At 32.8% G+C, this 57,671-nt stretch carries 45 protein-coding genes and 1 pseudogene (1 of these 46 only partly in view); 32 read left to right on the forward strand and 14 right to left on the reverse strand.

The genetic code is table 11. The features are described from left to right. The first annotated feature begins 1,027 nt into the window (after positions 1-1,027). The 6 genes from NMK29_RS00460 (at position 1,028) to NMK29_RS00485 (ending at position 11,730) form a co-directional block, all read left to right on the forward strand. Positions 1,028-1,987, forward strand: coding sequence for an FHA domain-containing protein (locus NMK29_RS00460; protein ID WP_108805152.1), 960 nt, complete (start codon positions 1,028-1,030; stop codon positions 1,985-1,987). A gap of 40 nt (positions 1,988-2,027) precedes the next feature. Next, a complete protein-coding gene (locus tag NMK29_RS00465; RefSeq protein WP_108805153.1) occupies positions 2,028-6,038 on the forward strand; it encodes a TOMM system kinase/cyclase fusion protein in 4,011 nt (1,336 codons plus the stop codon). A gap of 25 nt (positions 6,039-6,063) precedes the next feature. Continuing rightward, complete coding sequence (locus tag NMK29_RS00470; RefSeq protein WP_027395244.1) at positions 6,064-6,699, forward strand: hypothetical protein; 636 nt, start codon at positions 6,064-6,066, stop codon at positions 6,697-6,699. Positions 6,700-6,708: 9 nt separating this feature from the next. Next, on the forward strand, positions 6,709-8,946 hold the full coding sequence (locus tag NMK29_RS00475) for a TOMM precursor leader peptide-binding protein (RefSeq protein WP_108805154.1): 2,238 nt from the start codon (positions 6,709-6,711) through the stop codon (positions 8,944-8,946). Between the two features lie 19 nt (positions 8,947-8,965). Then, positions 8,966-10,252 (forward strand): KamA family radical SAM protein, encoded by a 1,287-nt coding sequence (locus NMK29_RS00480; protein ID WP_108805155.1) that lies wholly within the window; start codon positions 8,966-8,968, stop codon positions 10,250-10,252. A 1,013-nt stretch (positions 10,253-11,265) separates the two neighbouring features. Continuing rightward, complete coding sequence (locus tag NMK29_RS00485; protein WP_108805156.1) at positions 11,266-11,730, forward strand: hypothetical protein; 465 nt, start codon at positions 11,266-11,268, stop codon at positions 11,728-11,730. Positions 11,731-11,794: 64 nt separating this feature from the next. On the opposite strand, the gene NMK29_RS00490 is transcribed toward NMK29_RS00485, so the two are convergent. The 5 genes and pseudogenes from NMK29_RS00490 to NMK29_RS00500 all read right to left on the reverse strand — a co-directional run bounded on the left by NMK29_RS00490 (position 11,795) and on the right by NMK29_RS00500 (position 16,445). Then, positions 11,795-12,544: a LytTR family DNA-binding domain-containing protein gene (locus tag NMK29_RS00490; protein WP_027395246.1), complete on the reverse strand. Its 750-nt coding sequence runs from the start codon at positions 12,542-12,544 to the stop codon at positions 11,795-11,797. Between the two features lie 7 nt (positions 12,545-12,551). Next, entirely contained in the window at positions 12,552-14,144 is a 1,593-nt protein-coding gene (locus NMK29_RS23865) for a histidine kinase (RefSeq protein ID WP_371924108.1), read from the reverse strand. 488 nt (positions 14,145-14,632) lie between these two features. Next, positions 14,633-14,707: a hypothetical protein gene (locus tag NMK29_RS23870; protein WP_371924109.1), complete on the reverse strand. Its 75-nt coding sequence runs from the start codon at positions 14,705-14,707 to the stop codon at positions 14,633-14,635. Positions 14,708-15,422: 715 nt separating this feature from the next. Further along, positions 15,423-15,596, reverse strand: a pseudogene (locus tag NMK29_RS23875) (hypothetical protein); the annotation flags it as partial. Between the two features lie 282 nt (positions 15,597-15,878). Next, complete coding sequence (locus NMK29_RS00500; RefSeq protein ID WP_108805158.1) at positions 15,879-16,445, reverse strand: hypothetical protein; 567 nt, start codon at positions 16,443-16,445, stop codon at positions 15,879-15,881. A 197-nt stretch (positions 16,446-16,642) separates the two neighbouring features. Between NMK29_RS00500 and NMK29_RS00505 the strand changes: the two genes are divergently transcribed. After that, a complete protein-coding gene (locus tag NMK29_RS00505) occupies positions 16,643-17,107 on the forward strand; it encodes an RNA methyltransferase (RefSeq protein ID WP_108805159.1) in 465 nt (154 codons plus the stop codon). A 1-nt stretch (position 17,108) separates the two neighbouring features. Here the strand turns inward: NMK29_RS00505 and NMK29_RS00510 are convergent, their stop codons facing one another. Further along, on the reverse strand, positions 17,109-17,891 hold the full coding sequence (locus tag NMK29_RS00510) for a hypothetical protein (protein ID WP_108805160.1): 783 nt from the start codon (positions 17,889-17,891) through the stop codon (positions 17,109-17,111). Positions 17,892-18,091: 200 nt separating this feature from the next. Between NMK29_RS00510 and NMK29_RS00515 the strand changes: the two genes are divergently transcribed. Further along, on the forward strand, positions 18,092-19,441 hold the full coding sequence (locus NMK29_RS00515; protein ID WP_108805161.1) for a sodium:alanine symporter family protein: 1,350 nt from the start codon (positions 18,092-18,094) through the stop codon (positions 19,439-19,441). On the opposite strand, the gene NMK29_RS00520 is transcribed toward NMK29_RS00515, so the two are convergent. Next, positions 19,425-21,368: an OmpA family protein gene (locus NMK29_RS00520; protein WP_108805162.1), complete on the reverse strand. Its 1,944-nt coding sequence runs from the start codon at positions 21,366-21,368 to the stop codon at positions 19,425-19,427. The genes NMK29_RS00515 and NMK29_RS00520 overlap by 17 nt on opposite strands. Before the next feature lie 308 nt (positions 21,369-21,676). Between NMK29_RS00520 and era the strand changes: the two genes are divergently transcribed. The 5 genes from era to NMK29_RS00545 all read left to right on the forward strand — a co-directional run bounded on the left by era (position 21,677) and on the right by NMK29_RS00545 (position 31,412). Next, on the forward strand, positions 21,677-22,558 hold the full coding sequence (gene era, locus NMK29_RS00525) for a GTPase Era (protein WP_108805163.1): 882 nt from the start codon (positions 21,677-21,679) through the stop codon (positions 22,556-22,558). 392 nt (positions 22,559-22,950) lie between these two features. Next, on the forward strand, positions 22,951-27,552 hold the full coding sequence (locus tag NMK29_RS00530) for a collagen-binding domain-containing protein (protein ID WP_108805164.1): 4,602 nt from the start codon (positions 22,951-22,953) through the stop codon (positions 27,550-27,552). Positions 27,553-27,710: 158 nt separating this feature from the next. Further along, positions 27,711-29,237: a choice-of-anchor I family protein gene (locus NMK29_RS00535; protein WP_108805165.1), complete on the forward strand. Its 1,527-nt coding sequence runs from the start codon at positions 27,711-27,713 to the stop codon at positions 29,235-29,237. Positions 29,238-29,485: 248 nt separating this feature from the next. After that, positions 29,486-30,793 (forward strand): ribosome biogenesis GTPase Der, encoded by a 1,308-nt coding sequence (gene der, locus NMK29_RS00540; RefSeq protein ID WP_027395255.1) that lies wholly within the window; start codon positions 29,486-29,488, stop codon positions 30,791-30,793. Positions 30,794-30,803: 10 nt separating this feature from the next. Next, positions 30,804-31,412: a hypothetical protein gene (locus NMK29_RS00545; protein WP_108805166.1), complete on the forward strand. Its 609-nt coding sequence runs from the start codon at positions 30,804-30,806 to the stop codon at positions 31,410-31,412. A 21-nt stretch (positions 31,413-31,433) separates the two neighbouring features. Here the strand turns inward: NMK29_RS00545 and NMK29_RS00550 are convergent, their stop codons facing one another. From NMK29_RS00550 to NMK29_RS00560, 3 genes are read right to left on the reverse strand one after another with little or no spacing between them, the layout of a single operon-like run. After that, the gene (locus NMK29_RS00550; RefSeq protein ID WP_027395257.1) at positions 31,434-31,763 is read right to left on the reverse strand and encodes a MerR family transcriptional regulator; all 330 of its coding nucleotides are present in this window, start codon (positions 31,761-31,763) and stop codon (positions 31,434-31,436) included. A gap of 2 nt (positions 31,764-31,765) precedes the next feature. Further along, positions 31,766-32,884 carry a CapA family protein gene (locus NMK29_RS00555; protein WP_108805167.1) on the reverse strand — a complete coding sequence of 373 codons (1,119 nt, stop codon included), beginning with the start codon at positions 32,882-32,884 and terminating at the stop codon, positions 31,766-31,768. Between the two features lie 5 nt (positions 32,885-32,889). Continuing rightward, on the reverse strand, positions 32,890-33,867 hold the full coding sequence (locus tag NMK29_RS00560; protein ID WP_108805168.1) for a M23 family metallopeptidase: 978 nt from the start codon (positions 33,865-33,867) through the stop codon (positions 32,890-32,892). 174 nt (positions 33,868-34,041) lie between these two features. On the opposite strand from NMK29_RS00560, the gene alaS reads away from it, so the two are divergent. Both alaS and NMK29_RS00570 read left to right on the forward strand, forming a co-directional pair. Then, positions 34,042-36,672: an alanine--tRNA ligase gene (alaS, locus tag NMK29_RS00565; RefSeq protein WP_108805169.1), complete on the forward strand. Its 2,631-nt coding sequence runs from the start codon at positions 34,042-34,044 to the stop codon at positions 36,670-36,672. A gap of 50 nt (positions 36,673-36,722) precedes the next feature. Continuing rightward, complete coding sequence (locus NMK29_RS00570; protein ID WP_108805170.1) at positions 36,723-37,670, forward strand: GSCFA domain-containing protein; 948 nt, start codon at positions 36,723-36,725, stop codon at positions 37,668-37,670. A 34-nt stretch (positions 37,671-37,704) separates the two neighbouring features. Here the strand turns inward: NMK29_RS00570 and NMK29_RS00575 are convergent, their stop codons facing one another. Continuing rightward, positions 37,705-38,124 (reverse strand): hypothetical protein, encoded by a 420-nt coding sequence (locus tag NMK29_RS00575; protein WP_108805171.1) that lies wholly within the window; start codon positions 38,122-38,124, stop codon positions 37,705-37,707. 184 nt (positions 38,125-38,308) lie between these two features. Continuing rightward, positions 38,309-39,112, reverse strand: a complete 804-nt coding sequence (locus NMK29_RS00580) for a S24 family peptidase (RefSeq protein ID WP_199915070.1) — start codon at positions 39,110-39,112, stop codon at positions 38,309-38,311. Between the two features lie 288 nt (positions 39,113-39,400). Here NMK29_RS00580 and NMK29_RS00585 point away from each other — a divergent pair, with 288 nt between their 5' ends. The 4 genes from NMK29_RS00585 to NMK29_RS00600 all read left to right on the forward strand — a co-directional run bounded on the left by NMK29_RS00585 (position 39,401) and on the right by NMK29_RS00600 (position 44,347). Further along, the gene (locus NMK29_RS00585) at positions 39,401-39,556 is read left to right on the forward strand and encodes a hypothetical protein (RefSeq protein ID WP_155839766.1); all 156 of its coding nucleotides are present in this window, start codon (positions 39,401-39,403) and stop codon (positions 39,554-39,556) included. Positions 39,557-39,860: 304 nt separating this feature from the next. Beyond that, positions 39,861-43,094: a M14 family zinc carboxypeptidase gene (locus tag NMK29_RS00590; protein WP_159092331.1), complete on the forward strand. Its 3,234-nt coding sequence runs from the start codon at positions 39,861-39,863 to the stop codon at positions 43,092-43,094. A gap of 421 nt (positions 43,095-43,515) precedes the next feature. Beyond that, positions 43,516-43,944, forward strand: a complete 429-nt coding sequence (locus NMK29_RS00595) for a TIGR02594 family protein (protein ID WP_108805173.1) — start codon at positions 43,516-43,518, stop codon at positions 43,942-43,944. After that, a complete protein-coding gene (locus NMK29_RS00600; protein WP_027395265.1) occupies positions 43,937-44,347 on the forward strand; it encodes a phage holin family protein in 411 nt (136 codons plus the stop codon). The genes NMK29_RS00595 and NMK29_RS00600 overlap by 8 nt, the downstream gene beginning before the upstream one ends. A 157-nt stretch (positions 44,348-44,504) precedes the next feature. Here NMK29_RS00600 and NMK29_RS00605 read toward each other — a convergent pair whose 3' ends face one another. Beyond that, positions 44,505-46,265, reverse strand: a complete 1,761-nt coding sequence (locus NMK29_RS00605) for an aromatic amino acid hydroxylase (RefSeq protein ID WP_108805174.1) — start codon at positions 46,263-46,265, stop codon at positions 44,505-44,507. Between the two features lie 207 nt (positions 46,266-46,472). Here NMK29_RS00605 and NMK29_RS00610 point away from each other — a divergent pair, with 207 nt between their 5' ends. Beyond that, entirely contained in the window at positions 46,473-48,137 is a 1,665-nt protein-coding gene (locus tag NMK29_RS00610) for a T9SS type A sorting domain-containing protein (RefSeq protein WP_159092332.1), read from the forward strand. Positions 48,138-48,142: 5 nt separating this feature from the next. Here NMK29_RS00610 and NMK29_RS00615 read toward each other — a convergent pair whose 3' ends face one another. After that, the gene (locus NMK29_RS00615; protein WP_108805176.1) at positions 48,143-48,571 is read right to left on the reverse strand and encodes an META domain-containing protein; all 429 of its coding nucleotides are present in this window, start codon (positions 48,569-48,571) and stop codon (positions 48,143-48,145) included. A 144-nt stretch (positions 48,572-48,715) separates the two neighbouring features. Between NMK29_RS00615 and NMK29_RS00620 the strand changes: the two genes are divergently transcribed. The 12 genes from NMK29_RS00620 to NMK29_RS00675 form a co-directional block, all read left to right on the forward strand. Then, on the forward strand, positions 48,716-49,285 hold the full coding sequence (locus NMK29_RS00620) for a TetR/AcrR family transcriptional regulator (protein ID WP_027395268.1): 570 nt from the start codon (positions 48,716-48,718) through the stop codon (positions 49,283-49,285). Between the two features lie 78 nt (positions 49,286-49,363). Next, complete coding sequence (gene paaE / locus NMK29_RS00625; RefSeq protein WP_108805177.1) at positions 49,364-50,437, forward strand: 1,2-phenylacetyl-CoA epoxidase subunit PaaE; 1,074 nt, start codon at positions 49,364-49,366, stop codon at positions 50,435-50,437. A 66-nt stretch (positions 50,438-50,503) separates the two neighbouring features. After that, positions 50,504-51,460, forward strand: coding sequence for a 1,2-phenylacetyl-CoA epoxidase subunit PaaA (gene paaA, locus NMK29_RS00630; RefSeq protein WP_108805178.1), 957 nt, complete (start codon positions 50,504-50,506; stop codon positions 51,458-51,460). A 64-nt stretch (positions 51,461-51,524) separates the two neighbouring features. Then, on the forward strand, positions 51,525-51,809 hold the full coding sequence (gene paaB, locus NMK29_RS00635) for a 1,2-phenylacetyl-CoA epoxidase subunit PaaB (protein WP_027395271.1): 285 nt from the start codon (positions 51,525-51,527) through the stop codon (positions 51,807-51,809). Positions 51,810-51,872: 63 nt separating this feature from the next. After that, positions 51,873-52,628 (forward strand): 1,2-phenylacetyl-CoA epoxidase subunit PaaC, encoded by a 756-nt coding sequence (paaC, locus tag NMK29_RS00640; RefSeq protein WP_027395272.1) that lies wholly within the window; start codon positions 51,873-51,875, stop codon positions 52,626-52,628. Between the two features lie 69 nt (positions 52,629-52,697). Next, positions 52,698-53,201 (forward strand): 1,2-phenylacetyl-CoA epoxidase subunit PaaD, encoded by a 504-nt coding sequence (paaD, locus tag NMK29_RS00645; protein ID WP_108805179.1) that lies wholly within the window; start codon positions 52,698-52,700, stop codon positions 53,199-53,201. Between the two features lies 1 nt (position 53,202). Continuing rightward, positions 53,203-53,571: a VOC family protein gene (locus tag NMK29_RS00650; protein ID WP_108805485.1), complete on the forward strand. Its 369-nt coding sequence runs from the start codon at positions 53,203-53,205 to the stop codon at positions 53,569-53,571. A gap of 45 nt (positions 53,572-53,616) precedes the next feature. Next, positions 53,617-54,396, forward strand: a complete 780-nt coding sequence (locus NMK29_RS00655; protein ID WP_108805180.1) for an enoyl-CoA hydratase-related protein — start codon at positions 53,617-53,619, stop codon at positions 54,394-54,396. A 3-nt stretch (positions 54,397-54,399) separates the two neighbouring features. Then, on the forward strand, positions 54,400-55,602 hold the full coding sequence (locus NMK29_RS00660) for a 3-hydroxyacyl-CoA dehydrogenase NAD-binding domain-containing protein (RefSeq protein WP_108805181.1): 1,203 nt from the start codon (positions 54,400-54,402) through the stop codon (positions 55,600-55,602). Positions 55,603-55,622: 20 nt separating this feature from the next. Continuing rightward, entirely contained in the window at positions 55,623-56,030 is a 408-nt protein-coding gene (locus tag NMK29_RS00665) for a PaaI family thioesterase (RefSeq protein WP_027395277.1), read from the forward strand. Between the two features lie 23 nt (positions 56,031-56,053). Next, entirely contained in the window at positions 56,054-56,602 is a 549-nt protein-coding gene (locus NMK29_RS00670; protein ID WP_159092333.1) for a hypothetical protein, read from the forward strand. Between the two features lie 42 nt (positions 56,603-56,644). Beyond that, on the forward strand, positions 56,645-57,671 hold the 5' portion of the coding sequence (locus NMK29_RS00675; RefSeq protein WP_108805183.1) for an acetyl-CoA C-acyltransferase. The gene runs 185 nt beyond the window's last position; only the first 1,027 of its 1,212 coding nucleotides appear in the window; it begins with the start codon at positions 56,645-56,647; its stop codon lies beyond the right edge, outside the window.

A 57,671-nucleotide genomic window follows, 5' to 3' on the forward strand; every position in this document is an offset into this window, starting at 1 on the left:
TTTTTTAGTAATACGATTTACTATTTGTTGTAAATTAATTACAGGACAATATTATAAAAAAGTTTTTGATTAAAAAAGCGAACGTTCGCTAAAAATATTAAAATTATAAAATTTTAATCGTTCGCAAAACCTTGTATTGATTAATTTTGATGCTTTTGAAATGATAATATTTTTTATTGTATTTATCTGAAAATCAGGGTAAAACATCAATATTCTTGTTCGAAATTGCAGTGTGATTTTGCCATTAAAATGGGACTTTAATTAATTTAAAAAACGAGATAATATTTTTAGAGATGACAAGTTTTTTTGTGTTTTCTGAAGAATTAAAGGATTTTTATTACAATGGCTTATTATAAAAACTCATAAGTTTTGAGGTTAATTATGAGGTGTTTTTACATCTAAATCTTAGGAGTGTTATTTTTTTGTCTTAATAATGACCAAGAACGATGTATTAATACTAGTAAATTATATCAGATTATAAGTCAAGAACATAAACCTAAGATGATGGATTTTTCAATAGAAATTTGATATTCAAAAATTAAAATAGTCTACTATTTTGTAATAAAAGGGTAAAACAATAACTTGGATATGGCATAGCCGCATTGCGTCAATGTTTTATAAAATAATTACCTATTTAAATGGTTTTTAATGGGAAAAAGCAATCTTGTTTTTTATATATTTGAGAAGCACAATATTACTTATTAATAAACTAACGTAATGATACTACTACTATTTTTCTCTCCCCAAAATACATGTTCAGATATTCTAAGGCCTATAGTTTTTAGGCAACACTTTGGTAGGTAGCTCTTTTTTATTAGAATCAAAAGCTATTTGTTTTTAATGATGTTGTGAAAAAAAGAAGTCTTGTGATTTTTACTTCAGAGTTTAGTTTAATACGGTTTGCTCTAAATTTAGATACATAATTATACTAATGGTTATAATATAAATTAGTGAGTGTACAGACCATTAATATTAAACTTGTTTAGAAGTTAATCACTTATAATTTTATAAATGAAATAGTTGAAACATGGCTATTATCAAAAATAATGAAACAGCAGAGATAGTATGTTTAAATACACAACATACTTTTGGGAGAAACCAAAACACTGCTCATACGTATATTCCTGAAAAAGATATTTCTCAATCGCACGCATTAATATCTTGGCGAGGTAGTAATTGGTATATACAGGATCATAGTAGAAACGGTACTATAGTAAATGGCGAGTACATAAATAATACCGCTGTAAAATTGGCACAAGGATTTAAGATTCAATTTGGTGAAAATACCTCAACCTTATGGGAAATAGTAAATCTCGATCCTCCATCTAGTTATCTCAAATCGTTAAAAAATAAAAATAAAATAATAGAACTTACTACAGGTCATGCATTTCCTAATGAAGAAGAACCTGAAGTTCTTATTTACCCAGAAGATGCAGCATGGAAATTAGAGAAAAATGGAGTGATTGACAATTTGGTTCAAAACAGAATTTATGTATTTGATAATGAGGAATATGTTTTTGTAGAAAATCAAGTATTAGAGGATACTATGGATAATGGGCATATAGTTAATAATGCTTATTTCCAGTTTATTCTAAGTTCTGATGAGGAGCATATCCGTATTAAGATAATTACGCAAAACTTAGAATTAGATTTAGGAGAAAGAGTTCATAATTATATTTTATTATCACTTGCCCGTAAAAGATTAATTGATGTAGATAACGGTTATGTTTATGGAGACCAAGGTTGGATGGCTATTGATGATTTATTAAGTGATATGAGTAAGGAATTTGGTAAAGAATTAGATACCTATTATTTAAATCTAAAAATTTATAGAATCAGAAAATTATTGTTAGAAACGAAACCTTATGGATATCTTTTTGCGAATAGTATCGAAAGGCGATATGGTGAAATTCGGTTTGCTCACAGGTTTTTTCAAATTTTAAAAGAAGAACGATGCATTGGTGAGGTGCTCGCAATAGCCAATTAAAACAAAAGATTTATATATAAAATAATTATAAAACCTAATCATGGAAAACCCCTCGACTAAAAATACCCCAAATGTCGATATTTATCTTGAAAATTATACCATACTCGAAAAGATTGGAGAAGGAGGTTATGGTATTGTATACAAGGCCATACAGATAAGTACTGGTCAAACAGTAGCAATTAAAATACTTAAGTTTAAAGAAGTTCTTGATCAAAAATCGATTAAACAACAGACTGCTCGTTTTGACAGAGAAACAAAACTTTGTGCGGAGATTAATCATCCTAATATTGTTAAACTTTTAGATAAAGGATATACTAACAATCAAGAACCTTTTGCTGTTTTTGAGTATATTTCTGGACCGACATTAAAGGACTTAATTACACTTCATAACGGAATTTCTGCAGAAGAAACAGGGTTTCTAATGGGACAAGTTCTAGACGCTTTAGTGTCAGCACATGCTAAAGGGATTATTCATCGGGATCTTAAACCTCATAATATCATGGTGACCAAAACAGGAACTAGGTCACATATAAAGATATTAGATTTTGGAATTGGAATTTTTACTCACGATTTTAGGACCAGTGATTATAAAGATATCACACTTACTCATGAAGTCATTGGAACTCCTGCGTATAGTGCTCCAGAACAATTAAGGGGAGATCCTCCTACAGTAAAATCAGATTTGTATGCTTGGGGACTTATTGTATTAGAATGTTTAATAGGGCAACCTGCAATTCAGGGTTCAAGCGTTGCAGAGGTTTTTCAGAAGCAACTAAATCCATCGGATGTGCCTTTACCTCCTTCTATTTTTGGTCATTCTTTAGGGAAAGTATTAAGTCGTGTTTTAGACAAAAATCATAATAGAAGAATTGCTACTGCAGAATTGGTTTATGAAGAATTTTCTAAAATTAATTTTAATACCATAGTTGGAGATATACAACCGCAGAATGAGCTATTACTAAAGTCTGAAGATGCTACAGAAGTCAATCAATTAGTTTGGCGCAGTGCTCATAGTGAGAAAAGACAAATTACAGTGCTTTGTGCAAAGCTAATTTTATCCGTATCGGACCATGCTGTTATGGAAATGGAAACCTTAGAAACCATCCAAAAAGATCAGTTGTATTTATGTAAAGAAGTTGGTGTTCGTTTTGGGGCTCATATCTCAGGAATTATTGCGGATACAATCGTAATGTGTTTTGGATATCCTCAAGGTAGTGATAATGATGCGCGTAGAGCGGGTAGAACTGCGTTAGAACTTATAGGACAATTACAAAAGAGAAATACGTTACTTTTTGCAAAACATGGTGTAGGATTAGATATTAGAATTGCAATGAATTCGGGGACAGTACTTATAAAACATAATACTGCTCCAGAAGGTTTGGTAACAAATACGGCTTTTAATTTGTTATATTCTGCTCCCTCAGGACAGATTTTAGCGACAGAAACTACTCGAAAATTATTAGATGCGCATTTAGAATTTGAAGAGTTTACAATGCCAGATTTTTCAGGTTTTATAAATACTACAAATGTATATTTACTTACAGGAGAACGTCAGACAGAAGCACTTTCTAATTTAAGTCCACGTAGTGCTGATCAAAAAATGATTGGTCGTGAAAAAGAACAAAGTAAGATTTTTGAGACTTGGGAGTCCATTGATGCTAAAAACGGAAAAGCGATAATTATAAAAGGACAAGCAGGAATAGGAAAGTCCAAATTAATTTACGAAACCAAAAAACAATTTATCAATGGTGGGTTTAAGGTTCGAGAGTGTCGTTGTCTTCCTGAGCATCAAAATAACGCATTGCATCCTATTTTTGAAATGCTAAAAAGGCATATTGGAATTCATGATAATGAAACTATTATCTCCCAATTAGAGGAGGCTTTGGAGAAGGTTGATTGTTCACCAAAAAAAGTGATACCAGTAATATGTTCTTGGTTTTCTATCCCTTTAGGAGATAATTATCAGATTTCGGAGGCTTCTCCAGCGGAACAGAAAGAGATTTTATTTGAAGGCTTAGGGCAACTTATTCTATATATTGATAAGGATAAAAAGTTCACACTTATTATAGAAGATTTACATTGGATTGATCCTACGAGTTTAGATTTTTTAGGGGCTGTTTTATCTAAAATAGATCAAGAAAGTATCTTTTTATTATTAACTGCTCGTCCTGAGTTTAGTCCAGAATGGGATTTTGAAAATTACTCGGAGATACTCTTGAAAACTCTTAATGAGACAGCAAGTGAATCCTTAGTTAAAGATATCTTGCAGCAAAAATCAATTGAACCAATAGCACTTGATTATATTACAGACAAAACTGATGGGATTCCTTTGTTTATAGAGGATTTTACTAGGATGTTGTTAGAAGAGAAATATTTGGTACTTGAAGGAGAAAACTATGCGTTATCAAAAAACTTTGATGCTACATCAGTTCCAGTGACTTTAAAAGGATTATTAAATGCTAGATTAGATCATATAGGTTTTGCTAAAGAAACAGCACAGCTAGCAGCAGCAATCGGAAGAGAGTTTACTTATGATTTGTTGGTGAAATCATCGTTACACGACGAGGCTATGGTGCAAAACAATCTTACGGCATTAATGGACGCAAACCTTATCTATCATCATCGTAGAGTACAGAATGAAAAGTATATATTTCGTCACGCTTTGATTCGTGATGCTGCCTATGATAGTATGGTATCTTTATTAAAACAAGAAGTACACGGAAGGATTGCTGAAACCATAGAGAATGATTTTGAAGATATTGTTAGGGATAATCCTTTTGAAATAGCAGAACATTATGCGAGTGCCAAAGATTACCAAAAAGCTATTGTTTATGGTCTGAAAAAAACAAACTTTTCGATACGTCGATCTTTAAATCAAGAAGCATATAATGAATCATTAAAATGCCTTGAGTGGATAGCTGAATGTGAAGAGGGAATAACATCCTGGAAACAAGAGTTAGAACTTAATCGAATTATCATTCCTGCTTTAATGGTATTAGAAGGTTATGGAAGTGAACAAATCGAAGTTTTTTCTAAAAAAGCAATGCAATTAGAAGAACTACTTAAGGATGATGTTGATTTTATGGAGACATTCCAGTCTAGTGGTGCTGATCATACTAGTAACTGGGGATTAGCACAATACCACCATATGCGATCTAACAGAAAGGAAGCCTTGTATTTATGTAAATCGATTATACATAAAGCTCGGAAAACTAAAAACAGACAAAACATATTAGATAGCTTACCTCTTATGGGTATGTTTGTTTCAACTGACGGTTTTCTGTTTGATGCTTCTTCTTATTTTGAAGAAGCACTATCATTATATGATAAGGACTTAGATGTAGAGATTGCTTTTAGAAATGGAATTGATCCTAAAACTCATGCGCATGCCAATTATGCTTTTAATCTTGCATTAAAAGGAAATATAGAAAAGGCAAAACACCATTTAAAAGAAGGCCGTGATTGGGCTTTGCAAATAGAGCATGTGCCCTCTATAGCGATTACTAATGTTTATTTTATGCAGATTGCATGGTTGATTAAAGATGAGAAATGGATACAAGAATTGAATAATATCAATTCTGCATTTTTTGAAGAATATCCGGAAATGGGATTTTTGGCAGAATATTCTAATGTATATAATTATTGGAGAATAGGAAATATTGATCCACAAAAAGGTTTTTCTGAAATGAGAATAGTTTCTAAACAAACATATTTGCATTCTTATTTGGAAGGGGTTTTAGTAGATACTTTAATCAATAAAAAATTGTATGATCAAGCTATTGAAACATCAGAAAAGGCTATAAAATGGGCTAAAGAAAATAAAGAGATGGTCTTTTTATCTCCTTTATATCGAATGCTTGCGATTGCTATGTGTTCTAAGAATGAAAAATTATCTGATAATGAAATTCAACTATTTGAAACTTCTGTAGAAATTGCAAAAGATCAAGGAGCTCGAATTTTTGAATTGCAAGCATATGAAGCATACAAAAATTGGATTGAAGATAAACAAAAAAAAGAAACAATATCTATACAGATACAATTGCTTAAATAAATATTCACACCTAAATTAACTAAAAATGGGAAACGTAACAACAGATCAATTGCAGAATATTATTAACAAAACTGAACCAACGATAACGAAAAAAATATCTTGGGGAGATGATCAGGAAAAGATCTTTGAAATTTGCAAAAAATATTATGAATTGTGTTTAGCTTGTGCTAAGGATAGTGATTTATACGATTCTTTCACAAATCCGAAAAATACTATTGCTTTTTTAACAGATGGTAAATTACACGGAGAAAGTAAATATGTGTTTTATTTTGATCAAGAAGAAAAAATACCTTTTGAAGGTGTTGGTATGATCCTTCCAAAACAAGGGTTAGAAATTGTTCTAGATCATCATACAGCTTGGCCAACTTTATTAATCACTCCAAAAGATAAAATTGCGGATGATGAGAAACAAAAAATCATTTCAATAAAAGAATCACCAATGGTGGTAGAAAAAGTAGTTTTAAGTGACAGAGGAGAAAGCCAAACAGTAGCAAAAGTTAATAAGGATGCCCCGACAGCAACGATGAATCTTGGGATAGATAACTTGGATGATTATAATCAAACGTTGGTTATGCCAAACTACATACCGAATACAGATATGTTGTTAACCATAAAAGCCAATGAAAAGGCAGATGCAGAGATTATTATGACCTGCTGCTAATTAAAATATATGATTGAAAACCCTAGGCTAAAGTCTAATATTTATATCACAAAAATTGATCAGAAATTACTCTATGTAATTTCTGATCAAGATATAGTTCCGGTATCAGATCCATTAGAGATTGATATTTTACAAGAAATAAATAAAGGCACATTATCGACACAAGAACTAGCTAAGTCTTTTTTAGACAGATCAGATTTTATTTCTACTTTTCAAATTATTTCATCTTTAGAATGGAGAGGATTTATTCGAGAAGATGATTCTCCTTATTCGGTTCGAGAAACTGCTTATTGGGAAGAGTTAGGTTTTGATGTTAAAAAACTAAAAAAAGTATTAGACCATAAATCAATTAAGATTTATAATGTTGGAAATATTGATGATACTGTTTTTCGGAATTCTTGTATAGAAACAGGTATTCAAATTACTAATGATAATGCTACACTTAATATTGTTTTAACAGATGATTACAGTAATGAATCTTTGAATCAATTAAACTGTAAGTTTATTAGTGAACAAAAAAAGTGGTTATTGATAAAGCCGAATAGTAATGAGATTTTAATTGGTCCACTTTTTATTCCTGATAATACTGCTTGTTGGGATTGTTTATATCATAGATTAACAATTAATCAACCATTTAAACAGTTTTGTAAATCAATTGGTTTTGAACAAGAAAATCAGGTAAAATCTAATCATACTATTTCAAGTCATATAGCTAGTAATATGGCTATTTTAGAAATTATAAAATGGTTATATTCTGAAAAACAACATACACTTGAAGATACTATAGTTTCGTTAGATGTACGTGTTATGAATAGTTCTCATCATTCGGTAACTAAAAGACCTCAATGTAGGACTTGTGGTGATGAAAATATATTTAAAAAGAGGAGTGCTCCGATCACAATAGGTGAGAAAATTACTATAAGTAATAAGCAAGGCGGTTATAGAACGGTGTCAGCAGAAGAAACATTTGAAAAATATAAAAAACACATAAGTAACCTATCTGGAGTTGTACCAAAAGTATCACCTTATCATAAAAAAGAGGGAGCTCCTATATTTAATTTTGCTTCTGGAAGAAACCGTGCCTTGCAAAGCACCTCTTTATTTTGGTTAAATCATCATTTGCGAAGTGGTAATGGTGGAAAAGGTAAAAATAGTATACAAGCAAAAACCGGAGCCTTATGTGAGGCAATTGAGCGTTATAGTTTAATGTGTCATGGTGATGAATATAGTTTTACTGCATGCTATGAGGATTTGGAAGATGCTATCTTACCCAATGAATGTATGAATTTTAGTGAAACTCAATTTAAAAAAAGAGAAGAGATTAATAAAAATACATCGAAGTTTTATGCTTTTATACCACAACCTTTTGATATAAATGAGAAGATGGAGTGGACTTCATTCTATTCTTTGACATATCTAAAATATAAGCATGTACCATCCTGTTTTAGTTACTCTCAATATCCTGCTAATGATGAACAAAAATTGTATTCTTATCCTGATTCTAATGGTTGTGCAGCGGGAAACACCATTAAAGAGGCTATTTTGCAAGGTTTTTTTGAATTAGTAGAAAGAGATGCTGCAGCAATATGGTGGTATAATAGAATTAGAATGCCAGAAGTAGATTTGTCAACTTCGGAAAACCCTTATATTGAAACTATAGAGAAGTATTACAAAAGTATACAACGCACTATTTATGTTTTAGATATTACTTCTGATCTTAATATTCCGACTTTTGTGGCTATTTCTTCTTTGATAAATAAGACTTCAAAAAGTAATATTATTTATGCTTTTGGCTCACATGTTGACGCTAATATTGCTATAGAAAGAGCTGTAATTGAATTAAATCAGTTACTTCCTATTGTGCAATCAGAAAGTTATTTAACGAAGGATAAGGTTTTTATAGATTGGTTGGATATGGCAACATTTAAAACTGATCAATATTTAGTGCCTAAAAAAGTAGAAAAGAAAAATCTTCAAAAAGATTATCCAATTTTGTGCGATTCTAATATAGAAAGCGCACTTAGTTTTTGTGTAGAAACAGCAAAAAGAAATGACCTAGAAGTGTTATTCTTGGATTTAACAAAAGGTGATATCGGATTGCCAGTTGTTAAAGTGATAGCACCTGGACTTCGTCATTTTTGGAGAAGAACAGGACCAGGAAGACTCTATGATGTTCCAGTAAAAATGGGATGGCTGGATGAGAAATTGTTAGAAAACGAACTCAACCCTAAAAGTATTTTTATTTAAAAAATTCACTCAATTATTTATGTTATTTAGATCCTATAATAATAAGTCTTTTAAACAAACAGAGTATTATAACATTTTACCAGAAGAAGAACGCGAGATATTCGATATACTATCAAGTGTTTTTCATTTTAAGGTAAATAATTATGTGTTAGAGCATTTGATTAATTGGGCAGCCATTCCAGAAGATCCTATATACAGATTAATTTTTCCGAGGAAAGAAATGCTAAGTGCTTTTGATTATGAAAAATTAAAGCAATTATTTAAAATAGGACTGGATGAAAAAACTAGAATTGGTTTTGTTCAATCTGTAAAGAAAAAGATGCATCCAGAAGTAAAACATGCAGAAACTGGTTTTCCTAAGATGGATGGTAAAATTATTACAGGAGGCTATAGGAATTTTCCAACTATATTAAATCTATTTCCAGATCCAATGGTAAAGACCTGTCATGCCTATTGTTCATATTGCTTTAGATGGGTTGCATTTGATAATACAGAAGCACAAAAAAAAACAGCTTATAGAGATCCATATGATCCAATTCCATATTTGAAAGAAAATCCAGAAATTACAGATGTATTATTTACTGGAGCTGATCCTTTGGTGCTAAAAGCGTCTGCAATAAAAAAATATATTGATCCTGTTTTGGAAATTGAGTCTGTACAGGTAATACGAATTAATTCTAAGGCATTAGCTTGGTGGCCTTATCGTTTTACAACGGATAAAGATGCTGATGCATTATTAGAACTTTTTCGATATATACAATCAAAGGGTAAACATCTTAATTTCTGTGCGCATTTTACTCATGCCAGAGAATTAGAAAATGAAGTGGTAAAAGAAGCAATACAACGAATAAGAGAAACCGGAGCAGTAATCCGTTGCCAAGGACCTTTAGTTAAAGGGATTAATGATACACCAGAAGATCTTATAGCACTATGGAAAGAACAAATAGCCAATGGCTTAATACCTTATTATTTATTTGTAGAGGCAGATCATAATCCAGAATCTTGTTTTCGTGTTCCTTTAGCAAGAGCACTTCATGTTTTTCAAGAAGCTCAGAAAAAAACTTCAGGCTTAGCCAGAACTGTTAGAGGTCCTGTGTTTATGAATGACCTTAATAGAGTTCTTTTAGATGGAATAACAGAGCTTAACGGAGAAAAATATTTTGTTCTTAAAAGTCTACAATCTCCTCCAGAAACTAATGGAGAGGGAAAAATCAAGCTTATTCCTTTTGATGAGCACACCAAAGATGCAGGTGACTTATTTGAATTATTCAAAGAAGATAAGTTAGAAGTGAGTTCGGTATATTAGGTTCATAATAAGATCTTTTTTTCGTATCGTAGCGATACTTCTTAAAAATAGTGCCGAATAATATAGAATAAGTAGTAGTCTAATTAAAGACTGCTTTTTGGTATGAAATATGATGAAATATTATACCTTAAGTGTTAGGCATATATTTGTCTCATCAGAGCAAAATAACTGTAAACAATTATTAGGAATAACATCAGATCAATCTATACTGGGGGTAAACATAAGTAGGGAAAACGATTTGATGTTAAGAAAAGCTAGAATCCGTTAAGTCGAAGGGGAAAGACTTTACGGATTTCGGCATTTTTATATGCTATACAAAAGTAACTGGAATGTGTCGTGAAATATGATGAAATATTATTTTTTAAGTGTTCCGTATATATTTGTCTCATCAAACAATAGATAATTAATAAATACATCGAGTAGATTAATTGTGAAATTAAGATGTATTTGAAAGGTTATAATTTTTGGTGAATAGCCAGAATAATAGGTTAGATTATTGAGCTGTAGAATCAATGGGGTAGATTCTACAGCTCTTTTTGGTATTTACAGTTTTTGATTAATAAATGAGGCAATGAAATATGATGAAATATTATTTAGTATATGTTCAATATATATTTGTTTCACCAAACAATAGGGATTAATTACATACTATAAAGTGATGACTGGAAACACACAAAATTCGGATAAAAGAAGTTTAGCATTTTGGATGGTTAGAATATTCTTATTGTTCGTTAAGTAAATTTAAAATATTAAGAAGTATTGCATCAAATTAACCATAAGGAGAATTACTACAAGAGAAAGTGATTTGATATTCATAAAGCCAAGCAGATAATCCAAGATAATCGTGCTATAGAATCAATGGGGTAGATTCTATAGCACTTGGCATTTTACTAAGTTTCTAAACGTATATATGAACCTGATGAAATATGATGAAATAGTTTTGAAGAGAGGTATTTTTTAGTTTTACCTCAATAATTTGATACTGTATAATTATTAACGTAAAACTTGAAAGCATGAAATATTCTGTTGTTAATACAAAGACACAAAAAGTAAAGTTCGGTAGTTTTCCATTTCAAAAGCGTTTAAAAACAACTCTACAGCTAGTAAATCTTGGAGATGATTATTATAGAGTGTATTACTCAAGCGAATTCAGTAATATAAATACAGGAGAGATAGAAAAAATTAAAGTTCCATGCAATGGGTATGTTAAAACGCAAATTAACAATGAGCCAGGTATAAAAGTTGAAATATATAATTGTAGTTCTGAAGGTAATTACATTGCTATACATGTAAAAATAAAAGCAGATATGGGAGCTTTAGGAGTTAGAACAATATATGATCAAATTTTAGATTGTTATACGGTACAATCCAAAAATTGGAATGCGCTCGATGTTACAAGTATATGGAGAAATCTTGGTAAAATTAAAAAGCAAATCAGTTATACATTCGTAGACCAATATGCCCAAATTTTTAGTTAAAATATGGTTTAATGGGTAGAATGGTGGTAAAATGAATTGCTATAAAACAGTTACTCTTTTTGCATTATCTATGCATGCGATCTAAGATCTCCATTACTTCTACCTTTTTTCTAACAGAAACTGGAACATTTTCTCCATTTTTAAGCATTAGATAACCGCCATCTGCCTTAATAAAAGCACTAATGCACTGGAGGTTAATTAAATGACTTTGGTGTACACGTAAAAACTGATAGTTTTTAAGCATATCAGCAAAATATTTTAAAGTTTTCGTTACAAATACCTTTTGACCATCTTGTAGATAAAAAATAGTATTGTTACTATCTGATTCACATCTAACAATATCATCTAAGCTTACAATAATAATTTTGTCTAAAGTGTGTAAAGATATTTTATCAGGTTTTTGTTCTGGTGCAGATAATGTATCTTTAAGAATATTGAGTCTTTCTTTATTAGGCTGAATCTGTTCTTTAGCTTTGGATATTGCTTGCGCTAGTTCTTCATTAGAATATGGTTTTAGAACATAATCAATAGCTGCAAATTTAAAAGCTCTTATAGCATACTCATCACTCGCAGTTACAAAGATAATTTTAGATTTTAATTCTGGAAATATTTCTAATACGTCAAAACCTGTACCATCTCCTAGCATAATATCCAGAAATAAAATATCAGGAACATTGGTTCTAAGAGATTTTGCAGCTTCTACTACGCTTCTTGCTGTATCTATAATTTTTATTTCGGGATGATTTGTTTCCAGGTCACTTTTTAAAAGTTGAAGTGCATCTGGCATATCTTCTACAATAATCGCTGTAAGCATAGTGTCTTTAATAATCGGTTAATAATGGTATTTTAAACGATATCTCAGTTCCTTCTACAGAAGAGTCTTCATTTAGAATTTCTTTTATCTGTAATGCATCTTTTCCAGAGATAGACTCCAGTCTTTCTCTAGTTACTGTTAATGCCATGGATTGATGATCCGTCTTGGTTTTGGTTTTTTGGGACTGGAAAATACCCATTCCGTTATCTAATATTTTACAATGTAAGAATTCTTCATTAGTATCAAAAAATACTTTTAGTTTTCCATCTCTATTTCCTTTTAGAATACCATGCCGTATTGCATTTTCAACAAATGGCTGTATAAGCATTGGTGGTATTAATACTTCTTCAGGATCAAATTCAGAATCGATCGAAATTGTATATTCAAAAGGCTTATTCGCCATTAATTTTTCTACTTCAATATAATGTTTCAGGGTTTTCATTTCCTGATCCAGTGTAATGTTGTCTTTTCTAGAGTTGTATAATGTTTCTCTCAGTAAAGTGGCAAAAGTGTTGATAGTACTATTCATTTTAGATGGGTTACTCGTTCCCATTGCTTTAATACCATTAAGTACATTAAAAATAAAATGTGGATTCATTTGTAGTCTTAATGCCTTTTGCTCCAAAGAAAGTAAGTGATTTTGCATTTGCAGTTTTTCTCGTTCTTCTTTGTTTTTTAGTTTTACTTTTCTAATATATAGCAATGTAATTATTGTAAGTATTAGAAGAATAATTCCTAGTGTAGCAAGCTGAAACCATAGTTTTTTGTAAATAGGACTATCTATGAATATTTTAAAAGTAATAGGCTCACTTTCTTCCCATCTATAATTTCTAGATTGTGCAGAAAATGAATGAGCACCGTATGCTAGTCCGGCTAAATTTTGTTTTTTCTCCGATGACCATGGACTCCAGGCTGTGTTATTTAGTTTATAACGATATTCTATGTCATTTGGATGATCTAGATCAATAGTTTTATAATTAAATGAAAGTTCAGTTTGTTCTGGAGTCAGTTGTAGAACGTTGTTGTTTTTGGCCCATACATCAGGATTAATGGAGTCTAACGTTTGGTATGCGATTTCTATATTTTCAAAATGGATTTCTGGTTTGACACTGGTTTTGTCTGTTTCACCAGGTTCATATTTAGTAAGTCCATATATGGCTCCGAACCAAAGGTTTCCTTCGATGTCTTTGCTGATAGCATTAAGACAAGTTTCTATGCCTAAAAAACCATCATTACGACCAAAATGAAAAACGTCTGTAATTTGATTTATTAAATTAATTTCTATTCGATCTACACCACGTTCAGTTCCGACCCATAAATTGTCCTCATTATCAAATATCATTTGATAAATGTTATTTGAATATAAATTCTTTTCTCCTTTTATCTTTTTAAAAGAAAGCTTTTCTTCTTCTAAGCTGGCCCACCAAATACCTTGTCCCGCAGTACCTAGATATATATTGTTGTTTTTGAAAAGAAAACAATTGATCGCAATTTTTTGGTTTAGTACATTACTAAGGTGGGTAACTTTATTCTTTTTAATAAATCCAATACTTCCATTTTCGGTGGCATACCATATTTTGCCTTTTTTGTCAGAGGCCATATGTTTGATTTCAAGGTCTTTTATACCACGTTTTTTAGTGAATCGTCTAACAGATCTTACTTTGTGTTTCTTGTAATCATATATAAACCTAGTAATTCCAGAAGAATAAGTGGCAGCCCAAATAGTGTCTCCAGAAATATGTATAGATCGAACCCAATTAGAAGATAAACCTCTTCTTTTATTAATAATGTAGTTCTTAATAACCTGTTTGGTAATTGTATCTTTTCTCTGTTTTTTGGACTTCTTATTACGTGTTACAATGCTGTCTTTAAATTTAATTTCTTTAAATAAGATCCCTTTTCCTTCGGTCCCGGCCCAGATATTTCCCTTTTTATCATGAGTGATAGTTTTGATTTTTATTTCAGATAACCTTTTGTCTTGCTTGACTTGGACAATTCCAGTAGAATCAATTTTTATTAATCCAGCTTCCGAGTTTGAAGCCCAGATTTCTTCGTTAAAACTATGAACAGCATATACACGATTACCTTTTAGTCCAGTATCTTGATTGTAGTGGGTGAAATTATTTTGAGAATATTTATAGAATCCTCCTCCAGATGTTGCAATCCAAATATTGGACTGACGATCCGAAATGGTTTTTCTAATAGTAGAAACTGCTAAACCATTTTTTCGATTTATTTTTTTCTTTAATCGGTAATTATTGGCATCTAACACAGTAATTCCTTCATTGTTGGTAGAGAACCATAATTCAGTATCTAGAACTGAAATGTTATTGACATTTAATGGTTTTTGGATCCATTTATTACCATAACTTTTAGCATTTGTATTTAAAATTAAAATCCCTTGATTTATAGCTGCCGCAAATACTTTTGTTTTGTGATATAATGCCGAGGTAAAATTATACGCACTATGTCGGACCATAATGCTAGCATCTTTTTGAATTTTATTTAATTTCCAAAGACCTTTATTTGTAGCTATCCAGAATAACTTGCCATCAAACACAATTCCATTTACAATACTTGTATTTATTTTAGGATCTAATTGTATTTTTTTTAAACCTTCACTGCTGTTGTATATGTAGATGCCGACGTTAGTAGCTAGATAAGTTTTGTTGTGAATCCTAAATATTTTGTTTACTTGTAACCCTTCGAAATTATGAAATTTCTTTTTTGTTTTTATCGATAACCCTCTTCTAGTTCCTATAAATAAACTGTCATTAGCAAAGAGTAAAGAGTGTATATAATTTGACAAGAGTCCATCATCTTCGTTCCAGGTTTCAAATTCTTCTCCATTAAATCTACTTAGTCCACCTCCTCGCGTACCTAGCCACAAATAACCAATGTCATCTTGTATAATATCATATACTTGAGATTGAGGAAGGCCATCTTCTAATGTGTATGCTCTAAGGCCATTATTTTGAGCAGATAATAAATGAATAGCACTTATCCATATAATTAAAAAGGATAGTAGATATGAAAAGCGTTTGGGGCTCATAAAAAACTATAGTTTGATAACAAATATAATCAAACTGATTCTCTTGTTATGTGTACTCCCATTAAATAATTTGATGAAAATGATGTTGAGTAAAACCGTATACAAGCAGGCAGTTTTTTTGGGAAAAAACAAATTGGAAATAATTGGACGCGCCTGCCGTATACAATAGTTTTATTTTTTTAGAAAATATTAAAACTTACTAGGATCATGAAAAAAAATAAAGCGATACAGTACAATAGAATAATTGAATAATAAATAGTGTTATTTTCTACACCAAATATTCTAGTAACTGGTGATTGCTGTATTCTTTGGAGTATTAACTTTGTTGTCATTCCAGGTAAAGCTTTGTTTTAGGTTTACGTATTTAATTTCTGCTGTTTCTTTATATAAAGTTTCGGTTTCAAGAATATTCCCTTCTATACCATACTGTTGATTCGGAAAAGTATATTGAGCATCTGTATCTGAATCTTCACAATAAACGTTTGTTAACTGTGGTAAGGATACAAGCTCATTTTTATCTGTTACCATAAAATAATGCGATTCTACCTGAGCACAACAGGCTAGGTATTCTACTTCCATCTTAATCACCTCAGAGATCCCTTCCAGACCAGGGTTCTCTAAGGTGGTGATAAAGATGTCCTCAAAAAGCTCAATATCATTGAGTGTGAAAGTAAATACGTTTTCCGAAATTCCCCCCAAACGAATCAGATTAACAATGCAAGTCGGTTGTTCTGAACCATTCTCTTTAATTTCGGTAACTGCTGTATACTTTCCCGTCTTCTGAAAACTTTGTGCTTTCATAAACTGAAATCCTAATATTAGGATGAAAAAAACAATGATCTTTTTCATAACAGTATTATTTTGAGGTTGATTATTTTGTACAAATTTATATGCTATATGTGGTTAAGATTAGTTGGTTTTAGAATTCGTTAGGATCAATTTAGAATTCGTACATCTCATTACGGTTTTAACATAATTGTAGTGTCTAAGTTGGAGTATAAATCATTTTTTATTGCTATTAGAGTGCTACTATTTACTTTTGTAATATGATTGATAATTTTGAAAATGAATTTTTTGGTATCGGGATTCAGAATGGAAAAACTCCTGAGAACTTAGGGGTCCTATGGAGAACTGCTCAGAATATGGGGGCAAATTATATATTTACAATTGGTAACAGGTATGCAAAACAAGCGAGTGATACACATAATGCTGTGAAATCTATGCCATATTTTCATTATGATACTTTTCAGGACTTTTATAGACATCTTCCTAAAGGTGCGATGCTGGTAGGTGTTGAATTAACCAATGATGCAGTACCATTAGAAAATTTTAATCACCCTAAACGATGTGTCTACTTATTAGGAGCTGAGGATCACGGATTATCTAAAACTGCTATAGAAAAGTCACATTTCTTAATTAAGTTTAAGTCCGAATTAAGCGTTAATGTTGCAGTAGCAGGAAGTATAGTAATGTATGATAGGGGAATTGATAAACCTAGATTTATAAGGTGATTTAATTTAGTTTTATATAATTCAATATTATTTGTTCTTCCTCATAGTTAATAGCTGCTATTTTAAACTTGAAAAGTAAATTATCATTTGTTTTAACTATGAATATGATTCCTTTTTTTATATCACTTTTTGCTATGTGTGTTTCTGTGAAAGGAGTCTCGTTTAATATATTATAATCTACAATATCTAAATCATTATCAAAGACCCATAAATTCCCGGTAAAACTACCGTCCTTTCTTCTTAATATGCTAATTTCTGGATCTCTAGGTTCAATAAATAATCCAGGTGTATCTCCATTAAATTGCGGTTTTTTTAAAAAATCAATTGCATCTTTATTATTTGATAAATCTAATGCAACAGCAGGATAATTTCCAAAACTTTTTTTACTAATAATAATAGTATCCGCATTATCTTTTCTTAGTTCTATTTTTTTTGAAAGGCTTTTTGCTCTTTTTAAATATATTCTATAACCATATTTGTCCTTTAAAATAAGATCATCAGATAATTGATTTTCAATTTCTAAACTTGTTCCCTGATCAAAGGATAAGATATTGTTTTTAGAGTTCAAATTCCAACAGCGTTTTTCAAAAGCTTTTTCATTTCCCAAAAACCCAATCTTTATATATCCTTTAGAAGATAAATGAAACCACACTACCCCTTTAAATACGTTGTTTTCAGGATCGATTGTTTTTATAGTTTCCCATTGTCCAACTATTTCTGAGGATTGAGAATAAGTGGAAATGGAGATCAAACTAATAAATAGAATAAAATATATGTTTTTCATGTAAACAAAATAGCCTTTTTAATTTTTTACTATAGATTATTTTTCGATGTAAATTAATGTATTACAAGGGATATGGTAATCACTGAATACAGTGAAATAAAAATTTAAGGTACTAGAATTAGCTAGTTTATGATTATATACTTTTTGATTATCAATTTTTGTCAATTTTTGTTATTACATTTATTGAATAGTATCATTTTATGTTTAAAAAAATAGAAGAGAGTGTTGCAGTATTTAGTTCCTGGATATGGGATTGGCCTTTACTAATCCTTTTGATCGGTGGAGGACTGTTTTTTCTGATATATTCTCGTTTTACACCTTTTTTATATTTCAGACATGCTATTAATATTCTTAGAGGAAAATATGATAATGAAAATGCTCCAGGTCAATTAACGCATTTCCAGGCGTTATCATCAGCAATTGCAGCGACAGTTGGAATGGGGAATATTAGTGGAGTTGCTATAGCATTAGTAATGGGTGGTCCAGGAGCAATTTTCTGGATGTGGATTAGTGCGTTAATTGGTATGGCCACTAAATTCTACACGTGCACTCTTGCAGTTATGTATAGGTCTGAAAGTAAAGAAGGGAAGATCCTTAGTGGACCAATGTATGTTATTACAGGTGGATTAGGGCGTCATTGGAAACCATTAGCCATTTTCTTTGCATTAGCTGGTTTAGTCGGTACATTACCTGCTTTTACTGTAAATCAACTTACTCAAACTTTAGTTGATGTTTTGGATTGGGACGAAGAAACTAAATTATATATAGGGATTGTTCTAGCAATTATGGCATCGTTTGTCATTCTTGGTGGAATTAAAAGAATTGGATTAGTCGCTAGTAAGTTGGTTCCTTTTATGGTGATTTTATACTTTATAACCGTCTTTATGATTCTTGTTTTACAGATAGATGAGGTGCCTGAGATGTTTGTTTTGATTTTTTCAGATGCTTTCTCTGGAGAAGCTGCTGCAGGTGGAGCATTGGGGTATTTGATTAAAACAGGAGTAAAACGAGCTGCTTTTTCTAATGAAGCAGGAATTGGTACCGCACCTATGATGCACGGAACTGCTAAAACAGATGAGCCCGTTAGAGAAGGACTTGTAGCTATGATTGGTCCTGCTATAGATACACTTCTTATATGTACATTAACTGCATTAGCAATTTTATCTACTGGAGTATGGAGACACTCTGATGGTAATGGTATTTCACTTACATTAGAGGCCTTTAACTCGGTTTTACCCTATGGAATGGGGGATGGTGTAGTGATTGTTATGGTTCTTGTTTTTGCCTTATCAACATTATTTTCATTTTCTTATTACGGAGTAACCTGTTTAGGTTTTTTAACTAAGCCTAAGTACGGTAAATATTATAATTATATTTATATAGGATCTATTATTGTTTCGGCAGTAGTAAAGATAGATTTTGCTATTAATTTAATAGATAGTGCTTTTGCCTTAATGGCTATACCAACAGTAATATCCGGATTACTACTAGCTCCTAAAGTTAATGCTCAAGCTAAGGTTTACTTTCGGAAAATTACTTCCTTACGATAAACTCACTTCTTCTATTTTCTTGGTGTTCTTCTTCGGTACAAGGAATACCGTTTGCACATTTATTAATGAGTCTTCGCTCTCCATAAGCTTTCCCTCTAATACGTCTCCAATGGATTCCTCCCTTGCGAATAATGTATCTTACTGTAGCTCGCATCCGCTTTACACTAAGTTTTTTATTATACCAATAACTAGATCTACTATCTGTATGAGAACGCACTTCAATTTTTAGATTAGGATTCTGTTTCATAACAGAAATAACCTTCTGTAAGTCAGCAATTGCGTCTGGTCTTATCTCATCTGTATCTAGGTCAAAGAAAATAGTTCGTAATTGTAATGGGGCAACAATATCATCACCTATATTAACTGGTTCGGATGTAGTAGACAATAGTTTTTCTTTCTTAAATGGTATCTGGACATTATTTGTAGTTTCAAAAGTGTTTTTTGATTTAAAAATAATATCATTGGGATTAAATCCTTCTATAGAGACGCGAATGATGTATTGTTTGTCACAATCAACTTCAAAATTATAAGCTCCATCATAGTCGGACTTAATCTCATTTATGATATTTCCATCAGTGTCTAATAATGTTACATTAGCATTCGCAATAGTTTCATTTGTTTCATTGTCCGTAATAATACCACTTAAGAATTCTCTACACTCGGTAATCAATTCTTCTGTTTGTCTAAAACTATAGATGTCATCATTTCCTTTTCCACCTTTTCTATTACTTGCAAAATAACCAGTATTATTTTCTTCATCTAATACAAATGAGAAATCATCTTTTGGGCTATTTACTGGTTTTCCTACATTGAATATTTCATATAAACCTGTGTCTTTGGCGATAGCTACGAATATGTCTAATCCACCTAGTCCAACGTGACCGTCACTTGCAAAATACAACCTTCCGCTTTCACTAACATATGGAAAGGTTTCTCTACCTTCTGTATTGATGTTATCTCCTAGGTTTTTGGGTTTCCCGTATTTTCCATTAGGAAGTATATCTACTACGAATAAATCAGACTTCCCTCTAGTTCCTTTCATATCACTAGCAAAATATAATTTTTTACCATCAGGACTTAAGGCAGGATGAGAGACAGAATAATTATCACTGTTAAAAGAAAGCTCTTGAATGTTAGACCATTTTTCATTAGAAAGAGTTGCTTTGTATAACTTCAATAGAACAACTCCTTTTCTACTTTTACCAAGTTTATTGTTGGTGAAATTATTTCGTGTAAAATACATTGTCTTTCCATCTTTAGTAAAACTAGTAGAAGATTCATGGAATTTGGTATTTATTTTACCTTTTAGTTTTTTTGATTCTTGTGTTGAGATCTTGTTGTTATTTATTTTTGAAGAAAAAAGATCTAAGAATGGCATTTTATTCCATTCATGGAGCTTGGAGTTTTTACTTCTCGAAGATGCAAAAACGATATTTCCTCTATGATCAAAACTTGGAGCATAATCAGAATACTCAGAATTTATGTTAAGTGTGTATAAATCATATTTACCAGATTGCATTTCTATGAAATCTAAATAATCGCGTTTGTTTATAAAAGATTTTGCTCTTTTATCATTTCCTGTAATAGTATTAAACCTTTCCATAACATTGTCTGCTTCATCATATCGCTCCGCACTTTTAAGGCTTTGAGCATATCGAAATAAGTATTCTGGTTTTATCTCTTCAGAAAAATTTGAGATTAATTTTTCGTACCATTGGATAGATTCTTCTGGTTCTCCTGTGAAATAATATGAGTCTGCTAATTTTCGATAAAGGTCTGCAGAGGAATATCCCTGTTTTGCTACATCTAGATAGATATCACGGGCGTTTATATATGCCAATGCTTCAAAACTTTCATCAGCTTTGGTAAGTAGTTTGTCTGTGTTTTGTCCAAAACTTAATTGGGATAGTAAGAGTAACACTATCATAGACACACATATGTGTATGGTGTGATATGTTTTCGAAATAATTAAAAAAGAAATAGAATAGTTTCCCAAAATAATCCCAGTATTTATAAAATAAATTATCTGTTTCTGTGGGGTTTTAAAAACGTACTGGAATTAAATTTACGAAAAATTAACAAAAGGTTTACATATATAATCTTTTTTATGCAACTCGAGCACTATTTAATAGAATCAAAATTGCATACCCAAATCTATGTGAGAACAAAATATTCCTTCTCTAGATTAGATAATTTTGTATAATAATGGACTAACTTTGCAACAAAATCATATATATGGCTCATAAAGCAGGTTTTGTAAATATCATTGGTAATCCAAATGTTGGAAAATCAACATTGATGAATGCTTTCATTGGAGAAAGGTTGTCCATAATCACATCTAAGGCACAAACAACTAGACATAGAATTTTGGGAATTGTAAATGGAGATGATTTTCAAGTTATTTTATCGGATACTCCTGGAATTATAAAACCGGCATATGAATTACAAGAATCTATGATGGGATTTGTAAAGTCGGCTTTTGAGGATGCAGATATTCTTATCTATATGGTTGAGATTGGTGAAAAGGAGCTAAAAGACGAAGCATTTTTTAATAAGATTACAAGTGCTAAGATCCCAGTTTTCTTACTGTTAAATAAGATAGACAAATCTAACCAAGAGCAATTAGAACAGCAAGTGCAGTTTTGGGCAGAAAAAGTTCCTAATGCAGAATTATACCCAATCTCTGCTTTAGAAAACTTTAATGTTAAAGAGGTTTTTGGAAGAATTGTAGAGTTATTGCCAGATTCACCTGCCTTTTACCCAAAGGATCAATTGACAGATAAACCAGAGCGATTTTTTGTAAACGAAGCGATTCGCGAAAAGATCTTAATGCACTATAAAAAAGAGATTCCATACTCTGTAGAGGTAGAAACCGAAGAATTTTTTGAAGACGAAAAAATTATCAGAATTAGATCGGTAATTATGGTAGAGAGAGAGTCTCAAAAAGGTATTATTATAGGTCATAAAGGATCGGCACTTAAAAGAGTTGGGGTAGAAGCTAGAAAGGAATTAGAGAAGTTTTTTGGAAAGCAAATTCATATCGAGTTGTATGTAAAAGTTAATAAAAATTGGCGAAATAGTGAACGTCAACTAAAACGTTTTGGCTACAACCGTTAATTCTTTTATGTAAAATTATCCATTACTTTATTTGTAGGATTTTTGTGAGTTTTTAAATTTCGACAATTACGGTAAAACTGTATTTGGAGGATAAAATGCTACAGTTAAACGTTTTTACATCTTTTTTTGTGTTTTTTTAGAGGGAAACATATAGTTTTGCGTTATTAACATATTTAAAACGCCCTAAAATATGATATGAACAATACTTTATCTTCACACACTTATTAATAAACGCTTAACTCTAAAAATCTAAATAAATTACAAAGGATTTGTTGGCTCTCGTAGTCTGGAATCGATATGTGATTTCTTGTCCCGTGTATTTATTTTTTAAAACCCAAAATAAATTAACCAGTTTGAGCATCTGAAACTCGAACGAAAAAAAACACTACACAATGTCTAAAACTACTAACAAGCTTAACTCATTGAGCGGTAAAAGGAGAGTGACTTCTATTAGTTCTTCTTTAATTAGCCTGTCAATGATCGTCATTTTTATGTTGACTTCCGGATTTAATACCGCAGTTGACAAGAATAAAGAAAGTTTTGATTCTACAACATCTGTTTGTAATAACCCATTAGAAAAAGCATTGGGATATAATGCATTTGTTAGATATAATACTATAGTTAATGGTGGAGATACCGAAGGTCCTATTGCATTAGGAGGAGATTTAACTATTGACGGAATCATTACAATAGCGGCTCAAACGCCAGGAACTAATTTTTTTAATGGAGATGATCAAGCTTCATCTTTAGTTGTAAATGGTAAAGTAATTTACACCTCAGGAGAAGGAATACATCTTAATCAAGGATACACCAAGGTAGGTGATTTAAATGGCTCTTCAGTTTTTGATGTAGATTTTAATTTTGCATCAGTGAATACGAGACTTACTGCTGGAGATTACGATGCTAAGCCAAGGATTCAAGTGCAAAGAAAACAAGATCAAAGTTCAGTTGGTCAGGCTAATTTGATTGATTTTGAAGCAGCTTTTGCATTGTTCGAATCAAAATCTATCTCTTACAGCAATATGTTATCTAATGTTCAGATAAGTAATGATAATAAAATTTTACTTTCTGAAAATACAGTAAACGTTTTGCATATTACTGGGACAGCGTTGCAGAATCTTCCTTACCTAACTTTTGAAAATACTCCAAGTAAGAATACGCCATTAATTATAAATGTTGATGCGGCAGGTGATTTTGAATGGAATATTCTAAATCTTACTGGAATTGGGGATCAGCAAGGAGCCTTTATTATTTGGAATTTTTATAATAATTCAAGTATAACGCTAAAAGGAGGTTCAACGATCATTGGTAGTTTATTTGCTCCTAAATCAGATGTGATAAAGGATTCCTCAGGAAATATTAATGGACAAGTTATCGCAGCAAATTATCATCATATTCAAGGAGAGTTACACCAGCATGTATTTGATTCTTGTACGGATGATGATGTAAGTTGTGCTTTAACTGTAGAAGCTGGTGATGATTCAGAATTTTGCGGAGAAGGAGAAGTAACACTTACTGCAATAGTTTCTGGAGCATCAGAATGTGTAGATTGCGTAGGAGAATATAGTGTGTTAAATACTAATAATTGTAAAAGAGATCAAGATTACGTAATGTGGTTAACGGATGGTAATAATCCAAGATGGTTCTCTAATGTTGATTTAGAATGGAATGAATTGGCAGATGGTACAGCAACATTGACTGGAACTATTTTTGATCATACCTTAACCCAGACTACGTATGAGGTAAATGCAGTCTATTCAGGAAGAACAGATACCACATCAACAAATAGTCCAAAAGAGCATGAGTGTAATAATGAAGATGAATCTGCATGGATTTATTATACAGAGTTAACTGGTACTGTAACAAGTTCTGACGGATCTTGGTCAATTGATCTGTCAAGAAGAGGGCCAGCTTTTCAATTAGGAAATGGAGCTAATGTTACAGAAACTGAAGAAGGAAAATTTGGAGCCTGCGGTTGGTTTAATACAACGGATAATCAATATAATAGAGGAGACTTTAATTTTAACCTAGGAGACTGTGTTACAACTTCAACAACAGAGGTAAGTTACCTCTGGTCTACAGGAGAAACTACTCCATCCATTACCGTAAGTGAAGGAGGAATTTATACAGTGACGGTTAAGGATTGTGAAAATTGCAATGCTTCAGATTCTGTAGAAGTTGTAATAAATGATGTTCCGCAGGTAGATGCTGGAGAAGATCAAGAGATTTGTTTAGGAGATGAGGTTACTTTAACCGCTATTACAGATGGAAATGAAAATTGTGAGAGTTGTATCGAATATGGTATACAAAATACTGATTATTGTAAGGGGAATCAAAACTATGTGTTGTGGTTAGATGGTGGAAGATTCTTTTCTAATGTTGATTTAGAGTGGAACGAACTTGCAGATGGAACTGCAACTCTTAAAGGTACTGTTTTTGATTATACAAATACACAATCAAATTATGAAGTTGATGCAGTGTTTACAGGGAAAACTGCAATTGCTCCTGCCAATAGTCCAAAATCACATTTATGTAATGATGAAGATGAATCAGCTTGGCAATATTACACAGAGTTTACTGGAACTATTACTAGTGAGGATGGATCTTGGTCTACAACTTTATCTAGAAGAGGTCCAGCATTCCAGATGGGTAATGGAGCTAACCAAACTGAAAAAGAATTAGGTAAGTTTGGAGCTTGTGGATGGTTTGATACTAGTGATAGTGAATACCCAGTAGGAGATTTCAATTTTAATTTTGGAGATTGCATTACTTCCGAGACAAATAATACTAGTTTCTTATGGTCCAATGGAGAGACTACAGAAAGTATTACTGTGTCTCCAGAAGAAGATACGACATATTCTGTAACAGTAACTAATTGTAATGGTTGTTCTGCAACAGATGAAGTAACGGTAACTATTAAATCCGCTGTTGTTGACGCTGGAGATGATCAAAATATATGTTTAGGAGAAACAGTTACATTATCTGCTATTGGAGAAGGTACATTTAGCTGGTCTAACGGAGAAACTACTGAAACAATTACAGTATCTCCAACTGAAACTACAACATATGTAGTTACTGCGACGAGTGGTAGTTGCGAGGCGTCTGATTCAGTAACAGTTGTAGTAAATGACCCAGTTATAGTAGATGCAGGAGATGATCAAGAGATATGTTTAGGAGAAGAGATTACATTGACTGCTCAGGCCACAGGTATTAATTGTGGTGATTGTGTAGAGTATGGTGTTAAAGATACTGACTATTGTAGAGGAAGACAGCACCAATTTGTTGTTTTTATAAATGATAATGGTACCAGACTATGGTTTAGAAATGTAGATCTTGTTTGGAATGATAATACCACAGATGGGACAGCTACATTAAAAGGTGAAGTATTTGAGTATAATTCTACAAATACATCGTTCTTAGTGGATGCTACATTCTCTGGTTTAACTAATACTCCACCTGTTGATAGTCCTAAAGATAGTTTCTGTCAATCAGAAGATGCAACTGGTTGGGAATATTACACAGAAATTAGTGGAACTATTACTCAAATAGGAGGTGCGTTAAGTTATGATATTTCTAGAAGAGGAGAGGCATTTCAAGTAGGAAATGGAGCTAATGTGTTTGAATATACACCTCAGGTTTATGGAGCTTCAGGATGGTTTAATCTAGAAGGAGATCCTGATTCTTTTGGAGATTTTAATATAAACATAGGAGATTGTATTTCTCAAGAAGAAGGACAGGTTCAATATTTGTGGTCTAATGGAGAAACTACACAGAGTATTACTGTATCCCCAGAAGAAGATACAACGTATTCTGTAACTGTTACAAGTTGTACGGATTGTGTTGGAGAAGATGAAGTGGTTGTAACTGTAAATTCTGCTACAGCAAATGCTGGAGATGATCAAGATATTTGTGAAGGAGAAACAGCAACGCTTACAGTAGTTGGAGAAGGTGATGTTTTATGGTCAACAGGAGAGACTACTGCTACTATTGAAGTTTCGCCATCTGATACTACTACATATACTGTAGAAGTTACAAACGGTAGTTGTTCTGCTGCGGATGAGGTAACTGTTACAGTAAAATCGGTAACTGCTGATGCTGGCGATGATCAAACTATTGCAGTAGGAGAGGCTACTATGCTTACCGCTACAGGAGGTGACACTTATGTGTGGTCAACAGGAGAAACTACTGCGACAATTGAGGTTTCTCCAGAAGAAACTACTACATATACTGTTACTGTTTCCGCAAATGGATGTTCTGCTGAGGATGAAGTGACTGTTTCGGTAGAAGGTTGTACTCTTGTTGCAGATGCTGGAGATGATCAAGAAATATGTTTGGGAGAAGAAGTAGTGCTTACAGTGGCAGGAGAAGGAGATGTTCTTTGGTCTACTGGAGAAACTACAACAAGTATAACTGTATCACCTACAGAAACAACTACATATTCTGTTATTTTAACAAGTGGTACTTGTGAAGCCATAGATGAGGTTGTTGTTGGAGTTACTATTGTAGAAGTGAATGCTGGAAGAGATAAATTTTTATGTGATGGTTTTGGAGAAGAAGCAACTTTAACTTCTACTATTGCTGATACCTATTTATGGTCAACAGGAGAGACAACAAGAAGTATTGTGGTGTCGCCAAGTACTACTACAACTTATACATTAACTATTACTGTAGGTAGTTGTAGTGATATGGATGAAGTAACAGTTTTTGTTCAAGATTGTGATGAATCAATTATATCATCCACTGTATATCCAACAGTATTGAGATCAGGAGAAACACTAACGGTTGACGTAGCATCTAAGAAAGATCAAAAAGTATATGTGTCTTTTTATAGTTTGTCTGGTTCAACTATGATTCCTGAAACTGTTGAGAATGAAATTAAGAAGGGTAAAACATCGTTAACTTTTGATACAGTAAGTTCAATGCCTTCAGGTATGTATTTAATGAAGATTGATAAAGAAGAAGGAACAGAATACAAGAAGTTTATTGTCAAATAAATAGTATTTTCAAAATAATTTAATATGAAACTGTCTAAAGAATACTCTTTAGACAGTTTTTTTTTTTGAAGTTTAAGTTATTTATAATTTATTCTTTTCATAACATTAAAGATATATACATTATTGAATTTAGCTAGCTAACGCAAATCAAATTAATAATGAAAATCTTTAACAAATCAAGTCTAGTTGTAATTGGGGCTTTAGGATTATTTTATTCTTGTAATCTTGATGATTATCAAGGGGGAGGTGGCAGTACTGATGATCTTACGTTTAACAAAATCGGAGGTTTTATAAATGGAACCGGAGATGAAGGTTTTGCAGAAATTTCTGCCTTTGATCCAGAGACAGCTAAGTTATTTGTAGTGAACCCGAATGATGTAGAACTTTCTGTTTGGGATATATCTAACCCTTCCAATCCTATAGCAGGGACAGATATTGCATTAAATGGAATTCCAAATAGTGTAGCTGTACATGAGGGAATTGTGGCTGTTGCGCTAGAAAATGCAGCTAATAAACAAGCAGATGGTACGATTGTAACCTATGATGCAGCATCACAAACTCTTTTAAATACTTATCCTGCAGGAGCACTACCTGATATGGTTACTTTTAGCCCTAATGGTAAATATATTGTTGCAGCTAATGAAGGAGAGCCTAATGATGAATATACAGTAGATCCAGAAGGATCGGTTACAATAGTTGAAGTCCGTACTGGAGAAGTAAATCAAGTAAGTTTTACTGGCTTTAATGGGAGGACTATAGGTAATGACTTTAGAGTATTTGGTCCTGGGGCAACGTTAGCTCAGGATATAGAACCAGAGTATATTGCAGTTTCAGATGATTCTAAAACTGCTTATGTTGCATTGCAAGAAAATAATGGTATTGCGACAATAGATTTAAGATCTAAAACACTTAGGGATATTACAGGTTTAGGGGTGAAAAATTATGCCTTTCCAGAAAATCAAATAGATGCTAGCGATAGGGATGATATTGTAGGGAATTTCCAAAATTGGCCTGTATTGGGATACTATCATCCTGATGCCATGATTTTTACTAGAATACAAGGAGCTAGATTTTTAATTACTGCTAATGAAGGAGATGCAAGAGATTATGATGGATATTCAGAAGAAGAAAGAGTAAAGGACTTAGTTTTAGATCCTACTGCATATCCCGATGCAGAAACTTTACAGTTAGATGAAAATTTAGGAAGATTAAAGACTACAACCGCTAATGGAGATATAGATGGTGATGGTGATGTAGATCAAATTTATGCTTATGGAGGAAGGTCTTTTACAATTTGGTCCACCACCGGAGTTAAGGTATACGATAGTGGAGATCAAATAGCAAAAACTGTATTTGAATTAGATCCTAGCACATTTAATAGTAACGAGGGTGATGGAGTAGATAATAGATCAGATGATAAAGGTGCAGAACCAGAAGCAGTAGAAACTTTGAATATAGGTAGAAGTACATTACTATTTGTAGGTTTGGAGAGAACAGGAGGGATAATGGTATATGATATCTCTAATCCAGTTAATCCTAGATTTATAGAATGGCTAAGGGATGCATCTGATATCTCACCAGAAGGTTTGATTACGATAAAAGCTGAAGATAGTCCAACAGGTGATGCGTTAGTAATAGTTACTAATGAAGTTTCTAATACTGTAGCAATTTATGAAGTGAAGTAATCACATCCATAAAAAGTTTGTTGTTTTACAGTAACCAACTTATATAGAATTGTTTTTATCTTTGGAATAAGTAATTATTTCACTGACTGACTATCAATTATGAAAAAGTTCAATAGGTCGATGCGCTGACCGTTGAGCTTTTTCGTTTTTAATATCTTCCTCTTTATTTTTATTTACTTCATATTACAGTTCAATAGTTTAGGAAGAATAAAAAGACTAATTTTGCACAAATTTTAGAATTCAGGATAATGAGCAATATAGTGGCAATTGTAGGGCGACCTAATGTAGGAAAATCTACTTTTTTTAATAGACTGATCCAGAGAAGAGAAGCAATCGTAGATGCGGTTAGCGGAGTTACTCGTGATCGTCACTATGGTAAAAGTGATTGGAATGGTAAAGAGTTTTCACTTATAGATACAGGCGGTTATGTCGTAGGAAGTGATGATATTTTTGAGGCTGAAATTGATAAACAGGTCGAACTAGCTATTGATGAAGCGGATGCAATCATTTTTATGGTAGATGTGGAGTCAGGTGTAACTGGTATGGATGAAGAAGTTGCTAATTTGCTTCGTAAAGTTGATAAGCCAGTTTTTTTAGCAGTGAATAAGGTAGATAATGGTAAGAGAGCTGAAAATGCTGTAGAGTTTTATAGTCTGGGTCTTGGAGAGTATTATACGATTGCTAGCATTAATGGAAGCGGTACTGGAGAATTGTTAGATGCTTTGGTAGAAGCCCTACCAGAACAGGAAGAAGAAGAAGTTTCGGAATTACCGCGTTTTGCAGTAGTAGGAAGACCTAATGCAGGAAAATCATCTTTTATTAATGCGCTTATAGGAGAGGATCGATATATCGTTACAGATATTGCGGGAACCACTAGAGATGCCATTGATACTAAATATAATCGTTTTGGTTTTGAATTTAACTTAGTAGATACTGCTGGAATAAGGCGTAAATCTAAGGTTAAAGAAGATTTAGAGTTTTATTCTGTTATGAGATCCGTTCGTGCTATAGAGCATAGTGATGTATGTTTGTTGCTTGTAGACGCTACTCGCGGATTTGATGCTCAGGTTCAAAATATATTTTGGTTAGCAGAACGTAACCGCAAGGGTATTGTGATTTTAGTGAATAAGTGGGATTTAATCGAAAATAAAGAAAGTAATACTTTAAAAGATTTTGAGAAGTACATCCGTAAGCAGATAGAGCCTTTTACAGATGTACCTATTGTTTTTATTTCAGCATTAACTAAACAAAGGCTTTTTAAAGCTATAGAAACTGCTGTAGATGTATATAAAAATCGTTCAAAAAAGATCAAAACTAGTGTAATGAATGATACAATGCTTCCTATTATAGAGAGGAATCCTCCTCCAGCCTATAAGGGTAAGTATGTGAAAATAAAGTATTGTATGCAGCTACCTACACCTCAACCACAATTTGCATTTTTCTGTAACCTGCCTCAATATATTCGTGAGCCATATAAACGATTTTTAGAAAATAAACTGCGTAAAGAATTTGATTTTCATGGAGTTCCGGTAGCTGTGTATTTTAGGAAGAAGTAAGATTTAGAAAATGAAAAAGCCTCTGCTAATAATACTTTTACTCCTAATATTTATAATCTCAGGGATTAGTTTTCTTGTGATTAAAAGTAGTAGAGAAGTAGTGTCCGCATTTGGTAAAATGGATGAGGCAATACAACAAAAGAATTATTCCGTTCAAAAAAGTAATGATTCTTTATTAAGATCAATAAAGAATGAAGAACATTTGATTAAAGCGTTGCGTATAGATTCTATAACGACTAGTTTTAAAGAATATATAGAGTCAATAAAACAGGAGATGTTAGGTGCAAAAGATCCTCAGAATTATGAACTAATGGATGAGCCGAATAATATGTTTTTTACGGATAATGGTGTATCTGAAAAAGGGAAAGAGTTTGTTAAGAAAATAGATCAACTTAGAGAAACACTTTTGATAACGGCAGAAACATCTGAATTAAAAGCCGAAATAAGTAATACTTTAAGTACTGGACAATTGCGTGATAGAGATGGTAGAAGAAGAGATTGGTTAATGTTTAATTTTAAGGATTTTCCCTTAGTAGCAAGTATAACAAAACTCACACAAATGCAATCTGATGTTACTGCGATTGAATCAAAGATATTTCTGCATTATTTAGAGAAATAAAGTGCTTTTTTCTATATAAATTTAAAGCTGTTCCTTAATCTTTAAGAGTTGACCTCTAATAGATTCTAGCTTCCTAATAATATCAAAGCTGTCTAAAGCTTCTTGTTTTTGTTCTTTTAGATGAATTTTGGCTCCTTCTAAGGTGAACCCACGTTCTTTTACTAAATGATAAATCAGTTCTAGGTTTTTGATGTCTTCCGGAGTGAATTTTCTATTTCCTTTAGCATTCTTTTTTGGCTTAAGGATATCAAATTCTTTTTCCCAAAAACGAATCAGAGAAGCATTCACATCAAAAGCATCGGCTACTTCGCCAATACCATAGTACATTTTTTTCGGTAAGTCAACATACATAGTTAATTCTCGTTTTTTTGAGTAAAAGTTCCATCTTGTTCAAAAACCAAATTACTTTCAGGAAAATCTTCGTCAGTTAATTTCTTAATTTCCTTTAAAGCTCTTTTTTTATCATCCATAAAAGGATATATCTCATCAATCTGTTTTGCAGAATGCAGTTTTCCTTTTATGAAATTACCTTTAGGGTCTATTTCAATTTCAGCAATTGGTGCATATCCTTTTATTCCAGTTAAATTAAATCTAGAGTAGGTGCAAAAATTACCTAAACTATAAGCAATGAACTTATTGTTATATACTTCAAATGCTCTTGATACATGTGGTCCGTGTCCAAGAATAATATCTGCTCCAGCATCTATTAAAGTATGTGCAAAAAGATATACGTTACCGCGATCCTCACCATAAAAACGTTCAGTTTTTCTTGTTACGTGTGTGTGATCAGCTCCTTCTGCTCCTCCATGAAAAGAAACAATTACAATATCTACTTTCTCCTTTAGTTCCTTAACAATTCTTTTTGCTTTGGTTAAGTTATGAATTTTTACGCAATCTTTGTTTGGGGCAAAGGCACAAAATCCATACGTGATTCCATTTTTTTCGAATATGGTAGATTCTTGCGCAAAAATACCAGCATATGCAATGTTATGTTTTTCGAGAGTTTTAGCGGTGTTTTTAATGCCAATAGCTCCAAAATCACCAATATGATTGTTTGCAATACTCATTACATCAAAGCCTGTTTCTTCAAGATATTTGCCAAAATATTCCGGGGAACGAAAGGAGTAACATTTAGAAGGATCAGAACATCGTTTTGCATTTTCTCCAACATCAGTAAGCGTGCCTTCTAAGTTTCCAAAAAGAATATCCGCTTGTTGCAAAACAATATTGACATCATCAAATGGACCTTTATCTTTTGGCGGTAAATAACTTTCATTAGGAAAATTAGTTCCCATCATAATATCTCCGACAGCCATTAGTTTTATACTTTTTGGTATCGAAATTTTTTCCATTTCTAGCTTAAAATCCTCAACGATGGTGGTCATTGAGTCAATAGTTTCTTTAGAAAATTTCTGTGCTTGTATACTATAATTAAAACCAATTAAAAGTACAAGAAGAAGTGCTTTGCGCATAAGAACTAGTCTAGAGTTTCATTAATTAAAGAAGAAGCTTTTAGCATTTCATTAAATTCTTCGGAAGTTAAACTTCCGTAATAAAAGTTGCGTGGGTTAATACGTTCTCCATCTTTAAATATTTCATAATGAAGGTGGGGAGCTACAGACCTTCCTGTGCTTCCTACATAACCAATAACATCACCTCGTTTTACCTTTTGTCCTTTCTTTACGTTGTATTTACTAAGATGCGCGTAGAGACTCACGTAGTTAAAACCATGATCAATTCTAATATGTCTCCCGTAACCGCTAGAATTTGCATCAGCTCTTGTTACTGTTCCGTTTCCAGACGCATATATTGGTGTTCCTGTAGCAGCAGAAAAATCCATTCCATAATGAAATTTTCTAGCCTTTGTAAAAGGATCACTTCTCCATCCATATCCAGATGCCATTCTTTTTAAATCAGAATTTTGAATAGGTTGGATCGCTGGAATTGTTGAAAGTAATTCTTCTTTTTGCTCTGCTAAATTTTTAATTTCATCTAGTGAAATAGATTGTACAGCTATCTGTTTTGTAAGCTTATCTATTTGTTTCTGGCTTTCAATAATCATTTCAGAATTATCATACCCTTCATACCCTTTGTATCTGTTAACACCTCCATAACCAGCTCCTCTCACTTCTTCAGGGATTGGTGGTGCACCAAAGTATAATCTGTAAATATTATCATCTCTTTCTGCAATTTCGGCAAGAACAGCGTGATCTTTTTTTAACTGTTTATTCATCAGCTCATACTGCAGCTTCATGTTATCCAGTTCCCTTTTGTAAGCCTTTTCTTTTGGAGTTTCTAATTGAGGAATGTTTAGATAGATTAACAAAAGCACAAAACCAGCCAAAAAAGCACCAAGAACACCTAAAATGGCGAAACCAAATTTACGTCCTTTCTTTTGCTCAATTCTACGATAAGATAGCGTCTCGCTATCGTAGTAATATTTAACCTTTGACATAATCTAAAATATACTATTTTTGCAGGATATTAGCCAAAAATAGGCTTGTTTATACTTTGAGGCGAGAACAAATATAATAAATTGTCGCAAAGTCCAGAAAAAACTGACAAATATCGATAGCATATCTTTAGATAACTTTTGATAATTAATTGATTATAAAGAAAATATAAAAAAATGAAATCCCAAGACATCAGAAACCAATTTTTAGCGTTTTTTGAATCCAAAAAACACAGTATAGTGCCTTCTGCGCCTATGGTTATTAAGGACGATCCTACTTTGATGTTCACAAATGCAGGGATGAATCAATTTAAAGAATACTTTCTAGGAAATGGAATTCCTAAGAATAATCGTTTGACCGACACTCAAAAATGTCTTAGAGTTAGTGGTAAACATAATGATTTAGAAGAGGTAGGTATGGATACGTATCATCATACCATGTTTGAGATGTTAGGGAACTGGAGTTTTGGTGATTATTTTAAGAAAGAGGCAATAGAGTGGGCTTGGGAATTATTAACCGAGGTTTATGGCATAGATAAGAATATCTTGTATGTTTCAGTTTTTGAAGGAGCAAAAGATGAAAACCTAGATATGGACCAGGAAGCATACAATTTATGGAAACAAATTGTTCCAGAAGATCGTATTATCATGGGAAACAAAAAAGATAATTTCTGGGAAATGGGAGATCAAGGGCCTTGTGGTCCATGTTCAGAGATTCATGTAGATCTAAGATCAGAAGAAGAGAAAGCTAAAATACCTGGTCGTGATTTGGTAAATCAAGATGATCCATTGGTGGTAGAAATATGGAACCTTGTATTTATGCAATTTAATCGCAAAGCAGATGGTTCTTTAGAAAAATTACCAGCACAGCATGTGGATACAGGAATGGGGTTTGAAAGATTGTGTATGGCTTTGCAAGACGTAAAATCTAATTATGATACTGATGTATTTACACCTTTAATTAGAGAAATAGAAACGATAACGAATGCTACATATGATAAGGATAGCTTGCCAACAGATGAGAATGGAAAAGTTAGCGTGGCAATCCGAGTAATTGCAGATCATTTAAGAGCAGTGTCATTTTCTATAGCAGATGGGCAGTTACCTAGCAATACAGGAGCTGGGTATGTAATACGTAGGATTTTAAGAAGAGCAATTAGATATGGGTTTACGTTCTTAAATACGAAAGAACCTTTTATATATAAGCTGGTGGATACACTTAGTAATCAAATGAGTGGAGCTTTTCCAGAGCTAAAATCTCAGAAAAACCTAATCGTAAATGTTATTAAAGAAGAAGAGAATTCATTTCTTAGAACATTGGATCAAGGATTAGTACTATTAGATAATGTAATTAAAGGGACTAAAGGAAAAGTGGTGTCTGGAGAAAAAGTTTTTGAATTGTATGATACTTTTGGTTTTCCAGAAGATCTTACAGCTTTGATATTATCTGAACAAGGATATGAGTATGAAGAAGATGTATTTAAAGCTGAGTTACAGAAACAAAAAGATCGTTCTAGAGCAGCTTCTGAAGTAAAAGCTGGAGATTGGGAAATATTAATCCCTAATGCTGCAGAAGAATTTATTGGGTATGATCATACTTCGGGAGAAGCAAGAATTTCTCGTTATCGAAAGGTAAATAGTAAGAAGGATGGAGAATTATATCAGTTAGTTCTTGATAAGACTCCTTTTTATCCAGAAGGTGGAGGACAAGTTGGTGACAAAGGATATTTAGAAGTAGCTAATGGAGATGTAGTTTATATTGTTGATACTAAAAAGGAAAACAATTTAATCATTCATTTTGCTAAAACCTTACCAAAACATATCAATGAAACTCATAAGGCTGTTGTAGACGTCAAACAGCGATCTAGAACAGCATCTAATCATACCGCAACTCATTTATTACACCAAGCGTTACGCACCATTCTTGGTACGCACGTAGAACAAAAAGGTTCTATGGTTAATAGTGGGAATTTAAGATTTGATTTTTCGCATTTTTCAAAAGTTTCTTCTGATGAATTACAGCAAGTAGAGGATTTTGTGAATGCTAGAATAAGAGAGGCGTTACCATTAGAAGAAAAACGTAATATATCATATGATCAGGCTATTGCAGAAGGAGCAATTGCTTTGTTTGGAGAAAAATATGGAGATGATGTTAGAGCAATACGCTTTGGAGAATCTATGGAACTATGTGGAGGGATTCATGTTCAAAACACAAGTGATATATGGCATTTTAAAATAACATCCGAAAGTGCAGTTGCAGCCGGGATAAGAAGAGTTGAAGCAATAACTAGTGATGCTGCAAAGGATTATTTTACAAATCAATCTGAGGCATTTTCAGAAGTGAAAGCAATTTTGAAAAACCCTAAAGATCCTATTAAAGCAATAACTACTTTACAGGATGAAAATACGAATCTTAAAAAGCAAATTGAAGCATTATTGAAGGATAAGGCTAAAAACCTAAAAGGAGATCTTAAGTCAGAATTTGAAGAAATAAATGGAATTCAATTTTTAGGTAAAAAAGTAGATCTTGACCCTGCAGGAATAAAAGATTTATCTTTTGAGCTAGGAGGAGAAATAGAAAATGCTTTTATGATCTTTGGAGCAGATAATAATGGTAAAGCGCTATTGTCGTGCTACATTTCTAAAAACTTAGTAGAAGAAAAAGGATTGAATGCTGGTCAGGTAGTTCGCGAGCTTGGGAAGTATATCCAAGGTGGAGGAGGTGGACAATCATTTTTTGCCACTGCAGGAGGTAAAAATCCAAAGGGAATTGAAGAAGCTTTAGAAAAAGCAAAACAATATGTTTAATTAAAAACCAACACCCCTCCTACCAATTAAGGTAAGAGTTGGGACTACGTATGAACTTACAAACCAAAATACCCTTAAAACCTCAGCAACCAAAAATTGATTATAATTCAGAGTTATTATTGATGGGGTCCTGTTTTGCTGAAAATATTGGAGAAAAATTTTCATACTTTAAATATAAATCATTAGTAAATCCTTTCGGAATACTTTTTCATCCCAAAGCGATTGAAACTTTTCTGTGGATGGCGACTCAACGAGAGTCATATACAGAAACGGATTTGTTTTACCATAATGAGCAGTGGCATTGTTTTGATGCACATTCTAAGTTAAGTAATCCAGATAAGGAGCATTTGTTGCAATCTCTAAATGGAGCATTAGATCAGACATACCAAAAGATTCAATCGGCGACTCATATATGTATTACTCTAGGAACGGCTTGGGTGTATCGTCTACAAGCCCTGGATATGGTGGTGGCAAACTGTCACAAAGTATCTCAAAAGGAGTTTAGTAAAGAGCTCCTGTCTGTAGAAGAAGTAACTCAATGTTTGTTAAACAGTGTTGGATTAATAAAAAGCCTGAATCCTAATGTAAAAGTGATATTTACCGTTTCTCCGGTAAGACATAGTAAAGATGGTTTTGTAGAAAATAATCTTAGTAAATCACATTTAATCGCTGGGATTCATCAGGTAATAAAAAACGATACTACAGCTGTTTATTTTCCTTCTTATGAAATAATGATGGATGAGTTAAGGGATTATAGGTTTTATAATGCAGATATGATTCATCCAAGTGATGTAGCAATTGACTATATATGGGAATACTTTAAACAAACTTGGATTTCTAATGAAGCACTAATTGTTATGAACAAAGTTAAAGAAGTGCAAAGTGCCATATCACATAGACCTTTTAATCCGAATAGTCAGCAACATCAGCAATTTCTTGAGAGACTAGAACAGAAAAAAAATGAAATTCAAAAAGAATATGCTTTTATTACATTCTGATCTTCAAGATATTGGGTAATCAACAAAGAGGTTTTTAATTAAAGAAACCAGATAGTAAATGTAAACTACCAGCTATTACTCCTGCTCCGAACGAGTCAGAATTTAATGGATTATCCCAAGATTGGTTTTGTAATGAGATGTTTGCTACTGGATCAAATAGGGATTTATGAGTAAATGCATTGTTTCTTACTACTAAATAAGGGCGAGTTCTGGAAATTCCAAAAGAAGGATAGTCCGTAAATCGAGAAATTCCAAAAAACAACCTATAATCATTACTTTTATTATTAATTCCGGGTAAACGATAGCTTTTAGTGATATCCACTGGAATAGAGTCTATGATCAACGTCTTTGGGGACTTTTTCTTACTTAAAGACGGAGACTTTATTGATTGAGAATATATTACGCCAAAACCCATAAAAAGAATAACAGAAAGTAAAATTTTAAAATTCTTCATAATTAGCAAACTGATTTACTTCATTGCATCAAAAAACATTCCATAAATATACGTTTTAAAATGTTAACCTATTGATTGTTAGTCTCACTAATGTGTGGAATAGATATATGTATAGAAAACTTTATTGTGAGGTTTTTTTACGTGAGATCGGGTTATAACTATAAAAGTTATGCCCGATCTTTATTTAGTTATTCCTTCTTAATTCTTCTTCTAACAAAACAATTTTAGTTTCCAAGTCATGTAAACGATCGTAAACATCTACAGGTTCAGGCATTTGTTTAGAAGCAAACATAGTGACATACCAGGCTTCCATGATTTCTTCAGAATTTATAGTATATGTGGGGTAATTGCCATCTTTATTGTCAGATTTTAGAATAAGTTTGCCTCGTTCTTCAATTCTATTGATAATTCGTTTTAAAACAATACCATCATTCTTGCTTACGATTACATAGATCCTTCCATCTTTTATGTCATTTAGGTCTTCTACATATTTTCCAAAAACAAGATCTCCATCAAAAAAAGTTCTGACCATAGAATTACCTTGTACTTCGAAACATCTAAAAGTGCCATTACTCAAATGAGGCATATTAAATGTAGGAAGAGTTTCTATATACTCTGTATCACCATAACCATCTAGGTATCCTGCTCTTGCTTTTATAGGTACATAAACTACATTTTCATCTCCTTCTTGATTTACAGCGACTACTTGTGGGATTCCACCATATGTTGTAGTTTCCTCTTTTTTGTCTATTAATATGTTGCTGCTTTTTCCAAAAAGATATTCAGGGTTGATAGAGAATTCATTAATAATGCTTTCTAGTAAATCGTAACCAGGTTTGGTCCTTTTTCTAGAGCCATCGGATTGGAGTCTTCCAGTAGTAATACTATCTATGGTGGTACTGGTAACTCCTATTTTTTTAGCGAAAGAATGATTGTTTAAACTAAAAAAATCGATTATTTCTCTAATTTTTTCATCAATTGCTATCATTATGCTGCGTTTTTATTTGAAACATATAAAGAAAATAAATTCAAACAAAACACATAATATATCTGTATTTTGTTGATATTTTCTGTAAAATGTTGTATATTTGTACTGTAATTAGTTGCTAAAATAGGAAAAATTATTCATAATCAAACATTTGTGTTAATTCTATTGCAACATTTTCAGGTAAAATAGCATAAGACGTCGTGCTAGAGTCACTTTAGAAGGATAACTATTCAAACTTTTGTTTGAATTAGGTGGTGTTTTTATGTTTAATTTAAAATTAAATGGCTCATGCAGCGAAGTAAACTGTTATTAGAAAAGCGTAAACAGTTTGTTCAGAATTATGTCGAAAGCAATTCGGAAAAACAAATGAAAGTTATTGTAGAAGAGTTGATAGAACAACTTTTTATTTCAGAAAAAACAATTTATAATATTCTAAAAAACTAAGAATTAGTTGGGATATTAAGAACTTATAACGCAGATTTAGGATTAGATTATTTCCAAAATAATATAAATAATGCTCTTGTAAGAAGGTTAGTTTTAGATTTATAGAAAATCAAAATGTAGACTGGTCTAGCATATTTTTTAATAGTTAATCTATTGATAAACTGGGCTATTACAAATGGAGAAAGATCTGATTTTGCATCACTGTTTTGATGTTTTTTAACCTATCTTTATAACTATTAAAACCAATTTAACTATAAAGACTACTTATAACCAAAGTATGTCTTACACAAACACTCTTAAAACCATGAAGAACAAACAAATGCTTGCCTTATGGGTCTGTCTGATCCTAGGTGTGTCGCTATTTGCGCAGAAATCTCAGAAAGAACTTGCAATTGAGTATATAAATCTCAAAGGAGAGGTGATATTCGATATTAAGATAGAAAGTCCTTCTCAGCTACAAACGTTTACAAAAGGATTATCTATTGTCCATTATGATGAGGTAACAGGTATTGTAAAGTTAATGGCTAATAAATCTCAATTTGATGAATTTCTGGATAAGGAAATTCCTTTTACTACAACAGAGGATGATAATATTATTGGGTATAGAACAATGACATCGGATCTTTCTATCAAAGCTGCAACATTTCCTTTAACGGCTTACCCAACATATGCTGATTATGTTAGTATGATGAATGACTTTGCTACCAATAACCCAACTATATGTCAAGTCCAAAACATTGGCTCTACTACGGAAGGAGATAAAGCATTACTTTTTGTGAAATTGTCCGATAATGTTGGTGCAAATGAACAAGAACCACGTGTTATGTATACGTCTTCTATGCACGGAGATGAGATTGCTGGGTATCCAATGATGCTTAATCTTATTGATTTTTTATTAACTACATATAATGATACATCTCATCCAAGGCATCTAGAAATTAAGCAGCTTTTGGATAATAATGAAGTATGGATTAATCCATTGGCTAACCCTGATGGAACGTATAGAAATAGTGCTAGTAATACATCGGTGGCTAATGCTACTCGAGGTAATGCTAACAATGTAGATCTTAATCGTAATTATCCTGATCCAGATGATGGAGCAAATCCTGATGGGAATAATTATCAAATAGAAACACAACATTTCATGAATTTTGCTGCATCAACACACTTCGTACTGTCAGCTAATTTTCATGGAGGTATTGAGTTGATTAATTATCCTTGGGATACTTATGCTGGAGCGCATCCAGATGAGGATTATTTTGTTCATGTTTCCGAAGAATATAGAGATTTCTGCCAGCAGAATAGCCCAAGTGGGTATTTTGATGCCTTAAATAACGGGATTACTAATGGGTATGACTGGTATGAGGTACAAGGAGGAAGACAGGATTATCAAATACATTTTCATAAAGGGAGAGAGTTAACTGTAGAGCTTTCTAACGCAAAAACTCCTCCTGCAAATCAACTGGTGAATTTCTGGAATTATAATCAAGAAGCGCTTATTGGTTTTTTGAAACAAGTAAATTATGGAATACGTGGTGTTGTTACAGATGCTGTAACGAATCAACCAATAGATGCAAAAGTGACTGTTGTGGGTAAAGAAGCGTATGAGACATGGACACCTACCGAATTGCCAGAAGGAGATTATTATAGACCAATTAAAGCAGGGACTTATACGCTTCTTTATGAAGCCGAATGTTATGAGTCAAAAACCATAAGTGGTGTTGTAATTGCAGATGGTCAATCGGTAATACAAGATGTTCAACTTACTCCATTAGGAGCAACAGCTCCTACAGGATTAACAGTTTCTTCTGTGCAATCGACTAGTGCTGATTTAAATTGGTCAGGTAGTGCTGGAGCTAGTTTTGATCTTCGGTATAGGGAGATAGGCGCTGTTAATTGGACGGTAGTTTCAGTAAATACTAATACGACTAGTATTTCTGGTTTAATGGTAGAAACTGATTACGAAGCTCAGGTTCGTAGTATATGTACAGCAACAATTGTTTCTCCCTATAGTGATTCTGTATCTTTTACTACAACCGCTACACCTGCTTGCGCTGGAATTACTATATTTCCATATGCAGAAGGTTTTGAGTCGAGTATTGGGCTATGGACTAATAATACTAATGATGATATTGATTGGACTAGAGATAGTAATGGAACACCTTCTAGTGGTACAGGTCCATCTTCTGGTCAAGAAGGTTCATTTTATATGTTCACCGAAGCTTCAGGGAATGGTACTGGATATCCTGGAAAAATAGCATTATTTGATAGCCCTTGTATTGACCTTTCGGTATTAACTGGTGCAACGTTAGAGTTTGGATATCATATGAACGGGACTAATATGGGATCTTTAGAAGTTTTAATTAGTAACAATGATGGATCAAGTTATGCATCGATTTGGAGTAGGAGTGGAAGTCAAGGAGATCAATGGAATCAAGTGTCGTTAGATATTTCTGCATATGCTGGTTCGGTGATTCAGCTTAGATTTAAAGGAACTACGGGAAATGGATTTCGAAGTGATATAGCTATTGATGATTTGAAAATTATTTCGACAACACCTGATTCTCAAGCTCCTTCAGCACCGACCAATCTAACCGCGTCTAATATTACAGGAACTACTGTAGATTTATCTTGGAATGCATCTACTGATGATATAGGTGTTTCTGAATATGAAGTATATCAGGGAGCAACCTTAATAGCAACTTCGGTAAATACGAATACTACTATTGGTGGATTAAACCCAGATTCAGAATATACATTTGTTGTGATAGCAAAAGACGCTGCTGGGAATAGTTCTTCTGCAAGTGATTCTGTAACTTTTATCACAACTGGAGTTGTAATTACATATTGTGATAGTCAGGGTACTAATGTAAATGATGAATATATTGATTATGTGGGTATAGGAGGTATAGATAATGCTTCTGCAGCAACTAGTGGATATACTGATTATACAGGTCAAACAGGCGCTGTGTCTTATGGGCAAAATACTATTGTACTAAGTCTTAATTATACGGGAACAGTATATACAGAATATTGGAATGTTTGGATTGATTATGATCAAAATGGAGCTTTTGAGAGTTCTGAGTTGATAGTTTCAGAATCTACACGTAGTGATGCAAATCAATCATATGATTTTACGATACCTTCTAGTGCATTGTCTGGAGCAACAAGAATGCGAGTAACTTTAAAATATAATGCGACAGCTACACCTTGTGAGACTTTTACATATGGAGAAGTAGAAGATTATACTATAAATATTGGAGGAGTCACTACTTCTCGAGAGAGTAATGTTTTGAGTTTTGGGACTAATGAAAAATTGCAATTATACCCTAATCCCGTTAGTAAAGGAGTTTTATTTGTAAGAGGTGTTTCTGATGAAGAGACAAAAGCTACTATTTATAATTATGTTGGACAGAAAGTAATAAATGCTAAAATCATCAATGGTAATATTGATGTAAGTAGTTTGTCGAATGGATTATATCTTTTACAAGTAGGTAGCGATGATCATAAAAGAATAAAAAGGTTTATAGTTCAATAAATATAGTTTTTAAATAATAAAAGATAAAATTCTAAGAAGGCTAAATCAAGAGGTTTTTTCCGAAAGTTTAGTCTTCTTTTTTACTCCCGTAGTTGCAGTATTTACTAATAAAAAACCTTCAGAAACCCTTACTATTTTCGTATATTTATATATGCTTTTCAACGCACTATATGTATTGATTTTATTGATAAATCTATGACAAAAGTGTGCTAATGGTTTACTGTAATTATGTACAAAAAAAGAAAAAGTTTTTAGGTTCCTGCAGGGTTATATTATGCCTAGAAACTTCTACTTTTTAGTATACTTAATCAAGCTCTATGTAATTATTTAAATTCAGGAAGAAGTCTGAGAAATTTAGTTAAATGGATAAAGTTTTTTGAATAAAGTAATTCTTGTAGAGGTAATCAAATTTTTTTAACGTATGAATATTTTAGAAATGGCGCTATCTCAGTATGGCGTTACAGAGATTAATGGTTCTAAAGATCACCCACAGATCATTTCTTATTTTAATGAAATTGGTTTTGATGGTGCTCATTTACGTAATGACACTGCTTGGTGTAGTGCATTTGCTAATTGGGTAGCAAAAAAGACTGGATATTCTTATTCAGGACAGCTTAATGCTCGCAGTTGGCTTAATGTAGGTAAATCCACAGATACACCAACAGCTGGTGATGTAGTGATTTTGTGGAAAGAAAAACCATGTAGTAGAAAAGGCCATGTAGGTTTTTTTATTAAAGAAACTAGAGGGTTTGTGTACGTTCTGGGAGGAAATCAAGATAATAGAGTGTGCATAAGAGCATATCCTAAAAATCGAGTATTAGATTACAAAAAATTAATGAAACATGGATAAAATTATAAGTATGGTATTTTGGTTGCTTACGATTCTTTCACCGGTTAATGGAGTAATGATGACAATGGTCTTCCTTATTTTGGTAGACTTTATTACGGGTTCGTACGCGGCTTATAAAAATAAAATCCCAATAAGTAGCGAACGAATTGGGAATACGATCTCTAAGTTTTTTATATATAACTTAGTAATTCTAGCATCGTTCTTATTAGAAGAGTATATTGTAAATGAGGTTCCTTTTCTTAAAATAATAGCAGGTTTTGTGGCTATTACTGAGATCAAGTCTATATTAGAAAATTTTAATAAAATTTATGGTCTTGATCTTTTTAGAGCTTTAGTAAGCCTATTAAAGTCCGGAGATCTTTCAGACACAATACGCGCTATTTCGAAAGAAGGAAAAAAGTAATTAAATAAAAAACTGCTATATGTTGATTATTTCTTCATCAAAGTTACAGCAACTGCCATTTGGGTAACATCGTGATAAAAGAATACTTGGGTAATGTCAAAATCAAGAAATAATCAGCGTATAGCTTATTTGTAAGACTAAAAATAGGACTGCGGAATTAGGCAATTAATGTCTTTTGATTAATAATATTAATTCCACTATCTATTAGGTGTCTGATTTCTGTCTTTTTTGTTTTAATATGATCTAAATGATTTAAAATTTCATTTGCAAATTTAGGTTCTCTGTCATAAACTAATTCGTAAATCTCGATAGATAATAACCAATCCTCTGAATGATCTTTTTTTATAATGTCAAATACTGATTCTAAGGAAAATCTTGAATTTTCTCCATTTCGTATGTTCTTAACAGCTTGATATAAGGAATGTAATTCTTGCTCTTTTGAAGAATAGGTTCTTTTTATTGTGTTCATATCTGGGTTATGAGTAATCATGTCAAATGAGTAGTCATCAGCAGGTCCAGAGAATGCTGAAACAATCTCTTTTCCTACAGCTAAATCAAATGTTCCCCATTCAGGTTTAAATAAATATTCATTTTTATATTTAATAGTGCATTCATTAAACTGAATTAAAATAAGTTCTCCTTTAATATTTCTCATTCCCGTAATATTTATTCCGGCGATAGTGATTCCACTTTCGAACTCAAATTCTATATATTCTCCATCATAGAAATTATAGGCTTTTAAATCCCTCGGTGACATGTTTTCAATGGCTAAATTGATACCTTTAAGTTTACCAAGAGGTGATCTAAAACCATTAGGGTGTATGTCAATACCTTGACCAATTAATTCTTTTTCTCTAAACGAAAGTGCAGTAGGGCCTTCAGTTTCAAAATAAATCACTTCATTATCTTCGTTTTTGATCATTCTTGTAAATACGCCAGAAATTTGTAAACCAGTACTTAATTCTATAGTTCCTAAATTCTGAGACTCAATAAGTTTTGCAAGTCCACGATGCCCTCCTTTTCTTAAAGCCATGGTATCCGCAAATTCTTCTAATACTTGACATAGATAGGCAAAATCTGGAGTGACGAATAATTGGGGTTGAGGTTTTGTAATATCAAAATCACGGAACGCAGCATCAGGTGTGTAAGAAAGTTTTTCTACATTATCAGTCATGCACCATTCGCTTTCTCCAATAGAGGAGAGTAATCCTGCACCATAAATTTTAGGATCCTCTACAGTGCCAATAAGACCGTATTCCACTGTCCACCAATGTAGATTACGAATTAAAGCCATTTCCGAAGGTTCTGATTTTTGATTTTGTAGTTCATTTACTCTGTTTTCAGCGTCTTTAATAGCTTCTGGATCAGTATCTGGTGATTCTTTAAGAATTGACAATGTGCGTACTGCATCATACATATCGTAGTCTCTCTTAGAGGAAATAGCTTTGCAGCCAATTTTTCCAAATCGTCGCAAATATTCTGCATAGTCTGGATTAGCAATAATGGGAGCATGTCCTGCTGCTTCATGGATAATATCTGGAGCAGGAGTATATTCTATGTTTTCTAATTGTCTTATGTCCGAGGCTATAACTAGTATGTTATATGCTTGAAATTCCATAAAAGCATTTGGTGGAATAAATCCATCTACAGCAACTGCTGCCCAACCAATCTCTTTTAAGATTCTATTCATACCATACATACTTGGGATTTCATTAATAGAAATCCCTGTTTTTTCTAAACCCTTTAGATAGGATTTATGAGCTACCTTGCTTAGAGAAGCTATGTTTTTTCGCATCACGTACCGCCAGACTGCTTGATCAATAGCAGTATATTCATCATAGTTCTGAGGTTTGATAAATTGCTTGAGGTGTGGGGGTAACCTGTCAAGTAATGGATTGGATTCTATTTGTGATGACATTTTTAAATCAAATTTTGATGCTAAATTCTACAAGCCGAAAAGTACTAGTTTTAATGCTAAGATTAGAATTAATTAACTAATTTTGTTTAGATAGTGTAGGGTTTTAAGTAGATATGTTGTTATTATTACAGTTGATTTTGAGATCTTTATCTCGCCTTAAGTAATATATATTAAAATCAGAATAATTTAATGGATCACACAAATATTATGAAAAAATTCATTTCTTATATACTTATATTGTTTTTTAATGTTACCATTTTTGGTCAAGTAACCAATGAGCTTCCTAAAAGTTCGGATGTTAATCTTGTTAAAACAATAAATGAAGAAAAAATACCATCAGTTAGAATGCCATATTTTGATTTTCAAAAATTAAAAGAAGAAGATAAAATCAATGATAAGGACAAGTCGAAAGTGTATAGGTTTGGTCATGAGTTTAAAGTAGATCTTGGGATTACAAATGCTGGATTATGGACAGATTTACCTAATGGAGATAGAATATGGAGAATAAATGTTATCTCTGAAGGTGCAAACACACTAAATTTTGTTTTTAATTCTTTTAGATTGCCAAAAGGAGGTAAAGTGTATTTGTATAATGAGGAGAAAACATTTCATTTAGGAGCCTATACGGATAAGATGAATAATCCTGATGAAACAATTGGTACGTGGCTTGCTGATGGAGAAAGTATTATAATTGAGTATTATGAGCCTAGCGCAGTTAAAGGAGAAGGGAAATTAAATATAGGTTCTGTTGTACATGGATATAGAAGCGTTAGTAATTATAAAGCATATCAAAAGGATTTAAATACATCCGGTGATTGTAACCAGGATGTAAATTGTCCTGTAGGATCTGATTTTGATAATATAAAAGATATCATCAAAAAAGCTGTTGGAATTACTCTTGTAGGAACTAGTGGATTCTGTTCTGGAACCTTAATTAATAACACTAGCAATGATAAAGCTCCTTATTTTCTTACAGCAAATCATTGTGGAACAGCTAATGCGAACTGGGCATTTCGATTTAATTGGATAAGTACCAATGCGGTTTGTGCAACTTCCGACAATAGCACTGATAATGGTCCATCTAATTATTTTCAAACAACTAGTGGAGCTATTTCTAGAGCTAGCAACCCAGAGTCTGATGTACAGCTTGTAGAAATTACAGGAGGTTTAGATGAAGATTGGGATATTGATTGGGCAGGTTGGGATAGAACGGGTAATACTCCGAGTTTTGTTGTTGGGATTCATCATCCTGATGGAGATATCATGAAAGTATGTAGAGAGAATGTAAGTCCTACTATCGCTGATAATATAAATATTGGAGGAATACCTGATCCTGTTGATACTTGGAGAGTAGATGATTGGGATTTGGGAGTTACAGAAGGAGGATCTTCTGGGTCTGCTATTTTTGATCCTTCGGGTAGAATTGTGGGACAGCTTGCTGGAGGAGGTGCTGCCTGTTCTGGTACTAACGATAATGGAGCACCAGATTTTTATGGAAGATTTAGTATTTCTTGGGATTTTGGGACTACAGATAATACTAGATTGTCAAATTGGCTTGATCCGGAAAATACGGGTAGAACCACACTTAATGCACTTTCTCAGGGAGATGACCCGGGAGATGGTGGTGGGGAAACTACAGAAGAGATAGTTCTTTTTCCTAATCCAACAGAAGGTGTATTGATGATTTCTGATGGAGATGAAAGTGAATTTAGTTATATGGTTTTTGATATATTCGGTCAATTGCTTTTAGAAGGACAAGTCAATAGTAATAGAGAAATAGACTTATCCTCAATGTCTTCAGGGATGTATTTTGTGTGTATGGAAAATCTTTCGGTCGGAGGTAGCTTTACTAAAAAAGTGATAGTACGATAATAGTATTAAAGGGTTTTTTTTGCTACAATAATTTTTTGATCATTTTGATTAATTAAATGAAGAATATTTCCATCTAGTTTTGAGTTTTTCTCTTCAGAGAAGATCTTAAAAAAATCTTTTTCAATAGTACTAGTTTTTTCACAATATATTTTAGTGCCAATAGGGAAACTAGTTGTTAACGAGTTTTCTTCTATATTGTAATTGCAGGAGTAAGAGTTGCATCCGGAAAAACCAGAAAGTGTCTTTGTAGTAGGGTTAAAAATTAAAGTTAGTTTGTATTCAGAGACATCATTTCCGTAAAGTGATGTTACGGCATATGTACCTTCGAGTTCCGATTGTGTGACTGCTTTAGTGTCATTAGAATTAACAGCGTTTATAGTATTACAGTTACCAAATAATAATAAAGAAATTAAAAATAAACCTGCATATTTCATAGTAATTTATATTTCGTGTAAAATATCAAAGAGATGTAGTAATGTTTCCAATATAACAAATTTATTATATTTTTAGTCTTTAATCTCTAAAGAAGGTTTTTGTTAGAGTTTAATGTTTTTAACAATAAGTAAACCCCATTTCCAATGAAACAAGAAAGTAGAAAACAAGAAATTGTAAACGCTGCAGCCATTCTTTTTAAAGAAAAAGGATATAGCGCGGTTACAATGAGAGATTTGGCAACCGCTATGGGGATCAAAGCTGCTAGTTTGTATAATCATATCCAATCAAAACAAGAAATTTTATCTACAATTATTATTGAACTTGCAGAAGAATTTACTACAGGAATGAACCTTATAGTAAAATCTGATCAAAATGCTATTCAGAAGTTAGAAAACATAATAAGTCTTCATATCGATGTTACTTTAAGAAATGCTGATGGGTTGGCATCACTTAATAATGATTGGATGCATTTAGAAGAAGATAATCTTTTGTCATTTGAAAAAATGCGAAATGATTATGAGGAAAATTTTAGACGAATAGTGAAAAAAGGAGTGGATGCAAAAGAGATTAAATCCAACAATATTGAAATTATAGTATTTTCTACTTTATCTACGTTAAGAACCCTTTATTTATGGTATCCGAAGCAAAAAAATATTGATGCTGGAATACTAAAAAAAGATATGATTGAAGTATTACTAAAAGGTGTAGTTTAAAATTAACTGTTAATTAATTGCTTATCAAACTAACAATTGTTAGTTTTGTTATACTATAACGTTATAGTATAATATTTCATGAGTGATTTTCATACCATAAAAATAGCTGAGGTTCTTAAAGAAACTAAGGACTGTACTTCAATAACTTTTGACATTCCTCAAAGTTTAAAGGAGGAATTTGCATATAAACAAGGTCAGTATTTAACTTTAAGAACCGAATTAGATGGGCAAGATGTAAGGCGTAACTATTCCTTATGCTCAAGTCCTATTGATGATGAATGGAAAGTTGCTGTTAAAAGAATAGAGGGAGGCCTTTTTTCCAATTATGCTTGTAATGTTTTAAAAGCTGGAGATGAATTAGAAGTCTTGCCTCCCAATGGGAGTTTTTTTACAGACGTAGATACAACAAGATCTAAGAATTATATTGTTTTCGCTGCAGGTAGTGGGGTTACTCCAATTCTTTCGATCATAAAAACTCATTTAGCTTTAGAACCCGATAGTACATTCAAGTTATTTTACTTGAATCGAACTGTTAAATCTATTATCTTTAAAGAAGAGATAGAAGCATTGAGAAACACTTATTTTGGAAGGTTTGAGATATTTTATTTTCTGACAAAAGAGCATAGAGATATTCCTTTGTTAAATGGAAGATTTACCTCGGATAAGTTAAAAGAACTTACTGATAAGATTATTAATGTTCCTGAGGTAGATGAGTGTTTTATTTGTGGTCCAGAAGAGATGATTTTTCTTATTAGAGATGAATTAGTTGATGCGGGACTATCTAAGGATCATATTCATTACGAGTTGTTTTTTTCTGGAGCTTCAGAAGAAGATAAGAAACAAGCTGCAATTGCTGTAGAACATAAGTTCGAGGGGACTGAAGTTACAATAATTGATGGTGGAAAAGAATTCCATTTCGGAATGGATGATGAATATGACAATATTCTAGATGGAGCATTGGCTGCTGGAGCCGACCTTCCATTTGCTTGTAAAGGTGGTGTTTGTAGTACTTGTAAATGTAAATTGATAGAAGGAGAAGTAGCAATGAAAATAAATTATGCACTCGAAGAAGATGAAGTGGCAAAGGGCTTAGTGTTATCTTGTCAAGCAGTGCCAACTACAGAAAAGGTAGTAGTTGATTTTGATGTGTAATCAGGATATTTTGTAGTTCTGATAAGAAAACTGAACTTGGTTTCAGAATAATAAAACTCCAATGTTATGAGTGAAAAAGAAATAAAAAATCTGGAAGAACTTTTTGACCAAAGAATTGCCAGAGATGAAAAAATCGAACCTAAAGATTGGATGCCAGAAAAGTATCGAAAGACTCATATAAGGCAGATATCGCAACATGCACATTCGGAAATAGTAGGAATGTTACCAGAAGGTAACTGGATATCTAGAGCTCCTTCTATGAGACGTAAAGTAGCATTATTAGCTAAAGTACAGGATGAAGCTGGACATGGATTATACTTATATAGTGCTTGTGAAACTTTAGGGATTTCTAGAGAGGAATTATACGAGCAATTACACTCTGGAAAAGCTAAATATTCTAGTATTTTTAATTATCCTACATTAACTTGGGCAGATATAGGTGCGATAGGATGGTTGGTTGATGGTGCAGCAATAATTAATCAAGTACCTCTTTGTAGTACTTCATATGGTCCTTATGCAAGAGCCATGATTCGTGTTTGTAAAGAAGAAAGTTTCCATCAACGTCAAGGATATGAAATTATGATGACATTGGCTAAAGGAACACCAGAGCAAAAAGAATTAGCTCAGGATGCTTTAAATAGATGGTGGTGGCCATCTCTTATGATGCTTGGTCCTACAGATTCAGAATCTGTGCATACAGAACAATCCATGAAATGGAAGTTAAAAAGAAAAACAAATGATGAACTACGTCAGCAATTTATAGATCAAACTGTTCCTCAGGCAGACCTTATTGGTTTAACGGTACCGGATCCAGATTTAAAATGGAATGAGAAAACTAAGCATTATGATTTTGGAGAAATTGATTGGGATGAGTTTTGGCAGGTAGTTAAAGGTCACGGACCTTGTAATAAAGAAAGGTTGTCAGCTAGAGTCAATGCTTGGGAAGAAGGAGAATGGGTACGTGATGCTGCTATGGCTTATGCAGAAAAACAACAGAATAATAAAATAAAGAAAGCAATTTAATAAATACCTTATTAACTCACTTCTTTCTTTTTTGAGAATTAATGAGAATAAGGGCTTAATGATTATGAAAAAAAATTGGCCACTTTGGGAAGTCTTTGTAAGAAGTAAAAATGGATTAGAACACCGACATTTCGGGAGTTTACATGCTGCTGATGAGGAAATGGCATTAGAAAATGCTAGAGATGTATATACTCGAAGAAGCGAAGGAGTTAGTATATGGGTTGTAGAATCTAAACATATAACTGCTTCTAATCCAGAGAATAATGGAGAGTTGTTCGAGCCTGCTCAGGATAAAGTATATAGGCATCCTACATTTTATACATTGCCGGATGAGGTAAAGCATATGTAATGCATAAAAGGCAATAGTATATCTGCAAAATGGCAATTTGCTTAATTAATGCGATTTTTTAAAATGGAAAAAGAAAATTTAATACAATATATCTACGGAATTGCGGATAATGCTCTAATCTTAGGACAACGACTTTCTGAATTATGTGGGCATGGGCCAAATTTAGAGACAGATATTGCATGTACTAATATAGCATTAGATTTATTAGGACAAACACGTAGTTATTATCAATACGCTGCACAACTTTCTGGAGATAAGGTAACAGAAGACGATATTGCTTTTTTAAGAACAGAAAGACAATATAAAAATGTACTACTAGTAGAGCAACCAAATGTTAATTTTGGATATGTTATCACTCGTCAGTTTTTTTACGATGTTTTTCATTTGTTACTACTACAAGAGTTACAAAAAAGTAAAGATGAAACACTTTCTGCAATAGCTAAAAAATCGATAAAAGAAGTTAGTTATCATCAACGTTTTTCGTCGGACTGGATCAAAAGATTGGGGGATGGAACAGAGGTTAGTAGAAATAAGGTTCAAGAGGCGGTGAATGATCTTTGGAAGTTTACTGATGAATTATTTCATATGACAGAAGATGATAAAAAGATGCTTGAAAATGAGGTTGGAGTGGATGTTAGTCTTTTAAAAGAAAAATACTACCAGGTTATAAACGAAATTTTAGAAGAAGCAACTCTAGTGATTCCTGAACTAAAATGGTTTAGAAAAGGAGGCAAAGAAGGAATTCATAGTGAACATATGGGATATCTTCTTTCAGATCTTCAGTATATGCAAAGAACTTACCCAAATATGAAGTGGTGATGATATAGTAGACATCATTCAAACGATTTATCAAAAGGGTTGTTTTTCAAGAGTAATATTAAAAGTAATATGACAATCACATTAGAACAACATATTGATCCAAAATTATACGAGATTCTACAGAAAGTTAGTGATCCAGAGATTCCCGTATTATCTATTATGGATATGGGAGTGGTAAGATCTGCCAAAATCGTTGATGATACTGTGTATGTTAATATTACTCCCACATATAGTGGGTGCCCAGCAATGGATGTTATAGGAGATGATATTGTAAGTGCTTTTCAAAAAGAACGGATGGATGCTAAGGTGTCATTAGTACTCTCTCCTGCCTGGACTACAGATTGGATAACACCTAGAGGACGAAAAGCCCTTGAGGATTATGGGATTGCTGCTCCTTTAGAAGAAGAAGCTGATAAAGAAGTTTTATTAGGGAATAAGCGAATAGTAAAATGTCCTCAATGCGGATCAACAAATACAAAAATGGTAAGTCAGTTTGGATCTACCGCTTGTAAAGCTTTGTTTCAGTGTGATGATTGTTTAGAGCCTTTTGATTATTTCAAATGTCTTAAATAATATGCTAGGATTAAGAACAACTATATATAAAGTAACTGATTTAGAAAAAGCTAAACAATGGTATGCTAATGCTTTTGATACAAAACAATATTTTGATGAACCCTTCTACGTAGGTTTCAATATTGGAGGATATGAATTAGGGTTGTTACCAGAAGAGGATGTAGTAGAAAACAAAACCGATAATGTGCTTTCTTATTGGGGAGTGAATGATATTCATAAAACCTATGAGAAACTTCTAAAGTTAGGAGCTATAGAACACGAAAAACCAACTAATGTTGGAGGAGAATTAATGGTTGCTTCGGTAAAAGATCCTTGGAGTAATGTTATCGGAATTATATACAATCCGCAGTTTAAATTAATAGAAAAATAATTCCTTAGAGACGTTGTAGTATTTAAGGTAATAAAAACATAAAGTGTGAACTCAATAGAATTAAAAATAGAAAATAATATAGCTAAGATAACTTTAAACCGTCCTGAAACTTTTAATAGTTTCAATAGAGAAATGGCATTAAGACTTCAGGATACTTTAGATGCTTGTGAAGCTAACGATGAGGTCAGAGCGATACTTTTAATTGGTAATGGTAAAGCGTTTTGTGCAGGTCAGGATTTAAATGAAGTTACCTCTCCGGAACTAAACCCAGGATTCAGAAAAATATTAGAAGAGCATTATAATCCAATAGTACAGAGAATACGAAATATAGAAAAACCAATTATTGCAGCCGTTAATGGAGTTGCTGCTGGAGCAGGAGCAAATATTGCTTTGGCTTGCGATATTGTTGTAGCATCAGAAGTAGCAAGTTTTATTCAGGCTTTCAGTAAAATTGGTTTAATTCCTGATAGTGCAGGGACTTTTTTCTTACCAAGGTTGATTGGTTTTCAGAAAGCTTCAGCCCTAATGATGTTGGGTGATAAAGTGAGTGCAGAGCAAGCCGAAGATTTAGGAATGTTATATAAGGTATTTCCAGTTGACACTTTTGAAGATCAAGTTCTTAAACTAGCAAGTAAAGTTGCGCAAATGCCAACTAAGGCTTTAGGGCTTACCAAAAGATTATTAAATCAATCGATGGTAAATACATTAGATCAGCAATTAGCGATGGAGTCTGATCTACAGATAGAAGCAGCTGAAAGTAATGATTATGCAGAAGGAGTAAATGCTTTTATAGAAAAAAGAAAACCTGTTTTTAAAGGAAATTAAGATATGGTGGTAGGAGTTATAGGATCCGGAACAATGGGTAGTGGGATAGCGCAAGTTGCCGCAACAGCCGGATGCAAAGTAAAAGTGTTTGATACAAAACAAGAAGCACTTGATAAAAGTCAAAAAGCTTTGGAAAAAATTCTTTCTCGTTTAATTGAAAAAGGAAGGATTGATAAAGAAGAAAAGGATCAAATTCAAACAAATATTACATATGTAAACGAGCTAAAAGAGTTGAGTGATGCCAATCTAACTATAGAGGCAATCATCGAAGATTTATCAATTAAGCAACGTGTGTTTTCTGAATTAGAAACCTATGTTTCTGATGATACTATTATAGCATCAAATACATCTTCATTATCTATAGCTTCCATAGCTTCTTCGTTAAAAAGACCTGAACGTTGTATCGGAATTCATTTCTTTAATCCTGCACCATTAATGAAATTAGTAGAGGTGATACCGGCTGTACAAACGTCGGATGCCGTAATAAATGAAGTGACTGATACTATTCGGGATTGGAAAAAAGTAGTAGCCATTGCTAAGGATACTCCTGGTTTTATTGTGAATCGTGTAGCGAGACCTTTTTATGGAGAATCACTTCGTATTTATGAAGAAGGACTGGCAGACCTAGCAACCATAGATAGTAGCTTAAAGGAATTGGGAGGTTTTAGAATGGGACCTTTTGAATTGATGGATTTTATAGGGAATGATGTTAATTATACGGTAACTGAAACCGTATTCAAAGCATTTTACTACGACCCTAGATACAAACCATCCTTTACTCAAAAAAGACTGTCAGAAGCAGGATACCTTGGAAGAAAATCTGGTAAAGGATACTATAATTATGATGAACAAGGAAAAATAGCATCTCAGAATATTGGTAGTTCAGTTACTCCCAATGGAGCTGAAAAGTTATCCAAAGAAGAACTCTCACAGTATATATTTAATCGTGTATTAGTGATGTTGATTAATGAAGCTGCAGATGCGCTATTTTGGAATATCGCTTCTCCAGAAGATATTGATAATGCAATGACTAAAGGTGTTAACTACCCTAAGGGTTTACTTGCTTGGGCCGATAAAAAAGGAATTGACTGGTGTGTAAACAAACTTGATAAATTATATGATGAATACCGAGAAGATAGGTATCGATGTAGCCCATTATTAAGAAGAATGGATAGAGAGAATAGAACATTTTTTCCAATTAATTGATTAGAAAAAGATCTAAGATTATGATTGACTCTCAAAAAATACCTCAAAAAATGCTAGACCAAGACCCTTTTAGTCAATGGTTAGGGATAGAAGTTATACAAGTAGAAGTAGGAAGATGTAAAGTGGGAATGACGGTACGAAAAGAGATGCTTAATAGTATGGGTAAAGCTCATGGAGGGATATCATATAGTTTGGCAGATACAGCGTTTGGTTTTTCTGCAAATACCCATGGTAAGTATGCAGTTTCTATAGAAACATCGATCAATCATATTGAAGCTTTAGAAGAAGGAGATTATCTTACTGCCGAGGCAGTCACCGATATAGCAAAGACTAAAATAGGGTTTAATATTGTTGAGGTTAAAAGAGGTGATCAAATAGTAGCACTATTCAAAGGAGTAGTATACAGAACCAATAAAGATTGGCAATAATTAATCAACTAATACACAAACCAATGAGAATTTTTTTAGTATCCATTTTATGTTTGTCAATTTTTTCTTGTGGAAAAGAGACGAAATCAAAAAAAGAAACTTTAGAAGGGACAGAGCCAATTGTTACAGAAACTAAAGAAGAAATATCCGAGGATGTTCAAAATGCTATGGGCGATCTTTTTAACGATCAAGTAATAATGGAAGTAGATGAAACCGTTTTTGTTATCGATAATGGCACTAATCGGGCGAACGAGGATATGTCTGCAGGAATTATGAAAATGGTAGCTCCCCAATCTTATGATGCCTTTAAAACAAAGATGATGCAAGAACCAGAAGAACAAAATGGAGTTACTTCATTAGGAATTAAAGAAGTTGAGTTGGAAGGTAAAAAAGTACTTGTTCAGAAGTCAATGACTTTAGACGAGACAGGTGATAAAATGATTATGATGATGTATGCAATGCCTGCAGGAGAAAAAACAATTATGATATCTTCCTATTTTATGGAAAAGGAAGAATCTAAATACTTACCACTAATTGAAAAATCAGTGGCAACAGCAAAATTGAAAGAATAAAATAGTGATTAAAGTACTATAACCAGATACGCACATATCAGCATGAAAGAAGCATATATAATAGATGGAGTTAGAACTCCTATTGGAAATTATAAAGGAACATTATCTGCGGTAAGAACAGATGATTTAGGAGCTTTAGTTATTAAAGAATTAGTAAAAAAGAATCCAAATATTCCTAAGGAAGATTATGATGATGTGATTATGGGATGTGCTAATCAAGCAGGAGAAGATAATAGAAATGTAGCTAGAATGTGTTCTTTGTTAGCTGGACTTCCTTTTACAGTTCCAGGAGAAACAGTAAATCGTCTTTGTAGTTCTGGACTTTCGGCAATCATACACGCAAACAGAGCTATAAAAGCTGATGATGGAGATATCTTTATTTCTGGAGGAGTTGAGAATATGACACGTGGTCCATACGTCATTGCAAAACCATCTTCGGCATTTGGTAATGATTCTAAAATGTATGATTCAAGTTTTGGATGGAGGTTTGTAAACCAAAAGATGCACGAGCTATATGGTACGGATGGAATGGGAAATACAGCGGAGAACTTGGTAGAGAAGTATAATATTTCTAGAGAGGATCAGGATGCTTTTGCGTACTGGAGTCAAATGAAAGCTACCAAAGCGCAAGAATCTGGGAGATTAGCAAAAGAAATTACTACTGTAGAGATTCCGCAACGAAAAAAAGATCCTATTAAGTTTGTTAATGATGAGTTTGTAAAACCAACTACTAGTAAAGAAGTTTTAGCAAAGCTACGTCCTGCTTTTAAGAAAGATGGGAGTGTAACCGCAGGAAATTCTTCAGGATTAAATGATGGAGCAGCTGCTACAATTATTGCTTCTTCAGATGCAGTCAAAAAATACAACCTTACACCCATTGCACGAATTGTTAGTTCTGCAGTGGTTGGAGTAGAGCCCAGAATTATGGGAATTGGTCCGGTTCAGGCATCTAACAAGGCATTAGAAAAAGCAGGTATCACTATGGATGATATTGATATCATAGAATTAAATGAAGCTTTTGCTTCTCAAGCATTGGCTTGTATAAGAGAATGGGGATTAAAAGATGATG

Origin of the sequence: Aquimarina sp. Aq107, assembly GCF_943733665.1 — a bacterium.
GTDB lineage: Bacteria > Bacteroidota > Bacteroidia > Flavobacteriales > Flavobacteriaceae > Aquimarina.

Bases quoted from the DNA above. Each gene is read 5' to 3' on its own strand.
- NMK29_RS00460 (WP_108805152.1), top strand. From the start codon at position 1,028: ATGGCTATTATCAAAAATAATGAAACAGCAGAGATAGTATGTTTAAAT.
- NMK29_RS00465 (WP_108805153.1), top strand. From the start codon at position 2,028: ATGGAAAACCCCTCGACTAAAAATACCCCAAATGTCGATATTTATCTT.
- NMK29_RS00470 (WP_027395244.1), top strand. From the start codon at position 6,064: ATGGGAAACGTAACAACAGATCAATTGCAGAATATTATTAACAAAACT.
- NMK29_RS00475 (WP_108805154.1), top strand. From the start codon at position 6,709: ATGATTGAAAACCCTAGGCTAAAGTCTAATATTTATATCACAAAAATT.
- NMK29_RS00480 (WP_108805155.1), top strand. From the start codon at position 8,966: ATGTTATTTAGATCCTATAATAATAAGTCTTTTAAACAAACAGAGTAT.
- NMK29_RS00485 (WP_108805156.1), top strand. From the start codon at position 11,266: ATGAAATATTCTGTTGTTAATACAAAGACACAAAAAGTAAAGTTCGGT.
- NMK29_RS00490 (WP_027395246.1), bottom strand. From the start codon at position 12,544: ATGCTTACAGCGATTATTGTAGAAGATATGCCAGATGCACTTCAACTT.
- NMK29_RS23865 (WP_371924108.1), bottom strand. From the start codon at position 14,144: ATGGCCTCTGACAAAAAAGGCAAAATATGGTATGCCACCGAAAATGGA.
- NMK29_RS00500 (WP_108805158.1), bottom strand. From the start codon at position 16,445: ATGAAAAAGATCATTGTTTTTTTCATCCTAATATTAGGATTTCAGTTT.
- NMK29_RS00505 (WP_108805159.1), top strand. From the start codon at position 16,643: ATGATTGATAATTTTGAAAATGAATTTTTTGGTATCGGGATTCAGAAT.
- NMK29_RS00510 (WP_108805160.1), bottom strand. From the start codon at position 17,891: ATGAAAAACATATATTTTATTCTATTTATTAGTTTGATCTCCATTTCC.
- NMK29_RS00515 (WP_108805161.1), top strand. From the start codon at position 18,092: ATGTTTAAAAAAATAGAAGAGAGTGTTGCAGTATTTAGTTCCTGGATA.
- NMK29_RS00520 (WP_108805162.1), bottom strand. From the start codon at position 21,368: ATGATAGTGTTACTCTTACTATCCCAATTAAGTTTTGGACAAAACACA.
- era (WP_108805163.1), top strand. From the start codon at position 21,677: ATGGCTCATAAAGCAGGTTTTGTAAATATCATTGGTAATCCAAATGTT.
- NMK29_RS00530 (WP_108805164.1), top strand. From the start codon at position 22,951: ATGTCTAAAACTACTAACAAGCTTAACTCATTGAGCGGTAAAAGGAGA.
- NMK29_RS00535 (WP_108805165.1), top strand. From the start codon at position 27,711: ATGAAAATCTTTAACAAATCAAGTCTAGTTGTAATTGGGGCTTTAGGA.
- der (WP_027395255.1), top strand. From the start codon at position 29,486: ATGAGCAATATAGTGGCAATTGTAGGGCGACCTAATGTAGGAAAATCT.
- NMK29_RS00545 (WP_108805166.1), top strand. From the start codon at position 30,804: ATGAAAAAGCCTCTGCTAATAATACTTTTACTCCTAATATTTATAATC.
- NMK29_RS00550 (WP_027395257.1), bottom strand. From the start codon at position 31,763: ATGTATGTTGACTTACCGAAAAAAATGTACTATGGTATTGGCGAAGTA.
- NMK29_RS00555 (WP_108805167.1), bottom strand. From the start codon at position 32,884: ATGCGCAAAGCACTTCTTCTTGTACTTTTAATTGGTTTTAATTATAGT.
- NMK29_RS00560 (WP_108805168.1), bottom strand. From the start codon at position 33,867: ATGTCAAAGGTTAAATATTACTACGATAGCGAGACGCTATCTTATCGT.
- alaS (WP_108805169.1), top strand. From the start codon at position 34,042: ATGAAATCCCAAGACATCAGAAACCAATTTTTAGCGTTTTTTGAATCC.
- NMK29_RS00570 (WP_108805170.1), top strand. From the start codon at position 36,723: ATGAACTTACAAACCAAAATACCCTTAAAACCTCAGCAACCAAAAATT.
- NMK29_RS00575 (WP_108805171.1), bottom strand. From the start codon at position 38,124: ATGAAGAATTTTAAAATTTTACTTTCTGTTATTCTTTTTATGGGTTTT.
- NMK29_RS00580 (WP_199915070.1), bottom strand. From the start codon at position 39,112: ATGATAGCAATTGATGAAAAAATTAGAGAAATAATCGATTTTTTTAGT.
- NMK29_RS00585 (WP_155839766.1), top strand. From the start codon at position 39,401: ATGCAGCGAAGTAAACTGTTATTAGAAAAGCGTAAACAGTTTGTTCAG.
- NMK29_RS00590 (WP_159092331.1), top strand. From the start codon at position 39,861: ATGAAGAACAAACAAATGCTTGCCTTATGGGTCTGTCTGATCCTAGGT.
- NMK29_RS00595 (WP_108805173.1), top strand. From the start codon at position 43,516: ATGAATATTTTAGAAATGGCGCTATCTCAGTATGGCGTTACAGAGATT.
- NMK29_RS00600 (WP_027395265.1), top strand. From the start codon at position 43,937: ATGGATAAAATTATAAGTATGGTATTTTGGTTGCTTACGATTCTTTCA.
- NMK29_RS00605 (WP_108805174.1), bottom strand. From the start codon at position 46,265: ATGTCATCACAAATAGAATCCAATCCATTACTTGACAGGTTACCCCCA.
- NMK29_RS00610 (WP_159092332.1), top strand. From the start codon at position 46,473: ATGAAAAAATTCATTTCTTATATACTTATATTGTTTTTTAATGTTACC.
- NMK29_RS00615 (WP_108805176.1), bottom strand. From the start codon at position 48,571: ATGAAATATGCAGGTTTATTTTTAATTTCTTTATTATTATTTGGTAAC.
- NMK29_RS00620 (WP_027395268.1), top strand. From the start codon at position 48,716: ATGAAACAAGAAAGTAGAAAACAAGAAATTGTAAACGCTGCAGCCATT.
- paaE (WP_108805177.1), top strand. From the start codon at position 49,364: ATGAGTGATTTTCATACCATAAAAATAGCTGAGGTTCTTAAAGAAACT.
- paaA (WP_108805178.1), top strand. From the start codon at position 50,504: ATGAGTGAAAAAGAAATAAAAAATCTGGAAGAACTTTTTGACCAAAGA.
- paaB (WP_027395271.1), top strand. From the start codon at position 51,525: ATGAAAAAAAATTGGCCACTTTGGGAAGTCTTTGTAAGAAGTAAAAAT.
- paaC (WP_027395272.1), top strand. From the start codon at position 51,873: ATGGAAAAAGAAAATTTAATACAATATATCTACGGAATTGCGGATAAT.
- paaD (WP_108805179.1), top strand. From the start codon at position 52,698: ATGACAATCACATTAGAACAACATATTGATCCAAAATTATACGAGATT.
- NMK29_RS00650 (WP_108805485.1), top strand. From the start codon at position 53,203: ATGCTAGGATTAAGAACAACTATATATAAAGTAACTGATTTAGAAAAA.
- NMK29_RS00660 (WP_108805181.1), top strand. From the start codon at position 54,400: ATGGTGGTAGGAGTTATAGGATCCGGAACAATGGGTAGTGGGATAGCG.
- NMK29_RS00665 (WP_027395277.1), top strand. From the start codon at position 55,623: ATGATTGACTCTCAAAAAATACCTCAAAAAATGCTAGACCAAGACCCT.
- NMK29_RS00670 (WP_159092333.1), top strand. From the start codon at position 56,054: ATGAGAATTTTTTTAGTATCCATTTTATGTTTGTCAATTTTTTCTTGT.